The following is a 57,046-nucleotide window of genomic DNA, read 5'->3' as shown; positions in this document are numbered from 1 at the left end:
TGCCCAGGTCAAGCCGGGCATGAAGGCGCTCGACATCTCGGCCGGCGGCGGTTCCACCGCGACGCTGCTGGCGGCGGCGGTCGGCAGCAAGGGCGAGGTGTGGGCGCAGAACGCCATGGAGAACGCCAAGCTGGACGCGCGCAAGGTGCCCAACCTGCATTCGTTCGTGGCCGGCTTCGACAACCCGCTCCCGCCGCACGCGCCGGCGCTCGACCTCGTCACCATCAACATGTCCTACCACGACATCGCCAACACCCCGGCCAACCGCGATGCCATGAACAAGCGGCTGTACGATGCGCTGAAGCCGGGCGGGAAACTGGTCATCATCGACAACGCGGCCAAGAAAGGCAGCGGCCTGTCGGCCACCAAGACCCTGCACCGCATCGACGAGGACAGCGTGGTCCAGGAAGTCACGCGCGCCGGCTTCAAGCTCGACACCAGCAGCGGCTACCTGCGCGCACCGTCGGACCCGCGCGAGCAGCCCTTCTTCGAGATGAAGGGAGCGCCGGACGACAAGTTCGCGCTGCGGTTTGTGAAATAATCCCACAACGCCTGCCCACCCTACGTCAATACGGCCCGTGCGAGCCGTATTGACTGCATATACATCTTATATAGTGCACAATAGGGCTCGCATTCCCGCCAGCCCTATTCCACTTTATGTCTTCGACCGCTCCCACAGGCCGCCTCGGCGTCCTGCGCAACCGCAATCTGTCGTTCTACCTGTCGGCCCGCTTCCTGAACACCATCGCCATCCAGATGCAGAGCGTCGCCGTCGGCTGGCAGGTTTACCAGATCACCCACAATGTGTTCGACCTCGGCCTGATCGGCCTGGCGCAGTTCGCGCCCTTCCTGGTGCTGATCCTGTGGGCCGGCCACGTCGCCGACACCCACAACCGCCGCACTATCATCCTGCTGTGCATGGGCACCCAGCTGCTGTGCAGCCTGCTGCTGCAGCTGTTTACCTGGTCGGGCAGCACGGTGGTATGGCCGGTGTTCGCGATCCTGGTCCTGTACGGCAGCGCGCGCGCCTTCAGCCAGCCGGCCTCGCAGGCGGTGCTGCGTAACCTGGTGCCGACCGAGTCGTTCTCGCAGGCGGTGGCACTCAGCTCGTCGAGCTTCCAGGTGGCGGTGATCGCCGGCCCGGTGGTCGGCGGCCTGCTGTACGTCTACGGCGCCAACGTGGTCTACCTGGTGTCGAGCGTCCTGCTGGCGCTGTCGCTGGCGATGATGGCCTGCACCCGCAGCGCGCCACAGGCGATGAACAAGGCCCCGGTCAGCTGGCACACGCTGCTCGAAGGCCTGCGCTTCGTGTGGAGCCGCCCGATCGTGCTGGGCGCCATCTCGCTCGACCTGTTCGCGGTGCTGTTCGGCGGCGCCACCGCCCTGCTGCCGGCCTACGCCCACGACGTGCTGCATGCCGGCCCCACCGCCCTCGGCATCCTGCGCACCGCGCCCGGCGCCGGCGCCGCGCTGTGTTCGATCGCGCTGGCGTTCTGGCCGATCCAGCGCCGTGTCGGCCCCTGGATGTTCGGCGGCGTGGGCCTGTTCGGCCTCGGCACCATCGTGATGGGCCTGACCGACCTGTTCCCGGTCGCGCTGATCGCCCTGTTCCTGATGGGCGCCGGCGACATGATCAGCGTCTACATCCGCCACCTGCTGGTGCAGTACGAGACGCCGGACGAGATCCGCGGCCGCGTCAGCGCCGTGAATGCGGTGTTCATCGGCGCCTCCAACGAACTGGGCGAATTCGAATCGGGCGTGACGGCCAGCTGGTTCCGGCTGGTGCCGGCGATCCTGTTCGGCGGTGTCGCCACGCTGGTGGTGACCGGCACCTGGATGAAGCTGTTCCCGGTGCTGTCGCGCATGGACCGCTTCCCGCACCACGCAGCCGAGGAAGCGGCGCGCGCCGCCAAGAACGCCACGTAAACAGATGAACCCGTCATGGCCTCGCTGAAGGAAACACTGGGCGACATGCGCCTGCTGCACCGCCTGGTGCTCAACCGTCCCTACCTGGCGCTCGCGATCGGATTCGGCGTTCTGGTGGGCGCGCTCTGGCCGGCGCAAGGCAGCTGGATGCGGCAGGCGCTGGTGGGCTGGAATGCCGGCGTGTGGAGCTACCTGCTCGGCATGACCTGGCTGGTCGCGCGCGCCGACCATGGCCGGGTGCGCGAGATCGCGCGCAGGCAGGACGAAAGCGCGGGCTTGGTGCTGGCCACGCTGCTGGCCGGCGCCGGCGTCAGCCTGTATGCGATCATCTCGGAACTGACGCAGAAGGGCCATGTGCCGGCACACGATGCCGCCATGCGCTACGCATTCACGGCGCTGACCGTGATCGGCACCTGGCTGCTGGTCGGCGTGCTGTTCAGCTTCCATTACGCCCACGTTTACTACCGCGACGGCAACAGCGAGCCGCCGCTGCGCTTTCCGCAAGACGAATTCGAACCCGACTATTGGGATTTCCTGTATTTCTCGTTCACGATCGCGGTCGCGGTCCAGACCTCGGACGTGGCGGTGGCCTCGCGTACCATGCGCAAGCTGGTGCTGGGGCAATCGGTGCTGGCCTTCTTCTTCAACCTGCTGATCCTCGGGTTGTCGATCAATATTGCCGCGGGCTTGATCGATTCCTGAAGCGCGATTCCTGAATATGCCTGACGAATGCGCGTTCACGGTGCAGTAGCGAACGTAGAACGCGCATGGAAGGGGGTAAGATCGTTTCAACAATATTCATTAGTGGAGCGATTTATGGAAATCAATATCAATACCGACAACACCATCGACCGCCACCAGGGCCTGGACGAACGCGTCCGCGAAGCCGTCGAATCCAGCATCGGCCGTTTCGAGCAAGTCCGCCGCGTCGATGTTCACCTGAGCAACCAGAACGGCCAGAAGCACGCCGACGGCGACAACTATTGCATGATGGAAGCGCGCGTGGCCGGTTACGAGCCGGTGGTCGTGCATGCCCATGCCGAAAACCTGCACCTGTCGATTTCCGGCGCATCCGGCAAGCTCAAGCGCGCACTGGACAGCGCATTGGGCCGCCTGGCCGACAAGAACAAGCGCGATCCGCTGCCGATGGGCGCGGACGTCGATCCGGAATCGTACAAGGGCCTGACCGATAACCAGTAACGGGACCCCGATCCGCACCGAAGCCGGCACGCATGCCGGCTTTTTTATTGCAGCACAGGATACCCATCACTCACCGTCCATGCCCATGCTTACTGCTCTGCCTGCCGCCGGCCCCTTCCGCGCCGTGCTGTTCGACCTCGACGGCACCCTGGCCGATACCCTGCCCCTGTGCATCCGCGCCTTCCGCCATGCCATCGAACCCGCCGCCGGGCGCGCCGTGAGCGATGCCGAGATCGTCGCCACCTTCGGTCCGTCCGAGGAAGGCACGATCCGCGCGCTGGTGCCCGCGCACTACGATACCGCGCTGGCGGCCTACCTGGATCACTACGAACGGCTGCACGGGGACTGTCCGGCGCCCTTCGCCGGCATCGCCGAGCTGCTGCGCGACCTGCGCCGTCGGGGCGTGCGCCTGGGCATGGTCACCGGCAAGGGCGCGCGCAGCACCGTGCTGTCGCTGCGCCGGTTCGGCCTGGAAGACGTGTTCGAGATCGTCGAAACCGGCTCGCCGCACGGACCGCGCAAGACCGAGGCCCTGCAGGCCATCCTGGCGGCCTGGCACATGGCGCCGGGCGAAGCCGTGTATATCGGCGACGCCCCGAGCGACGTGGCGGCGGCGCGCGCGGCCGGCGTCGCGGTCGTGTCCGCGGCCTGGGCCGGCACCGCCGATCCTGCCACCCTGCGCGCGCTGGCACCCGACCTGCTGGCGGCGACGGTTGACGAACTGCGCAACTGGTTGTGGCCGCGGCTGGCGGCACCGGCCGTCGCTGGCTTGGCACCCGATGTGTCGGCAACGGCATGGCTCGGCATCGCCCAGCGCCTGCAGGCGCTGGCCCAGGCCGGACTGGCCTACGATCCGCATGTCTACGACGCCGAGCGCTACCAGGAAATCCTGGCGCTCAGCCAGCGCATGCTGGGCCACCTGACCGGCCTGCCGATTCCCTTCTTCGAGCAGGCCGTCGCGGCCGAGCGCGGCTATCCGACACCCAAGGTCGACGTGCGCGCCGTGCTGTTCCGCGGAGCGGACGAGATCCTGATGGTGCGTGAAAAGAGCGACGGCGGGCGCTGGTCGCTGCCGGGCGGCTGGGCCGACGTCGGCTGCACGCCGTTCGAAGTGGCGGTCAAGGAAGTGCGCGAAGAAACCGGACTGCGTGTGCAGGCGCTGCGCCTGGTGGCCTTGTGGGACATGCGCCGCCATCCGCATCCGCCCCAGGCCTTCAGCATCTACAAGGCGGTCATCCTGTGCCGGGTGCTGGACGGCGAGCTGCAGGCCGAGACCTCGGAGACCCTTGAGACGCGCTGGGTGGCGCGCGGCGAGCTGGCAGGGTTGGACCTGTCCACGGGGCGCATCACGCTGCCTCAGCTGGAGCGGCTGTTCGCTTATGCAAGCCAGCCCGACCTGCCGACCGAGTGCGATTAAAGCGTCGAACAAAACCGCCATGGCTGCGTTGCATCGTCTCGCCGTACTACCGTACTGTCTTCGACAATGCGTCGGCGGGCCGCATCCCCTGCCCTGGAGATTTTGTTGACGCTTTAGATGCCTTCCAACATCGTACGCAGCCGGCGCAGATACTGGAGTCCGGCCAGCGCACGGCTGCCGTACCACGACATCATCTCCCCGTCCACCAGCAGCACGGGAATGCCGATCTGCTTTTCCAGCGCATCCGCGTGCGCTTCCGTAAAGCGGTAGGGTTCGGTCGACAGCAGGACCGCATCCAGTCCGCGCACCAATTCTTCCGACCACTGGAAACGCGGATAGCGCACGCCGGCTTCCAGCACCGGCACGCGCCAGCCCAGCTCGGCCAGCATGCTCGCGATATACGTATCCTGGGACACGCTCATCCACGGATCCTGCCAGATGCAGTAGAGCACGGTCCGTTGCGGTCCCGCCGCGGATGCGCGCAGGGCCGCGTATTCGGCCTCGAAGGCCGCGCACCAGCGCTCGGCCGCCGCCTCGGCGCCGAAGATGCCGCCCATCAGGCGCGCCAGCGCCAGGTTGTCGCGCGGGACGTTCGGATGGGTGACCACCACGTGCGGCACGAATTCGGCCAGACGCTCCACGGTCGGCTTTTCGTTCTCGTCGATGTTGACCACGACGTGGGTCGGCGCCAGCCGGCGGATCTTGTCGACGTTGACGTCCTTGGTGCCGCCCACTTTGGGAATGCCGGCAACGACCTCGTGTGGATGGATGCAGAAGCCGGTGCGGCCCACCAGCCGCGCCGCCAGGCCCAGCTCGCACAGCAGCTCGGTGATCGACGGCACCAGGCAGACGATGCGGGCATCCGCGGTTGGCAGGTGGCGCCGGCCGATGGCGTCGATGAAGTCTTTGGATGTATTCATGCCGCTATTGAAACACTTAATGTTGACCTGCGCGCGTGTCAGACACGGGCATCGGAACCAATGGGGTATGATGCGGTATTGTTAACACGCATTCATCCCCGGAAACAAAGAACGCACATGGACCTCATCGACAGCTTCGGCGCTTCGCGCTACGACATCCATGACCTGGAACTGTTCCGTGATGCCGTGACCCCGGCCGTCACGCGGGCACTCGCGCCCTGCAAGGTGGTGCGCCTGACGAAAGGCGAACAATTGCAGGACAGCGTACGCGCCCACCTCTACATCGTGCTCTCGGGCGCGCTGGGCGTGGCCGCCGAGACCGCGATGGGCGACGCCACCGTCGAGCGCATTGCCCCGGGCGGGAGCGTGGGCGAGCAATCGGTGCTGGACGATGCCGCCAACCTGGACACCATGACCGCGCTCGAGGACACCGAACTGCTGGTGATCGACGCTGATTTGCTATGGCAATTGATCGATGAACACAACGGCATCGCCCGCAACCTGCTGCGGCTGCTGTCCTTCGGCATCCGCAAGGCCAATGCGATGCTGCGCCGGCGCCAGAAGCTGGGCGAGTTCTACCGCCAGCTGTCGCTCAACGATGGCCTCACCGGCCTGTACAACCGCGCCTGGCTGGCCGACATGCTGCCCAAGCTGGTGATGCGCGCGCGCAAGGACACCACCCCGCTGTCGCTGGTGATGATCGACCTCGACCATTTCAAGCGCTTCAACGACACCCATGGCCACATCCTCGGCGACCATGCGCTGGTCACCGCCGCCGGCGTGATCAAGGATGCGCTGCGCCCGTCCGACTTTGCGGTGCGTTATGGTGGCGAAGAAATGATGGCGATCCTGCCGAATACCGGCGCCCAGGCCGCCATGCTGGTGGCCGAGCGCCTGTGCAGCCGCCTGCGCGACGCCACCGTGTTCACCGACATGCGCCTGCCCTTGCCGCATGTCACCGGTTCCTTCGGCCTGGCCACCCTCACTCCGGAGCAGGACGAGCTGGCCCTGATCGCCGCTGCCGATGCCGCGCTGTACCGGGCCAAGCAGGCCGGCCGCAACCGCATCTGCAGCTGAGCCTGCACCTTAGCCGTGGCCGGTGCTGTCCAGTGTCGCGGCAAAGGACAAGATCAATTCGTTGACGATATCGCCGCGCTCCTGCTGTATCCAGTGCCCGGCGGCGTCGAGGACGACAGGGCGGCGCAGACGCGGCACCAGCTTGGGCATGTCGGCAATGATCTGATCCATGCCGGGGATCGCAAGTCCGACGTCGCGCGACCCGATACCGAACAACGCGGGCACTTTGACTTGCATGCCTTCCAGGCTGGATTGCAGTTGCCAGTTGCGATCCAGGTTCCGGTAGTAATTCACCCCCCCCCACGAAAACCGCTGCGTGCGAAAGACGCCGCATACGATTCGAAATCATCTTTCGAAAGCCACTCAGGCAGACGCTCCGGTTCAGGGAGGTCTCGCAGCATCCCGTGTTCAGGCTCGACCATGCCGAACGGATTCGGGGTAGCGTCTCCTGGCCGCCGTGCACCCGCTTCGCCCGATGCGGCGTGGTAGATCTTGCGCAGCGTGGCACGAACATCACGCTCCAGTTCTCGTTCAGCGACACCCGGTTCCTGGAAATACAGCGTATAGAACAGCGCATTCTTGGTGCGTGGGAAGATTTGCGTCGGTGCCACCGGGGACCGGGCCATCATCGGCACCCCGAATGACACCACGCCGCTCACGCGGTCAGGGCGCATGAGTGCGATCTGCCATGCGATCGTAGCGCCCCAGTCGTTACCGACGACCAGCGCGCGTTCGATCGAGAGCGCATCCATCAGGGCGACCAGATCGCCTACCACATGAAACATGGTGTACTCGTCGACCGAAAGTGGCTGCGAGGAGTCGCCATAGCCCCGCAGATCAGGTGCGATGGCAAGGTAGCCTGCCGCTGCCAGCGCCGGTATTTGCTTGTGCCATGACTGCGAAGTTTCGGGAAAACCGTGGCACAGCAGTATGGCGGTCCCTTCACCCGCTTCGAGATACGACAGTGTCACGCCATTGACGTCGACCGATTTGCGTTGCATGCACACCCTCCTTTTGCGAAGCTATGTGTAACATCATATGTTACGCATATGCCGAGGTCAAGTCGCGTAACATGTCGGGTTACGAATTCTTTGCAAGACCACGACGAGGTAGTGATGAGACGAGACGGCAGGCTATCGCGGATGATTCATGTGTTGATTCACATGGACAAACGCGGCGGGAAAACGACTTCGGACACGATTGCGCTCATGCTCAATACGAATCCTGTGGTCGTTCGCCGTACGATGGCACCCTTGAAACAGGCGGGCCTCGTCAGGTCGGACGGCGGCGTCGGTGGTGGCTGGTCGCTGGCGCGTGCCATCGACAATGTCACTGTCCGCGAAGTCTATGAGGCGCTTGGGTCCCCACCTGCCCTGGCCATCGATGCTGCGATCGATCACAAGAGCTGCCCGGTGGAGCAGGCCGTGGTCGCTGGACTGCATGCCGTCTTTCAAACGACCGAAGATTTCATGCTGGAACAAATGGAATCGGTAACTTTGGGCACGCTCGCCAGGCATGCGGGCGAAACGATGGGCTGAGACCGCATAGCAGGCCAGACGTTCGCATGGAAGCATTGATGGACTGCTGGGCCCAGCAAGGACGACACGTTAGAATGGCGGCTCGCAACTCATTCGAGCACCGCAGCATTCCAACATGAGCACCCACACCTTCCTCTGGCACGACTACGAAACCTTCGGCGCCGAACCGCGCCGCGACCGCCCTGCGCAGTTCGCGGCAATCCGCACCGATGCCGAACTCAACGAGATCGGCGAGCCGATCATGCTGTACTGCCAGCCGGCGCCCGACTACCTGCCCGATCCGCAGGCTTGCCTGATCACCGGCATCACGCCGCAGCATTGCCTCGAACACGGGGTGCCCGAGCACGAATTCGCTGCCACCATCTGCGCTGCCTTCAGCGAACCGGGCACGGTCGGGGTCGGCTACAACACGATCCGCTTCGACGATGAAGTCACGCGCTTCCTGTTCTGGCGCAACCTGATCGACCCGTATGCGCGCGAGTGGCAGAACGGCTGCGGCCGCTGGGATTTGCTGGACGTGGTGCGCATGACCTACGCGCTGCGTCCGGACGGCATCGCCTGGCCGAAGCGCGAGGATGGCAAGCCCAGCTTCCGCCTCGAAGACCTCAGCAAGGCCAACGGCCTGCAGCATGAAGCCGCGCACGACGCGCTGTCCGACGTGCGCGCCACCATTGCACTGGCGCGCCTGATCCGCAGCAAGCAGCCCAAGCTGTTCGATTTTTGCCTGGAACTGCGGCGCAAGGACAAGGTAGCGTCGGAAATGGGCTTGCACCTGGAACGCGCCCAGCGACAGCCCTTCCTGCACGTGTCCGGCATGTTCCCGGCCGAACGCGGCTGCCTGGCCGTGGTCTGGCCGATCGCCTCCCACCCGACCAACAAGAACGAGGTGCTGGTCTGGGATTGCCGCCACGACCCTTCGGAACTGTTTGCGCTGAGCGTGGACGTGATCCGCCAGCGCATGTTCACCCGCAGCGCCGATATGCCGGAAGGAATGACGCGCCTGCCGATCAAGAGCGTGCACCTCAACAAGTCGCCGATGCTGGTCGGGAACCTGAAAACCCTGAACGCCGCCAAGGCGGTGGAATGGGACATCGACCTGGAACGCTGCCTGGCAAACGCGCGCATCGCCGCCGGCGGACCGGACATGGCGGCCGTGTGGGCCAAGGTGTTCCAGAAGCATGCCGCGCCGGCGGCGCCCGATGTCGACGAAGACCTGTATGGCGGCTTTGTTTCCAGCGGCGACCGCCGCCGGCTGGAATCGCTGCGCGCCGAATCGCCGGCGCAGCTGGCGGGCAGCCGGCCTTCGTTCGAGGATCCGCGCCTGGAAGAACTGTTCTTCCGCTATCGGGCGCGCAATTTCCCTGACACCTTGAATGCCGAGGAAATGCAGACCTGGGACGCGCACCGCGCAGCACGCCTGTTCGAAGGCGACGGCGGCGCGCGCTCGGTCGATCAATTGTTTGGGGAAATCGATGCGCTGTCGGAGACGGCGGACGAGCGCGCCGAGGCGATTCTCGGCGCGCTCTACGATTACGCGGAAGCGATTGCGCCCGAGCCTAACTGACCAGGGGCGTGCCTGGCGGGGTGCTTGATGGGGTGATCAGCGGCGGTACTGGTTGATCGCATCGCGCGTCTCCAGCGCCACCCTGCGCGCCGCCGCCGCGAAGTCCTCGCCGTCCTGCGTTGCCGCGTACAGGATCGCACGCGACGAATTGATCATCATCCCGGTGCCGGCCGCGGTGCGGCCCGCGTGCACGGTCGCGGCGATGTCGCCGCCCTGGGCGCCGATGCCCGGTACCAGCAGCGGCATGTCGCCGATGATCTTGCGCACCTGCGCCAGTTCCTCGGGGAAGGTGGCGCCGACCACCAGCGCGCACTGGCCATTCTTGTTCCACTTCTCGGCCACCAGGCGCGCCACGTGCTGATACAGCGGCTGGCCGCCGGCGTCGAGAAATTGCAGGTCGGACCCACCAGCGTTCGAGGTGCGGCACAGCACGATCACGCCGCGGTCTTCCCATTCCATATAGGGCTCGACCGAATCGAAGCCCATGTAGGGATTGACGGTGACGGCGTCGGCGCCGTAGCGGTCAAACGCTTCGCGCGCGTACTGGTGGGCGGTGGCGCCGATGTCGCCGCGCTTGGCGTCCAGGATCAGCGGGATGTGCGGGTACTTGGCGCGCAGGTAGCTGCAGATCGCTTCCAGCTGGCGCTCGGCGCCGAGGGCGGCGAAATAGGCGATCTGCGGCTTGAAGGCGCAGGCCAGGTCGGCGGTGGCGTCGATGATGGCCTTGCAGAACTCGACGATGCCGTCCGGGCGATCGCGCAGGGGCGCAGGCAGGCGCGCCAGGTCGGGGTCCAGGCCCACGCACAGCAGGGAGTCGTTGCCGGTCCAGGCGGCATTCAGCTTGTTGATGAAGTTCATGGCAGGCCTCGTATCTTGTTGCAAACCCCGTATTGTAGCCTGCGCCGGACCGGCGCCGAGGGTTGCCATCGGCGGGGCCCGTCGTCAGTACGCCGCAATTTTGCCATTTCGGGTATATTTTTAGCTATTCGACAACTTGCTACGGATTTACCATGAAGCCTTCCCTGTTCACGCGCTGGTCCGGCCTGCTGATGGCCGCCCTTTTCAGCAGCGTCCTGCTGTCGGGCTGCGGCTATAACCAGTTCCAGTCCAAGGACGAAGCCACCAAGGCCGCCTGGGGCGAAGTGGTCAACCAGTACCAGCGGCGTGCCGACCTGATCCCCAACCTGGTCAACACGGTCAAGGGTTATGCGTCGCACGAGCGGGATACGCTGGAAGCCGTGACCAAGGCGCGCAGCGCCGCCACCAGTTTCCAGATCACGCCGGAAGTGCTCAACAATCCGGAAGCCTTCCAGAAATTCCAGCAGGTGCAGGGCGAACTGTCGGGGGCGCTGTCGCGCCTGATGGCGGTGTCCGAGAACTATCCGCAGCTGAAGGCCGATGCCGGTTTCCGCGACCTGCAATCCCAGCTGGAAGGCACCGAGAACCGCATCACGGTGGCGCGCCAGCGCTACATTTCGGCGGTGCAGGACTATAACGTCACGGTGCGCAGCTTCCCGACCAACCTGACGGCGATGGCATTCGGCTACCAGGCCAAGCCCTCGTTCACGGTGGCCAACGAAGCGGCGATCTCGACGGCGCCGACCGTGAATTTTGGCAAATAAGGACCGGGTTGCCATGCCTGCCCTGCTGCGCCTGATGTGGGCCGGTTTGCTGGTCCTGCTGCTGGCGGGTGCAGGGCCAGTGCTGGCACAGGGCGAACCGTTCAAGCCGGTGCCGCCGTACGCGGCGCGCGTCACCGACCAGGTCGGCATGCTGACGCCGGACCAGCGCCAGCACCTGGAAGGCGTGCTTGCCGATTACGAACGCCAGACCGGCAGCCAGATCGCCGTGCTGCTGGTCGCCTCCACCGAACCCGAAGCGATCGAGCAGTACAGCATCCGCGTCGTCGAAGCCTGGAAGCTCGGGCGCAAGGGCGTCGACGACGGTGTGCTGCTGCTGGTCGCGCGCAACAACCCGAGCGCGCTGCGGCGCCTGCGCATCGAAGCCGGGCGCGGCGTGCAGGGCGTGCTGACCGATGCCCAGTCCAGCCGCATCCTGCGCGACACCATCGCCCCGCACTTCCGCCAGAACGATTACTACGGCGGCCTGGTCGCGGGCGTGGGCGCGATCTCGACCCTGCTGAACCAGGAAAAATTCCCGGCCCCGCAGGCCCAGCACGGTACCGCCGCACAAGGCAGCGCACAGGGCAGCGACGTCGGCGGTCCTGGCATCCTGAGCAGCATCTTCTTCATCGTCATCGGCATCATGGTCCTGCGCTCGATGTTCCGTCCACGCCGCGCGCGCCTGGCGCAGCCGGGCAGCGGCTGGAACAGCGGCGCCACCGGCTTCATCCTCGGCAGCATCCTCAGCAACATGGGCAACGACCGCTCCCGCGGCGGCGGCTTTTCCGGCGACGGCGGTTTTTCGGGTGGCGGTGGCTTCTCGGGTGGCGGTGGCGGCAGCTTTGACGGCGGCGGCGCCTCGGGAGACTGGTGATGGATATCCAACGCGCCCTGCGCCACCTGCGCAGCACCCGCAGCGCCGCCGAACGCGCTTTCCCGCAAGCGACGCTGACGGCGCTCGCGGCCGCCATCGCCACCGGCGAACGCACGCACCGCGGCGAAGTGCGGCTGGTGATCGAACGCGCGCTGCCGCTGTCGGCGGCCTGGTCGGGCGTCAGCAACCGCCAGCGCGCCATCGCCCTGTTTGCCGACTATGGCATCTGGGACACCGAGGACAACTGCGGCGTGCTGATCTACGTGAACCTGGCCGACCGCAAGGTCGACATCGTGGCCGACCGCGGCATCGACCGCAAGATCGACGCCACCACCTGGCAAGCCGTCTGCAGCACGATGACCCAGGGCTTCGCCCATGGCGACTACCATGGGGCGGCGCTGGCCGCGGTCGAGCAAGTCAACGAACTGCTGCGCCGCCACTTCCCTACGAACGGCGCGCGTCCGAACGAACTGCCCGACCAACCGCTCATGCTATGAATATAGAATGGCGGCTTTCAGCAGCCCACAAGGACAACCCGCCATGAAACTTGCCCAGAGAGTCGCCATCGTCACCGGAGCCAGCCAGGGCATCGGCCTTGCCTGCGCCCAGCGCCTGGTGCGCGACGGCGCACGCGTGATGCTGGTCGACGTGCGCCCCGAAGGTGCGGCCGCGGCCGAAGCGCTCGGCGACGCAGCCCGCTTCTTCTGTGCCGACGTCAGCCAGAAATCCGACGTCGACGCCATGCTGGCCGCGACCCTGCAGGCCTTCGGCCAGGTCGACATCCTGGTCAACAATGCCGGTGTCACCCATGCCGCCGACTTCCTCGACCTGGCCGAGGAAGACTTCGACCGCGTGCTGCGCGTCAACCTGAAATCGATGTTCCTGTGCAGCCAGGCAGTCGCGCGCGCAATGGTCAAGCGCGGCGGCGACGGCAATCGCGGCTGCATCATCAACATGTCGAGCGTGAATGCCGAGCTGACGATTCCGAACCAGGTGCCGTACGTCGTCTCGAAAGGCGGCGTCAACCAGCTGACGCGGGTGGCGGCGATCAGCCTGGCCCAGCATGGCATCCGCGTGAATGCGATCGGCCCCGGCACCATCCTGACCGAACTCGCCCGCCAGGCCGTGATGGGCAGCCCGGAAGCGCGCCACACGATCCTGTCGCGCACCCCGCTGGGCCGCTGTGGCGAGCCCGAGGAGATTGCGGCGATCGCTGCCTTCCTGGCCAGCGACGATGCGTCCTACATGACCGGCCAGACCCTGTATGCGGACGGCGGACGGATGGCGCTGAATTACACGGTGCCGGTCACGGCGTAAACAAGGTTTGCCAGATTGTTATCAGGATTCCTGATGTCTGGTATCCGAAAGAAGAATTAGACTTATATTTGGCGCTGCAACATAATGCACCTGTCTCCACTATTCTCCTCCAAGAAAATAGTTTGAAGCCCGCCAAGCAAGCGGGCTTTTTTTTTGCATGCAGCGCGAGACCGGACACAACTGCAATCGTTCGCCGTCAATTACATTCCGCTTGAGCTGTGTCACGTTCAAGTCACATTCCCATCCTATACTGGCTTCACCTGCATACACGCAACCGATATGCGTGATCGCAGCAAGGTGTAACGCATTCCAATGCGATACACCGCACCAATTTCCGCGTCTCTTGGCCCGATCTTGGGTTGTGCCCGCCTCTCCGTTGGCGGGCACTTTTTTTTGTGCCGTGCGTGTTCCGTATCCTTGTTGCAGCGCCCAACAGGAAAGGCGGCATTCAGCTTCCATGGGCTTGAACCATCTTGGGATTCCGCTATGATTAATTTCGCGCCTCGCGTTTTCTAAACAATTCACGTGGGGAATGAGAGTACCTGACAAGGCTTCAGGGCAAGCCGGGGGCTCTTCGACAATCAGACATGGAGCCAGTCCAATGACTTTACGCGAAACGATGTCGCCACCTCAGCAGCATGTCACACCTACCCTGCGCCAGCGCCGCAACGAGCCGGACGACACCCTGGTCCTCAGCGAGCTCAACCCGCGCCTGGTGGTCGATCATGTTGACGATGAAGGCCAGCCCCTTCACGTACTGACTTTCGGCAGCGTCCGGGAGTTCTGCCCAAAATGCCAGAGCGGCCACCTCAAGCTCGTGCTGCGCCAGTCATCGGTACGCATCGCTCACCTGTTCTGCGCGGACTGCACCAGCTGTTTCGACGCCCATTACCCGAACGGCACCCCGGCGCTCACGATCTGACGCCGTACCGCCACCCATGCGCGCCCTCGGCCGACGTCCGCACAACGGCACGCCGGACCAGCAGGGCGGATAGCGCGCTGGCCCGCTACCGCAGCCGCTGCGCTGCACGTCACCATGCCTCATGGTAAGGTAAGCCTTTTATCTTCCGGCTTGCCATGACCGCTGCTCTGTCCACCCTCCTCCAACACCCCAGGCTGCGCCTGCTCCTCATGGCTTGCGCCATCCTCATGTACCTGGCCATCGTGGTCATCGGCAACCTGCCGGGCGCCCGCGCCGACATCGGCCACTATGCGTCGGGCGCGGTCCTGCACTCGATCGCGTACGCGGTGCTGGCCGCCCTGTGGTTCCTGGGCAGCAGCGGCAGCATGCCCGCGCGCGCCGTCAAGGCCGTGCTGGCGGTGGCCGTGATGGGCGCCGGCGACGAGTTCATCCAGAGTTTCTTCCCCTACCGCGGCGCCAAGGTCCATGACTGGGCCGTCGACTGCACGGCTGCCATCGTCGTTACCGCCCTGCTGTGCCTGCTGCTGCCGAAAGCCGTGCCGGCGGCGAAGCGCTAGGCGCAGCCTTGCCAGAACCTCCCCTAGACGGGCCGCGTCTTTGACGTGGCTCATGTTCAACCCGAGTCAGCTGGAACGCGGATACCAAACATGCCTCTTACCCGAGTGGCACGCGGCATCGTCACGCACTCGGAGCGCTACGCGCTCTTACCCTGATATTGTTTCCATAAAGGAGTCGAACATGATGCGAAGACACCAGAGTGTGTTACTGACGGGCTTGCTGGCAATGGCATTTGGCCTGTCCGCGTGCAGTTCCATGCGCGGCGGCGATAGTGGCACCACCGGCACCGAAAGCAGCAGCGCCACCGGTAGCAGCAGCAGCGCCGGCAGTACCGGCGCAGGCGGCTCGGCCGGCGGCATGTCCGGTACCGGTGCCGGCACCGGTACCAGCGGCTCGGCCGGCTGGGGCGGCGGCACCGGCAGCTCGGGTAGCGCGGGTTCGGGCAGCACCGGCGGCGGCAGCGGCAGCATCTCCGGCTACGACCAGTCGGGTTCCGGCAGCTCGGGCAGCTCGGGTACCTCCGGCACCTCGGGCACGTCCGGTTCCGGCACCGACACCGACCAGGGCGCCACCGGCGGCAGTACCGCACTCGCCCCCAGCGCCAGCCCGAACGCCACCGTCGCGGCGATCGAAGTCGTGCCCGGCCAGGGCAGCGCGGGTGCCACCGAAGGCACTGCAGGCGCCTCGTCGGCCTTGGGTAGCAGCTCGGGCGGCAGCACTGCCAGCTCGTCCGGCAGCGACCGCACCTACCGCGTGACCCTGCACATGGACGACGGCAGCACCCAGGTGATCAGCCAGTCGTCCACGCCGGACTTCCGCAGCGGCGACCGGGTGTCGCTGAGCGCCGGCGTCATCCAGCACTGAGTGCGGGCAGCGCCAGACCAAGTCGAACACAGCCGGCCAAGCCGGAACCGGTCGGAAACAGCCCCAGCAAACCTGAGTCGACAGCATACCGGCCTGCGGTGGAAGCCACCGCAGGCCGGTATGTGGGCGCGCGCGCCGGGTCCCGCAGATCTCAGGCGCGCCGCGGCGCTGCCTTGGCCGCGGCCGCGGCCGTGCCGGACGCAGCGGCGGCCCCGGCAGCCCCGGGCATCGCTACCCGGACCACGCCGGCAGCCGGCGCCATGGCCGCAGCGGGGGCATTCGTGCCGGCATCCGCAGCGGCGTCGGCACGTGGCGGCGCCGATTCCAGCAGCTCGGCCATCCGCTTGGCGGTGTTGTCCCAGGAGGTGGCGGCAACCACCGCCAGCATGGCCTCGACCATGTGGCGGCGCTGTTCAGGCGTCTGCGCCAGCGCGGCTTCGCAGGCGGCGATGAATTCCTGGGCCGAGGACGCGATGGCGACCACGTGGCCGTAGGGATTGGCGACGTCGGCGATCGGCGTGCTCACGATCGGCAGCTGGGCCGCCATGTATTCCAGCACCTTGGTCGGGCTGATGAACTTGGTCGCTTCATTGATGGCGAACGGCATCAGGCACACGTCCCAGCCGGCCAGCAGGTCGGGCAGCACCGTGTACGACTGCTGGCCCAGGTAATGGATGTTGGCGCGCTTCGGCAGGCGCTCGGGGTCGATCTTGACCACCGGGCCGGCCAGCACGATCTGCCATTCCGGATGGGCATCGGCCACTTCGCCGACCAGCTCCGGATCGAAACGTTCGTCCAGCACGCCATAGAAGCCCAGGCGCGGATGCGGAATGTCCGCCTGTTGCGGGTGCACGCGCTCGCGGTCGAGCGCCTGCTGGAAATGGACCACGTCGACGCTGCTCGGGAAGCAGTGCACATTGGGGTGGCGGTTCTTCTTGGCTTCGTACAGGCTGGGGCCGCCGGCGAACACCAGGTCGGCCGTGTTGAGGAGCGCGCTTTCGCGCTGCAGCAGCTGTTTCGGCGGGTTCTTGAATGACGCCAGCTCGTCCATGCAGTCGTAGACCACCAGGGATGGCTGCAGGGCCTGCAGCAGCGGCAGCGCCATCGGCGTATAGAACCAGGCGATCACGTCCTCTCCTGGTGGTGCCAGCTGCGCGACCATCGGTTGCAGCAGGCGCAGCTGCTCGTCGTGGAAGCCGGCGCCATGGATCGGGGTATGCGCGCGGCATACGGTCACGTTGGGAGCCGGACTGGATCGTTGCATGAACGGAGCGCCGTCATCGTATTCCGGTTCCTCGACAAACAGGATCGGATAATGCTGGGCCAGCCGCGACAGCAGGTGCTGCGGACGCTGGAAAACGAAATCCCAGCGCAGGTGGCTGAAAACGACGATCGTAGTCATAGTAACTCCTTGATTCGCCCGGTCCGGGCGGTCGGTTGATCATAAAAACGTTGCAGTACTGCGGCCGACCACCGGCGTTTCTTGCGGATGCTCCTTCGCGACAGGTAGGCGCGCATCGGCGGCGGGCGGCCGCCGCCGATGGCACAGGACTACGTCATGGCGAGCTCCGTGGAACGCTTCAGGCGGCGGCCGGCCCGTCTCCCTCCTCCTGCATGTCGCGCTTCTGCAGCGGGACGTTACGGGTGGCGGCACTGATGACCTCGAACGGAAGCTTGGGCGTCCGGTCGGCGTTCAGCAGGCCGTTCGCCTCCTGGAAAGTGTCGGCGAATTGTGTGTAGCAGAAGCCGCTGAACATGAAGGTCTCGTTGACCACCTTCAGCAGGCGTTGGTACAGCGCGTGATAACTCTCGGCTGTCTGGGAACGCGTGTAGCCCCAGGTCCCGTCTTCCGGGGTCGCGTTCGGGTCGTAGGCGATGCCGCCGAATTCGGTCAGCACGATCGGCTGGCCGCGGTGCGGGAAACCGTCCAGCGTCAGGATGCGGCCGCCGGGGCGGCGCTGGTCGAACAGGGTGCGTACCGGGTCGGTGACTTCGTAGCGCGCCTTGATCTTTTCCGGGTCGCTGTCGTAGTCGTGGATACCCAGGATGTCGGTGGCCGAGGCTTCCCAGCCGTCGTTGCCGATCACCGGACGGGTCGAATCCAGGGTACGGGTCAGGTGGTACAGCGCCTCGACCGCGTTACGGTGGGCCTGGGTCAGCGTCAGGTTCGGCACGCCCCAGGATTCGTTGAACGGCACCCACACGATGATGCAGGGGTGGCTGTAGTCGCGCTCGATCGCTTCGGTCCATTCCTTGACGATGCGCTTGATCGCGTGCGGCGAGAAGCGGTACGCGGACGGCATCTCTTCCCACACCAGCAAGCCCAGCTTGTCGGCCCAGTACAGGTAGCGCGGGTCTTCGATCTTCTGGTGCTTGCGCACGCCGTTGAAGCCCATCAGCTTGGCCAGTTCGACGTCGCGCTTGAGGTGCTCGTCGGACGGTGCGGTCAGGAAGGACTCGTTCCAGTAGCCCTGGTCCAGCACCAGGCGCAACGGATATGGCCTTCCATTCAGCAGCAGGCGGTCGCGGTTGATGTGGAAGGAACGCAGCGCGGTGTACGACTTGATGTGGTCGACCACCTTGTCGCCGCAGCGCAGGATCACTTCGGCGTCGAGCAGGGTCGGACGCTCCGGGCTCCACAGCAGTTCGTTACGCGAATCGTCGATGCCGGGGTCGGACAGCGCGATCTTGCGGTTGGCCTCGCCGCCCAGCAGCTTGTACAAGTCGTCGGCCAGCAGGGTCTCGCCGTGCCAGATCTTGACTTCGACGACCATGTCTTCCTGGATGTCGCCGCCGGCGAACACCTCGCAGCCGATCTCGAAGGTCTCGAAGATCGGGGTCCAGCGCAGCGAGCGGATGAAGGTGCGCGACACCTGTTCGATCCACACGGTCTGCCAGATGCCGGTAGTGCGCGGATACCAGATCGAGTGCGGTTCCAGCAGCCAGTCCTGCTTGCCGCGCGGCTTGGCCAGGTCGGCCGGGTCGTCTTCGACGAACACGGTCACGGTCTGCTTGCCGTCGGCTTTCAGGGCTTCGGTGATATCGGCCGAGAACGGCGTATGGCCGCCCTCGTGCTCGGCCACCAGCTGGCCGTTGACCCATACCTTGGCCGAATAGTCGACCGCGCCGAAGTGGAGGATCGTGCGCTGCTCGGACGGCGCCAGGTCGAAGTCGCGCTCGTACCAGCAGAACCGGTGGAAACCGGTGTCCTGGATACCGCTGAGTTCGGTTTCAGGCGCGAACGGGACGTTGATCTCGTGGGTCCAGCCGTCGACGCCCTGCGGCATCCTGGACACCAGTTCGTCATCGAAGCGGAAACGCCATTTTCCGTTGAGGTTGATCCAATTGTCGCGTACCAGCTGGGGGCGGGGATACTCGAACTGACTCATTATTGTTGTTCCTTTCTTTGGGTCGAGACCGGGATCAGGATGCTTCCCTGGCCTCCTGCTTTGTTGTAGGTAGAAAGTGCTGCATGTGCTGCCTCACGGGCCGAGCCGGCGCGGCACAGTGCAACCGTGGCCCCGCCGAATCCCGCCCCCGTCAAGCGTGCGCCAAGCACGCCCGGGGCGGCACGCAGCGCGTCCACCAGCCGGTCGAGCTCGGGAATCGAAACTTCGTAGTCGTCGCGCAGGCTGTCGTGCGACGCGTTCATCAGTTCGCCGAAACGTTCAGCCGATACCCCCTGCGCCGCTTCCAGCACGCGCAGGTTTTCCTGCACCACGTGGCGCGCGCGGCGGCGCAGCGGATCGGGCAGGGTCTCGACGGCCTCGGGATCGCTGACGTCGCGCAGCGCGCGCACGCCGAGCTTGCGCGAGGCTTCCTCGCACTCGGCGCGCCGTTCGTTGTACTTGCTGGCCGCCAGCGTGCGCGGCACACCGGAATCGACCACGATCAGTTCGGACTCCGGCGGCAGGCCGACCAGGCGGTGTTCGAGCGTGCGCGCATCGATGAACAGCATGTTGCGCTCGTCGCACAGGCTGGACGCCATCTGGTCCATGATCCCGCAGTTCACGCGCGCATAGTCGATCTCGGCGCGCTGGGCGATCTGGGCCAGCTTGACGTCGTCGAGTTCGAAGCCCAGCAGCTGGCGCAGCGCGCGCAGCGTCGCCACTTCCAGCGCGGCCGAGGATGACAGGCCGGAGCCGACCGCCAGGTTGGTGGTCACGTAGAAGCGCAGCGGCGGAATGGCGACGCCCATGGCTTCCACCAGGCGGATGCAGCCCTCGATATAGCTGCCGAAGCCCTGCGGCGCGCTGCCGCCCTTGGCGGCGAAGGTGACGTTGCCGTCCAGCGTGTCCGAGTACAGGTGGTGCTGGTCGTCGATGCTGCGCGCCAGCGCGACCTCGGTCTGCTGCGGCGTCGCCACCGGCAGCATGAAACCGTCGTTGTAGTCGGTGTGCTCGCCCAGCAGGTTGACGCGGCCGGGGGCTGCTGCGAGCGCCTCGGGGGCGCCGCCGAAAAAGGTCTCGGGACTGTTCATGTCATGGATTCTCCAGCCAGAGTGGACGCACGCGGCCCTGCACCGTGGCGCTGGGCCAGTGCGGATCCAGCGTCAGGTTTTCCAGGCCGCCTGCGCCCAGCAGGAAAGTGTCTTCGATCTTGATGCCAGCAAAGCCCGGATTGAAGGCCAGGGCCATCCCGGATTCCAGCCCGGTCGCGGTGCTGGGGGTGGCGACGATCTCGCGCGCCGCGTAGCCGGTGATGCCGCCCTGGTGGTGCAGGCGCATCGCCTCCGGCCGGTTGGCATGGCGGTAGGCCGCGTCGAGGGCGTGGTAGACCGCCGCCAGCGAATTGCCGGGGCGGACCGCGTCCAGGCCGGTGGCTTCCACCTGCAGCAGCTCGGTTTGCTCGGCCGGCGCCGGCCCGAAGCTGACCGAGCGCGTCAGGTTGGCGTACAGGCCATGGCGGCGCGCGCAGAGCTGCAGCGAAGCGCGTCCGCCGAGACGCTCGTGGGTCGGCGCCGCATGGCAGAACAGCGGCAGCCGCCGCTCGCCCGCCGCAAGCACCGCGGCCGGCTGGATGCCGCGTGCCCACAGCGCCTGCGCCGCGGCGCCCGCCAGCTGGAACTCGGTCCACTCGGGCCGGGCAGCGCGCAGCACCTCGCCCACCGCCGCCGCCGCGTCCAGCCCGAGCGCGCGATAGCGTGCCTGCTCGGCGTCGCCCAGCACCATGCGGCGCAGGCGCAGGCTGGCCGGCAGCGGCTGGTCGACGTGGTTGGGACGATCGGTCAGCACCGCAGCGCCGGCGGCCGCGCCCAGCACGTAGGTCTCGCGCAGCTCGACCTCGGCCCAGGGCGCGATGTGATACGTGAAGCCGGGCGGCACCTGCTCCTGGCGCAGGCGCTCGCCCTCGATCTCGTCGGTCAGGATCACGGCGTCGTCGCGCGTGACCAGCACCTCGGCAGGGCCGCTGTCGAGCGCCAGCAGCACCGATGTGTCGCCGCCGGCGGTAACCCAGGATACCCAGTCGAGGCCACGCAGGCGGATCGCGCCCGCGCCGCTCTGGGCCAGCGTCTCGCGCAGCAGCGCCAGCTTGGCCGCCACTTCGGCGGCGCGCACATCGGGTGTCGAGTCGGTCGTCATGCGCCATCCTCCAGGTTGATCTCGACCTGCTGCAATTCGTAAGCCGTGGTTTCGGGCAGCACGTCCATCGCGACCATGCCGGCGCCGAGCTCGGTGCCGGCCAGGTGTTTCAGGCGGTCGCGGGTGCGGTAAGGCGGGTAGAACTGGGCGTGCAGCTGGGTTTCGGGGTGGTCCGCGCCATCCAGCGGCGCCTGGTACCAGCACATCAGGTAGGGAAACGGGCGGTCCCACAGGCTGTCGAACTTCAGCAGCACGGTCTTCAGCGCACGCGCCAGGCTCTCGGACTGCGGCGGCGTGAGCGCGGCGAAATCCTTGCAAGGCGCAATCGGCATCACCCACACTTCATACGGATAGCGCGCGCAAGCCGGCACGAAGGCGATCGCATAGTCGTCCTGGTACAGCACGCGCTTGCCGTCGGCGGCTTCGTCGCGCGCCATGTCGCACAGCAGGCTGGCACCGTGCTGCAGATAGTACTCGCGTTCCTGCGCCAGCATGCGCGCCGGTACCGGCGGCACGAAGGGATAGGCATACAGCTGGCCGTGCGGATGATGCAGCGTGACGCCGACCTCGGCGCCGCGGTTCTCGAACGCCAGCACGTACTGGAGATGGTTCTTGCCCTGCAGGCGGCGCGTGCGGTCGCCCCACACCTTCAGCAGCAGCTCGATGCGCGACAGCGGGAGCCGTCCCAGCGGGGTCTTCGGGTCCTGCGTGAACACCACCACCTCGCACTGGCCGTTGGCGGGTGCGCTCGGCACGGTCAGCGCCGGCGGATCGTGCGCGTCCAGCGCCAGCGACGGGAAGCGATTCTCGAACACGGCGATCTCGTATTCGCCGGCCGGGATCTCGGTCGGGTGCTGCGCGTCGACGGTCGGCGCCAACGGGTTGTATTGTGGCGGCGGCTGGTAAGTGCGGTTCTGGCGGAAGGCGGCATAGGCGACCCATTCGCCGCGTAGCGGATGCCAGCGCAGGTGCGGATTGGCGTGTTGCGGCTCCGGAAATGGACTCGGCGCGGCCATCCCGTCCGGGATCGGCCGATTGCTGTACAGCGTAAGTTGTCGTCCGTCAGGCTTTACGAGTTCTTGGCTATGCATAGCATATTCATGTCGAGCGTCATACGGGTTTTTCCGCACGACTTCCGGTAGCGAAATCAAAATCAGGGACCGATCCTAACATGCAGTTTTCGCCACATTTTCTTGCAGGAAGCAGTCGATTTTCCGGTGGTCAACTGGGGCTCGTCGCCATCGTGTACGGTAGTTTGCTGCGCCTGCTTTCTCTCCTAGGGAAAGGACGTGATCACAGTCAGGTTTCCCTATGAAACCAGACTTTTCGTAGGTAGATGCCTACAGAATTCTGAGAACAATTCGCTGGTTTTGGCGAGACATATTCCTACGTTCCAGCCTGTGCTCCAGATCGTGAGCGCGTGTCCCTATGCCCTTGCCGAGCCCCAGTGCTGCTGCAGTGCAAAAAAAAGCCCGGCACATGGCCGGGCTCATCGGAAAGGCTGGACGCCTATTTCGCCAGCTCGGCCATGACGGCCGTGTACATTTCCAGATTCAGCAGCAATTGCTTGACCGTGATGAACTCGTGCTCCGAGTGCCCGGTGTAAACGGTGCGCGGCATCGACGGACCGAAGCTGACGGCGCGCGGGAACAGGCGCGAATTGGTGCCGCCGCCGACCCCCACCGGTTTCGGATCCTTGATACCGGTGTAGTACGAAAACACGCTCATCAATACCGGCAGTTGCGGCGCATCCTTCTGCACCCACGGATCGCCGATCTCCATGCTCACGTTGGCCGGCGCCCCGTGCGCGCCCTGCCACTGGGCCAGCGCGGCGTTGATCTCGTTGGTCAGCTGTTCCGCGGTCTTGCCCTGCGGGCGGCGGATATTGATGGCGACTTCGATGCCGTCCGCAATAGCTTCCGTGCCGGCTTGCGCACCCGTGGCGGCGTGCTGGCGGATCACGGTCGGGGCGAAGGTCATCGGTCCCATGAAGGCATCGCGGTAGGCGATGTTGCCGAACTTCTCGCCGAGGTAGCCGGTGCCGACCATCTCGTTGAGGAAATTGACGGCGGCGCCGGCCCCGGCGTCGGGCCAGTTGCGCACCGCCAGCGCATCGGCCAGCATGCTGATCGCGTTGATGCCGTCTTCCGGCTTCGACGAGTGGGCCGACACGCCCTTGGCCGTCACCACCAGGTCCTGCCCTTTCCACTCGAAGCCGTAGCGCATCCCGGTCTGCTTGGCGCCGCGCTGGCGGATCTGGGCTTCCAGCGCCGGGGTCGCATGGGCAATCGTGGCCTGCGCGTCTTCCGGGATCTGGCTACCGAAGAAACCGCCGCCGAACTGGCTGATGACGGGGCTACCCGGCTCGGCCGGCAGCGCCGGCTTCGGCAAGGTCACGGCCAGCGTGCCGTAGCCCTTCTCGGCGGTCACGGCCGGGTATTCGGCGTCGAGCGTGATGTTCACCTGCGGCAGCGGGTGCGTCTTGACGAATTGCTCGAGCGGGCCCCAGTCCGATTCCTCGGCCATGTAAACATAGAGCTCGATGCGCTTGGAGAGCGGCAGCTGCAGCTCCTTCAGCGACTTCATCGCATACAGGGCAGTGGCGATCGGCCCCTTGTCGTCTTCGGCGCCGCGTGCCAGCAGCTTGCCGGGTTCGCTCGTACGGTCCAGCTCGAACGGCGACTTTTTCCACTTGGACGGATCGACCGGCTGCACGTCGCCGTGCGCCACCAGGCCGATCCGCTCTTCGCCCTGGCCGAGACCGATGACGACCACGCAGCCGTGGTCGGCGGCATCGAGGCCGAAGCGCTCGGCTTCGCCTTTCAGGAAGGCCTTGAATGCGGCATGGCGTGGATTCTTGTCGCAGGGGATCTTGTCGTCGGCGACCGTGTTGTAGCTGACCAGCTTGGCCAGCAGGTCGACCACGTCGGTGCGGTAGGCGGTGGCGGCGTGCTTGGCGGCGTTCAGGGCAGCCTCGCCGGGCGCGGCTGGGGCGGCGATCGACGGCGTGGCGCTGCCCAGCGCGGCGGCCAGCAGCAGGCCGGCTAAAGGTCTCAATGTCTTCATGTAAAGCCTGCGTCTCCGAAATTTCTAAGGCGCAAGGAGTCTAGCAGGAAGGATGGTGGGCTGGAAGCACGGCGGCATCCCGTCGCGCAATCAGGTATCGTATGACGATGGCCACAACGATAAGGAACACGTAAGAATGAGCTATAAAACCATCCGGCGGGTACACCCCGCGATGCGCGACGATATCGGCGACCTGATCACGCAGCGGCCGGTGCCGGGACCGCATCTCGACCAGATCGATCCCTTCCTCTTCCTCAACCACCACGGCCCGCAGGTCTACCCGGCCCACAACCGCGGCCTGCCCTTCGGCCCGCACCCGCACCGCGGCTTCGAGACCGTCACCTTCATCCTCGACGGCCTGCTGGCCCACCGCGACAGCGCCGGCCACGAAAGCATCATCGGCCCCGGCGGCGTGCAATGGATGACGGCCGGTAGCGGCCTCGTGCATGCCGAAATCTCGCCGCGCGAATTCCTCGAGACCGGCGGCCCGCTCGAAATCCTGCAGCTGTGGGTCAACCTGCCGCCCGCCCTCAAGATGACGGCGCCGCGCTACACCGGCCTGCAGCGCGACCAGCTCCCGGTGATCGACAGCGACGGCGGCAAGGTGCGCCTGCAGCTGGTCTCGGGCGAGTACCAGGGCGTGAAGGGTCCGATCGAATCGCTGACCGGCGTCTTCATGAGCACCGTGGAAATGAAGGCCGGTTCGCGGCTGACCCTGAACAACCTGCTGGAGCGTAACGTGTTCTTGTACGTGGTACGCGGCTTGATCCAAGTCCAGCCGGACACCGTCAGCGCCTTCCACCTGTGCGAATTCGATCCCGAAGGCGACGAGCTCGAGATCGTGGCCGAACACGACAGCGTGCTGCTGCTGGGCCATGCCGAGCCGATCCGCGAACCGGTGGTGTCGCACGGCCCGTTCGTGATGAACACGCGCGAGGAAATCAACCAGGCGATCCGCGACTACCAGGCCGGCAAGTTCGGCGCGCCCATGTGAGCGCAACAAGGACGGAGACAGCCATGCATCCAGCCCCCCTTGCCGCCACCACGCGCGGCTATCCGGACACCGGCTACGCCGTCGAGAACATCCACTACGGCTCGGTGGCCGTGGTGGACGCCGGCGGCCGCCTGCTGTATTCGAGCGGCGACCCGGACTTCATGACGTTCACGCGCTCGGCGCTGAAACCCTTCCAGGCCCTGCCCTTCGTGCTGGACGACGGCCCGGCGCGCTTCGGCCTGGCGCGCGACGAACTGGCCCTGCTGTGCGCCAGCCACTCGGGCGAGGACAAGCACGTGGCCGGGGTGCGCGCCATCCTGGACAAGATCGGCGTCGACGAAAGCCATCTCGTATGCGGCTGCGCGGTGCCGCTGTTCTACGATTTCACCGGCCAGCCAGTGCCGCCGGACGCGCGCTTCACGCCGGTGCACCACAACTGCTCGGGCAAGCACAGCGGCTTCCTGGCCTGGTGCCGCCTGCACGGCGCGCCGCTGGACAACTACGTGGCGCCCGAGCACCCGCTGCAGCGCGCCGTGCGCGCCACCCTGGCCGACTGCGTGCAGATGGATGAGGCGCAGCTGCCGACCGGCCTTGACGGCTGCTCGGCGCCCAACTTCGCGATGCCGCTGGCGCGCCTGGCGCATCTGTACGCGCGCCTGGCACAGGGCGCAAATGACCCGCGCCTGGGCGCCGCCATGGGCGACCTGTTCGACGCCATGACCGCCCGTCCCGACCTGGTCTCGGGCAGCGAGCGCACCGACCTGCACTGGATGGATGCGGGCGGCGGCGACTGGGTCGCCAAGATCGGCGCCGATGCCGTGCAGGCGATCGGCATCCGCTCGGCCGGCATCGGCATCGCGATCAAGGTCGCGGACGGCAACGTGCGGGCGCTGCATCCGGCCGTCTACAGCGTGCTCGACCAGCTCGGCCTGCTGGACGCCGAACGCCGCAGCCTGCTCGATCGCTACCGCAGCCCCGCCATCAAGAACGCCCGCGGCACCGTCGCCGGCGACATTCGCCCGGTGTTCACCCTGCAACCGGCCTGACCCGGATGTTGCAATGACCACGTCGTCCCCGCGCAGGCGGGGACGGCGATAACCATATAAACGATTTACCCTACCGCCTGCTCCAGCATCTGCTCCACCACCGCGATCACCTGCGCATCGCCCCAGTACGCCGTGTGCGACATCGGATTCCAGCTCTTCAGGATCCAGTTCACCATCCCCTGCCCCGCGTTGATGGCGCGGTCGTCCACCAGCGCCGCATATTCCGGCGACAGCGGCTGCAGCGGCCAGCCGAGCGCGTCGTCCGGGTCATAGATGTTGATCCACTCGAAACCCGGTGTCGGCCGCGCGATCGGCTTGATGTCCATGGTGCGGTGGGCGGCGACGAAGATCGGGATATTGCAGCCGGTGGTGACGAAGGCGGTGCAGCTGGCGCCGGCCAGGAAGCGGCGCTCGTCGGCCGTCAGGCGGTGGCCCAGCGTGCGCAGCGACCAGGCGTCGACGTCCTTCCAGATCCCGGCCAGTACCGGCAGGCCCGCCAGCGCCTTCTGCGCGTCGTACATATAGCTGGACAGCACCTGGCAGCCGAGCGACTGCGCCAGGAACACGACCGCGCTGCCGGGGGCGTTGCGGTACACGCCCAGCAGCTGGCGCGCGATCGCCGCCTGCGCCAGCTCGTAGACCGAGCCATCGATCTCCTTGCGGTTTTCCAGCCCGGCGGCGTCGCCGAAGCCGAACAGCAGGAAGCGGCGCAGGTCGTCGTAGTGCAGCTTGGTGGCGCTGTTCACCTTGGCCCAGACGGTTTCCTGGTTCGGCTTCAGGATGTCCTGGTAATACACCGAGCGGAAATCGACGCCGGCGGCCAGGGCGCCGAGGCGGCCGTGCAGGGTGCCGAAAATGCCGGTGGCATAGTCGCGTGGAGTTTCGCCCATTCCATGGACGGTAAGCAAAGCGGCTTGCGGCATAACTGTCCTTTCAGTAACGCTTCCCAATTTACATATTCTCTCCGAAAGATCCTTCACGGCGCGCTTGCCAAGTTCTATTGCATAAAATAAAATCGATAGATTCCTATCTATTCCATGGCTAATGATGAGCGGTCTACCAGAATCTCCCGAGGAGCGGTTCTCCGCAGCCTTGCACGGCAGCGCACGTTTGTGGCGCCTGGCGCTGGACAAGCGCCTCAAGCACCTCGGCATCGGCCAGTCCGGCTGGATGACGATCGCGATGATCGCCAAGTCGGCGCAGCCGATGTCGCAGCGGGCGCTGGCCGACCTGGTCGGCGTCGAAGGGCCGTCGATGGTGTCGATGCTGGACCGCCTTGAGCGCGACGGCTTCGTCACGCGCGCACCCTGCCCCAACGACCGCCGTGTCAAGCTGGCGCACCTGACCGATGCCGGCCGCACCGTCTACGACGAGGTGCGCAAGGAGGCGGAAGCCTTCCGCACCAAGCTGCTCGGCGGCATGGACCAGCAGGCGCTGCGCGACGCCGCCGTCCTGCTTGAAACCCTGCGCACGCGCATCGAAGGCGAGCTGTGAGCGACAGCCCCAGCGCCGCCTCCGAGCGGCTGCCAATCAACCGCACCATGATCACGGTGTCGATCATGCTGGCGACGATCATCCAGGCGCTCGACGGCACCATCGCCAACGTGGCCCTGCCCCACATGCAGGGATCGCTGTCGGCGTCGACCGACCAGATCACCTGGGTGCTGACCTCCTTCATCGTGGCCGCCGCGATCGCCACGCCGCTGAACGGCTGGCTGGTCGACCGCTTCGGGCTCAAAAAGGTGTTCCTGGTCTCGGTGGCCGGCTTCACCATCGCCTCGGTGCTGTGCGGCCTGTCGGCGACGCTGACCGAGATCGTGGTCGCGCGCATGCTGCAGGGCGTGTTCGGCGCCGCACTGGTGCCGCTGTCGCAGTCGGTCCTGCTCGACATCAACCCGAAAGAGAAGCACGGCTCGGCAATGGCGGTCTGGGGCATGGGCGTGATGATCGGCCCGATCCTGGGTCCGTCGCTGGGCGGCTGGCTGACCGACAGCTACAGCTGGCGCTGGGTCTTCTTCATCAACGTGCCGATCGGCGCCATGGCCTTCTGGGGCATCTGGCGCTACATCCACGGCGAAGCGGGCGCGCGCCGCGTGCGCTTCGACATGTTCGGCTTCGTCACCCTGTCGATCGCCATCGGCGCGCTGCAGATGCTGCTCGACCGCGGCGAGCAGAACGACTGGTTCTCCTCCATCGAAACCTGGGTCGAGCTGATCCTGACCACGATGGCCTTCGCCTACTTCATCGGCCACACGCTCACGCGCCCGGCCGGCACCACCTTCGTCGATTTCCGGCTATTGAAAAACCCGAACTACGTCACCGGGCTGCTGCTGATCTTCATCGTCGGCATGGTGCTGTTCGCAACGCGCGCGCTGATGCCGACCATGCTGCAGGGCCTGATGGGCTATCCGGCGATGATGGCCGGCCTGGTCACTGCGCCGTCGGGCCTGGGCACGATGGCGGCCATGCTGGTGGTCGGACGCCTGACCGGCAAGGTCGACTTCCGCCTGCTGCTGGGCGCCGGCTTCGCCATCACCGCCTTCTCGCTGTGGCAGATGACCGGCTACACGCTGGTGCTGTCGGAATCCGACATCGTCTGGCCCGGCGTGATCCAGGGCGTCGGCCTGGGCCTGGTGTTCGTGCCGCTGTCGGCCGCCACCTTCGCCACGCTGTCGCCGCAGATGCGCGCCGAAGGCACGGCCCTGTACAGCCTGGTGCGCAACATCGGTTCCTCGATCGGCATCGCGCTGGTACAGGTGCTGCTGGTGCAGAACACGAATACCGCGCACGAGTCGCTGACCGCCCACATCAACGGCACCAACGCGGCGCTGCAAGACCCGGCCAGCATCTACAGCCTGGCGACCCAGGCCGGCGCCGCCATGATCAATAACGAAGTCACGCGCCAGGCCTCGATGATCGCCTACGTCGACGACTACTGGCTGATGATGCTGCTGACGCTGGCCGTGATCCCGATGCTGGTGCTGATCCGGCCGCCGAAGGCGAGCAGCGGCCCGGTGCAGGTCGACCATGCGGCCATGGAATAACCCGAGAAAGCAAACCAAGTGCGACAACTTACACTTCTTCCGATCGCGACCGCCGCCGCCACGATGGCGCTGCTGGCCGGCTGCCTCAGCGTGCCGCCCGACACCACGCGCGGCGCCGGCCCCGATGCCGCCAGGATGCGCCTGGCCGGCGATATCACCTTGCCGGAGGACGCCTGGCCGGCCGAGCAATGGTGGCAGGCCTACGGCGACCCGCAGCTGAACGAACTGGTCGCCCGCGCCCTGCGCGACAACCCGACCCTGGCCACGGCGCAGGCGCGCCTGGCTGGCGCCCGCGCGGTCGTCGGCACCGAACAGGCCAATGAAGGTGCCCAGGTCGGCCTGGCCACCGGCGCCAACCGCCAGCGCTACTCGTCCAACGGCTTCTTCCCGCCGCCGCTGGGCGGCGCCTGGTACAACGACTTTTCGGTGCAGGCACGCGCCAGCTACGACTTCGACTGGTGGGGCAAGCACCGCGCCCTGGTCGCCGCCGCGCTGGGCGAAGCCAATGCGCGCCTGGCCGAAGGCGCGCAGGCCGCGCAGACGCTGGCGGCCTCGGTGACGCAGAGCTACTTCCGCCTGCAGATGCTGTGGGCGCGCCAGGACAACGTGAACGCGCTGATCGCCGTGCAGCGCGGCCTGATCGCGGATCGCCAGGCGCGCATGGCCCACGGCCTGCTGAGCCAGGACGCGCTGCAGGCGGCGCAACTCGACCTGGCCAACCTGCAGGAGCAGGCGGTGCGCTACGACACCGATGCCGCGCGCGAACGCGAAGCGCTGCGCGCGCTGCTGGGCGGCGATGCCGACGCCCTGGCGGCGCTGGCGCACTTCCAGCCGGCGCCGGCCGCCAACGCCCTGCCGCACGCACTGGGCCTGGAACTGCTGGCGCGCCGTCCCGACCTGCAGGCCGCGCGCTGGCGCGTCGAGGCGCAACTGGGGCGCGTGACCGCCGGCGAACTGGCCTTCCGCCCCGACATCAACCTGGTGGGTGCTATCGGCCTGGACGCGGTCTCGGTCGGCAAGCTGCTGCGCTATCCGAGCCGCACGCCGCTGGTCGGCGCCACCCTCGACCTGCCGCTGTTCGACAGCGGCCGCCTGAAGGCCCAGCTGGGCGTGGCGCGCGCCGAGCGCGACACCCTGGTCGCCGAGTACAACGAAGCGGTGCTGAACGCCGTGCGCGACGTCGCGATGGAAGGCGCGACGCTGCAGGGCCTGGAGCGCGAGTCGGCCTCGCATGCCGCCGCGCTGGAAGCCAGCGCGCGCCTGGCCGCGAATGCCGAAGCGCGCCAGCAACGCGGCCTGGCCGACCGCGCCGCCGTGCTGCAGGCAAGACAGACCCTGCTGCGCCAGCGCGACACCGACCTGCAGCTGCTCGACGCCCGCCTGCAGACCCAGGTCGCGCTGGTCAAGGCGCTCGGCGGCGGCTACCGCGCGCCCGCCATCCAGACCGCATCCGTCCAGAACACACCGAAGGCACAATAAACATGAGCACCGACACCCCCACCCCGAAACCCGGCAAGCGCAGGCTGGTCCTGCTGGCGATCACCGCCGCCTTCGTCGCCGCCGGCATCGGCTACGGCGCCTATTACACGCTGGTCGCCTCCAAGCGCGTCGAGACCGACAATGCCTACGTCGGCGGCAACCTGGTCAATGTCTCCTCGCAGGTGAACGGCAGCGTGGTCGAGATTCGCGCCGATGAGACGCAGATGGTGAAAGCCGGCACCGAGATCGTCAAGCTGGACCCGGCCGACGCCGCCGTCAACCTGGCCCAGGCCGAGGCCAGGCTGGGCCAGGCCGTGCGCCAGCAGCGCGAGCGCTACACCAACGTCGAGCAGTACCAGGCCATGATCGAACAGCGCCGCGTGGCCCTGAAGACGGCGCAGGAAGACCTGGCGCGGCGCCTGCCGCTGGCGGCGGACAACGTGGTCTCGGGCGAAGACGTGGCGCACGCGCGCCGCGCTGTCGACGATGCCAAGGCCGCGCTGGAAGTCGCGCAGCGCCAGCTCGCGGGCGCGCGCGTGTCGGTGGCCGGCGTGGCCCCCGCCGAGCACCCGACCGTGCTGGCCGCCAAGGCCGAGTACCTGGGCGCCTGGCTGGCCGCGCGCCGCAACGCCATCGTGGCGCCGGTAAGCGGCTACGTCGCCAAGCGCAGCGTGCAGGTCGGCAGCCGCATCGCCCCGGGCGCGCCGCTGCTCTCGATCGTGCCGCTGGACCAGCTGTGGGTCGACGCCAACTTCAAGGAATCGGAACTGCGCGACATCCGCGTCGGCCAGCCGGCCACAATCGAGGCCGACATCTACGGCAGCAAGGTGACTTACCACGGCAAGGTGGTCGGCCTGGGCGCCGGCACCGGCAGCGCCTTCTCGCTGCTGCCGGCGCAGAACGCCAGCGGCAATTGGATCAAGGTGGTGCAGCGGGTGCCGGTGCGCATCTCGCTGGATCCGAAGGAACTGGCGGCGCATCCGCTGCGGGTGGGATTGTCGGCCACCGTCGACGTCGACATCAGCGCGCAGGGTGGCAGCGTGCTGGGGACCGTGGCGGCGCCGTCGCCGGCTTATGCGACGAATGTGCTGGACCAGCCCTTGCAGCAGGCGCAGCAGGCAACGGATGCGATTGTGGCTAGGAATATGGCGAATTGAGATTCACTGCGGTGTGAAACATCGTTAGCCATAAAACGTCGCCCCTGCGAAGGCAGGGGCCCAAGTTTTCGGCTACACCACGAACTTGGACCCCTGCCTTCGCAGGGGCGACGGTTTCTAATCCAGCTTATTTCAGGACGACCGGCGTCAACGCCCGCCCACTCTTGAACCACGTCCGCAAATTATCCAGCATCAGCTGCGCCATCGCCGCCCGCGTCTCGCGCGTGGCGCTGCCCAGGTGCGGCGTCAGCATCACGTTGTCGAGCGTGAAGAAGCGCGGGTCGATGGCCGGTTCGTTGTCGAACACGTCCAGTGCCGCGCCGGCGATGGTGCCCTGCTCCAGCGCATCCAGCAGCGCGCGCTGGTCGATTACCGAGCCGCGCGCCACGTTCACCAGCCAGCCCTGCGGCCCAAGCGCCGCCAGCACGCGCGCGTCGACCATGTGGGTGGTCTCGACGCCGCCCGGCGCCACCACGATCAGGATGTCGACGTCGCGCGCCAGCGTGGCCAGGTCCGGCTCGTAGCGCCAGGCCAGGTTCTGGTCGCTGCGGCCGTGGTAGGCCAGCGCCACGCCGAAGGGTTCGAGGCGGCGCGCGATATCCTTGCCGATGCGGCCCAGGCCGACAATGCCGACGTGCTTGCCGGCCAGGCTGGTCGACAGCGGAAAAGCTGTACCGGCCCAGCGCCCTTCGCGCACGAAGCGGTCGGCCTGCGGCAGGCGGCGCAGCAGCGACAGCAGCGTGCCCACGCACAGCTCGGCCACGGCGGCGTTCAGCACGTCGGGCGTGTTGGTCACCACGATGCCGCGCCGGGCCGCGAGGCTGAGCGGGATCAGGTCGTAGCCGACGCCGTTGGTGGCGATGATCTCCAGCCCAGGGAGACGCTCGACCAGCGCGGCCGGCACTTCCAGGTTGCTGCGCGTGACCACGCCGCGGATGCCGGCCGCCAGCGCCGGGTCGCGTTCCAGGTCGGCCACGGACAGGCAGCGGAACTCGGCGTCGATCTGCGCCTGTACCTCGGACGGAAACGCACCGATCTGCAGCAGGTCGACCTGCGGCTGCGCGCTCATCGGCCCGTGGCGGCCTGGCCGATTTCCAGTTCGAAGGTGGCCACGCCGTCGACGCCGCCGCGCACGCGGTCGCCCGGGTTCAGGGCGTCGACGCCGGACGGGGTGCCGGTGTAGATCAGGTCACCCGGCGCCAGCGCGACGAAGCGCGACAGGTAGGCGATGACGTCGGCCACCGGCCAGATCATCTCGTTCAGGTTGCCTTCCTGCTTTCGCTGGCCATTCACCTCGAGCCAGATGGCGGCGTTGTCCGGATGGCCGACGGCGCTCACCGGCTGCAGCGGGCTGCACGGGGCCGAGGCGTCGAAGCCCTTGGCCATGTCCCACGGCCGGCCGTCCTTCTTGGCGATCGCCTGCAGATCGCGCCGGGTCAGGTCGAGGCCGACGCCATAGCCCCACACCAGGTCGAGCGCCTGTTCGGGCGCGATGTCGGTGCCGCCGCCCTTCAAGGCCACTACCAGTTCGACTTCGTGGTGCAGTTCCTGCGTCGACGGCGGATACGGAACGCTGCCGCTGGCCGGCACCACGGCATCGGCCGGCTTGGTGAAGAAGAACGGCGGTTCGCGGCTCGGGTCGCTGCCCATTTCGCGCGCGTGGGCGGCGTAGTTACGGCCGACGCAGAACACGCGGCGTACGGGGAAGGTCTGGTCGGAACCGGCCACGGCGAGGGCCGGGGTGGCGGGCGGGGTAATGACGAAGGCGGTCATGCTGATCCTTGTAAAGACGATGGTCCGGGCGCCTGTGTCTCGGGCGCATCGGAAAGCGTATCACAATCGACATCTTTGCGAGGATCGAGAAGCACGTCCCCCTACCAAACACGTCACCCCCTACCAAACACGTCGCCCCCGCACCAAGCACGTCGCCCCCGCCTGCGCGGGGGCGACGTTGATTGATGGTGCTACGGTGCCGGCAATACCGATTTCAGCCGGCGACGATCAGAACTCTTCCCAATCGCTTTCCACCACATCGCGTGCGGCCGCCGGCTTAGTTACCGGCTTGGTTGCCGGCTTCACCGCCGATGTTGCAGCCGGCTTGGCCGCCGCCGGCGCGGCAACCGCGGGCGCAGGCGCACGCTTGGCCGCCGCCGGCTTCGCAGCCGCCAGGCGCGGCGCAGCCGGTGCCGGTGCCGAGGCCCTAATCGGCGCCCGATGCACGGCCACGCCACCCGCATGCGCATCCAGGCGGAACACCGCCACCGCCTCGGTCAGGCGGGCCGCCTGCTCCTGCAGCGATTGCGAGGCCGCCGCGGCTTCCTCGACCAGCGCCGCGTTCTGCTGGGTCACGCCGTCCATCTGGGTCACCGCCTCGTTGACTTGCTGGATGCCGGCGCTCTGCTCCTGGCTGGCCGAGCTGATCTCGTTGAGGATGTCGGCCACGTGGCGCACGCTGGTCACGATTTCTTCCATCGTGGCGCCGGCGTCCTTCACCAGGCGGCTGCCGGCTTCGACACGCTCGCTCGAGTCGCCGATCAGGCCCTTGATTTCCTTGGCCGCCGCGGCCGAGCGCTGTGCCAGGCTGCGCACCTCGCCCGCCACAACGGCGAAGCCGCGGCCCTGCTCACCGGCACGGGCGGCTTCCACCGCCGCGTTCAGCGCCAGGATGTTGGTCTGGAAGGCGATACCGTCGATGACCGCAATGATGTCGACGATCTTGCCGGAAGCGGCATGGATCTGTTCCATCGTCTGCACCACTTCCTGGATCACCTGGCCGCCGCGTGCGGCCACGCCGCTCGCGGTGTCGGCCAGCGTGTTGGCCTGGCGCGCGTTGTCGGCGTTCTGCTTGACGGTCGAGGTCAGCTCTTCCATCGACGATGCGGTTTCTTCCAGCGAGCCGGCCTGCTGCTCGGTGCGCGCCGACAGGTCGAGGTTGCCCGCGGCGACTTCCGACGACGCGGTGGCGATGGCATCGGTGCTGCTGCGCACCGTGCCCACGGTCGCAACCAGCTGCTCGTTCATGGTCTTCAGCGCCTTCAGCAGCTGGGCCACTTCGCAATCGCCCTTGGCATCGACCTTGCTCGTCAGGTCGCCGGCGGCGACCGCGTTGGCGACGTCGAGCGCATGGCGCACCGGGCGCGTGATCGATACCGTGATCCAGCGCGCCAGCAGGACGGCACCGGCCAGGATGACGAGGCCGAGCACGATCATCAGTGTACGCGTCTGTTCATAGGTATGCTGGGCCTCGAACGCCTTCTTCTGCGCCAGCCCCTTCTGCACCGCGATCTGCTCGGCGACTGCCAGCTTGAGCGCGGCCAGCGTCGGACGCAGTTCCTTGATCAGGTAAGCCTTTGATCCGGCGACGTCGCCGGCGTCGATCAGGCGCACCAGCTCTTCCTGGCCTTTCAGGTAGCGGGCACCGGCTGCCTGCTGCTTGGCCAGCACCTCGCGCGCCTTCGGATCGTGCAAGACACTGTCCAGCTTTTGCAGGATGGCTTCGATTTCCTTGCGCGAGGAACTGATCTCCTCGACCTGCTTGGCGCGGTCGGTCGGGTCGTCGTTCAGCATCATGTTGCGTACCGCGAGGGCGATATCGCTGATTTCAGTCTGCATGCGCGTCGGCAAGTCGATGCGCGGCATGCGCTGGTTGACGATCTCGTCGGTACCGTCGTTGACCCGGCCCAGCATGACCGTACCCTGCCCGACCATGAAGACCAGGGCAGCGCAGATCGTGCCAAAACCGATGGCCAGACGCGTTCCAATTTTTAGATTTCCAATGTTCATTCTTATCTCCGCTTGAATCCAATCCGAGGCGGCGCTATTGCCTGCCGTATTTACCGCACGAGCAATTTACGGCTCAGTATGGTGTGGATTCAATGGCTAAGAATTAACAGATGGCAATAATTTGCAGATATTACGATTGCAATGCAACAATTTAGTGCATAGAAATAAAGGACCGATAACACCTGTTCAATAAATTTCGGCGGCCGCCGAGCGCACCGCGCGCAGCAGCAGGTCGGCCCCCGGCGACAACAGATGGTCGCGCTGGCGGATGATGCCGAAGGCATCCATCTTGCACGGCAGCTCGATCGGCAGGATGCGCATCACGTTCAGCGAGGCGTAATACTGCGCCACCTCGAGCGGCATCACGTGCAGCGAATCGGTCTGCTGCAGCAGCGCCGTGATCACCAGCATGGCGGTGGTGTCGACCACGTTGGCCGGCGGCTCGAGGCCGGCGCGGCGGAACATCATGTCGAAGCGGTAGCGCAGGATGCTGCCGTGCGGCGGCAGGATCCAGGGCAGCGGCGCGATGTCCTTCAATTGCAGCTGGGCGCTGTCGAGCAGGGGGTGGCCGGGCCGCACCACCGCGCACGCCGGCTCCTCGGTCAGCTCTTCGTAGATCAGGCCCGTGGTGTCGATGGTGTCGAAGATGCGGCCGATCATGAAGTCGAGGGTGCCGTGCTGGAGCTTGTCGAGCAGGACGTTGCTGGTCTCGAGCTGCACGCCGATGCGCAGCAGCGGCGCGTCTTCCTTCACACGCGCGATCGCGCGCGGTAGCAGCGCCATCGCCGGCGCCATGATCACGCCCACCTCGACCTGCCCCGACAGCCCGGCCTTAAGGGTGACGATGTCGTCGTGCGCCAGCGCCAGGCTGGTCAGGGCCATGCGCGCGTGGCGGATCATGGTCTCGCCGTAGATGGTCGGCTCCATCCCGCGCGGCAGGCGCTCGAACAGCTTCACCTCGAGCATCTCCTCGAGGTCCTTGATCTGCTTGGACGCCGCCGGCTGGGTCATGTGCAGCTCGTCGGCGGCGCGGTGGATGTTGCGGTAATCGTCGAGGGCGATCAGCAGCAGCAGCTGGCGCGTCTTGAGGCGCGCCTTCAGGAACCAGTTGGGATTCGATGCGTCCATCAGCTGCGCCCGCCCATCACCCTTTGCACCACGCAGAACACGAACAGCAGCCCGCCAATGACAATCTTGGTCCACCACGAACTGAGGGTACCGTCGAAGGCGATCAGGGTCTGGATCGCCCCCAGCACCAGCACGCCCGACAGCGCGCCGGCGATGTAGCCGTAGCCGCCCGTGAGCAGCGTGCCGCCGATCACCACCGCCGCGATCGCATCCAGCTCCAGCCCCTGGCCGTGCAGCCCGTAGCCGGACAGCATGTAGAACGCGAACAGCACGCCACCCAGCGCCGCGCACAGGCCGCTCAGCGCATACACGCCGACCTTGGTCCGGCCGACGTTCAGGCCCATCATCGCGGCCGACTGCTCGTTGCCGCCGACCGCATACACGGCGCGGCCGAAGGCCGTGAAATGCGCCAGCCAGACCGCCAGCAGCAGCACGACCAGGGCGATCACGGCGCCAGGCGACAGGAAACCGCCGAGGAAAGGCACCTGGGTCTGCGACACCGCCACGAAGAAAGGCTGGTCGATGGTGATCGACTCGGTGCTGATCAGGTAGCACAAGCCGCGCGCCAGGAACATGCCGGCCAGCGTCACGATGAAGGGCTGCAGCTTGAAAAAATGGATGATGGCGCCCATCGCGCCGCCGAACAGCGCGCCCAGCACCAGCACCGCCAGGATAGCCAGGCCGGGCGGCCAGTGCGCCGTCTGCAGCAGCCAGGCCGTGATCATGGTCGACAGGGCCAGCACCGAGCCGACCGACAGGTCGATCCCGCCGGACAGGATCACGAAGCCCATGCCGACCGCGACGACCAGCAGGAAGGCGTTATCGATCAGCAGGTTGAAGCCGACCTGCAGCGACAGGAAGCCGGGATAGGCGGCGCCGCCGATGCCGAGCATGGCCACCAGCAGGATCACCGTCACCAGCGAGGTGAACCAGGGCGCGGAAGAGAGTCCGCGGGCTCCGCTTGCGAGTGCGCTCATGCGGTCCTCTTCTTGAGTAACTGGCGAAGTTCACTCAACTTCGCCCCCGACTGCGAGATGCAGACGATGAACACGACGATCGCCTTGACCACCATGTTCACTTCGGGCGGCACGCCCAGCGAATAGATCGTGTACGTGAGCGTCTGGATGATCAGCGCGCCGATCATGCTGCCCGCCAGGCTGAACTTGCCGCCGGCGAGGGAGGTGCCGCCCAGCGTGACCGCCAAAATCGCATCCAACTCCAGCAGCAGGCCGGCGTTATTCGCGTCCGCGCTCTTGATGTTGGACGTGATCAGGAGCCCGGCCAGGCCGGCGCAGGCGCTGCAGAACACGTAGACGAAGATGATCAGCGTCGCCGTGCGCAGGCCCGCCAGGCGCGCCGCCACCGGATTGATGCCGACCGTCTGGATGAACAGGCCGAGCGCGGTCTTCTTCACCAGCAGCAGCGTCAGCGCGAACAGCGCCGCCACCACGAACAGCGAGAATGGCAGCCCGGCCAGGTAGCCGCTGCCGAGGAAGAAGTACGGTTTGTAATACACGGTGACGATCTGGCCGTCGGTGATCAGCTGGGCCAGGCCGCGCCCGGCCACCATCAAGATCAGCGTTGCCACGATCGGCTGCAGGCGGATGCCGGCCACCAGTACCCCGTTCCACAGCCCGCACAGCAGGGCGACGCCGACGGCGGCCGCCAGCGCCATGCCCATCGGCGTGTTCGCCACGTATTCGGGCACGCCGTTGTTGACCACCATGGTGCCGCCGATGAGGGTGGCGGCGACGGTGCCGGACAGCGCCACCACCGCACCGACCGAGATGTCGATGCCGCGCGTGGCGATCACCAGCGTCATGCCGAGCGCCGCCAGCATCAGCGGCGCCGCGCGGTTCAGGATGTCGACCAGGGCGCCGTACAAGTGGCCGTCCTTGATCTCGAGGCGGAAGAAGCCGGGCACCAGCAGCGCGTCCAGGGCCAGCAGCACGATCAGGGCCGCGGCCGGCCGCAGCAGCGGGTGCTGGAGCAGCACCGTGCGCAGCGACGCGGCCGGTGCTTCGGGCTTGCCGAGGGCGGGATCGACGCGTGTATTCATGCCCCCTCTCCCGCGATCACCTGCAGCACCGAGGTCTCGTCCAGCTCACCGCGGCGGTACTCGCCGCACGCCTTGCGGTCGCGCATGACCAGCATGCGGTCGGACACGCGCAGCACTTCCGGCAGTTCCGACGAAATGAAAAGAATCGACATGCCCTTGCGGCACAAGTTACTCACGTAATCCATGATTTCCTGCTTGGCGCGCACGTCGATGCCGCGCGTCGGTTCGTCCAGGATCATCAGCCCCGGCTCGGTGGCCAGCCAGCGCGCCAGTAGCACCTTCTGCTGGTTGCCGCCGGAGAGCGAGCCGATCGGGGTCTCGATGCTGGCGGTCTTGATGCCCAGCCATTTGACGTAGTCGGATGCCAGCTGCTGCTGGCGCTTCATCGGTATCGCGCGCCAGATACCCTGGCGCGCCTGCAAGGCGAGGATCACATTCTCCCGCACCGACAGCGGCAGGATCGCGCCCTCGTGCTTGCGGTCTTCCGAGCAGTAGCCGATGCCCTGCGCGATCGCGTCACGCGGATTGGTCAGCTTGACGCGCTTGCCGTCGACGTCGATGCTGCCGGCGTCCGCGCGGTCGGCGCCGAACAGCAGGCGCGCGGTCTCGGTGCGGCCGGACCCCAGCAGGCCGGCCAGGCCGAGCAGCTCGCCGCGGTGCAGCTCCAGGTCGACCGGCTGCAGCACGCCCTTGCGCGCGATGCCGTGGGCGGTCAGGAACACTTCGCCGCGCGCTCGTGCTTCCTCACCTTGTGCAGTGCCGTGCTCAGCATCGGCCGGCGCGCCGATCATCTTGTTCACCAGCGCCAGGCGCGACAGCTCGGCACACGGGTATTCGCCTTCGCGCTCGCCGTTGCGCATCACCGTGATGCGGTCCGAGATCGCGTAGGTCTGGTCCAGGAAGTGGGTGACGAACAGGATCGCCATGCCTTCCGCACGCAGGCGGCGCAGCACGCCGAACAGGGTCTGCACCTCGGCTTCGTCGAGGCTGGAGGTCGGCTCGTCGAGGATCAAGACCTTGGCATCGGTATGCAGGGCGCGCGCGATCGCCACCATCTGCTGGATCGCCAGCGGATAGCTGGCCAGCGGCTTGCCGACATCGACTTCGATCTGCAAACGCTTCAGCAACTCGGCCGCCTGGCGCCGCATCGAGCGCCAGTCCACGAAACCAAAGCGGCGCGGATAGCGGCCGATGAAGATGTTTTCCGCGACCGACAGGTTCGGGCACAGGTTCACTTCCTGGTAGACCGTGCTGATGCCGAGCGCCTGCGCATCCTGGGTCGAGCGCGGCCGGATCGGACGGCCGTCCAGCAGGATGCTGCCGCTGTCGGGCTGGTAGACGCCGGTGAGCACCTTGATCAGCGTGGACTTGCCGGCGCCGTTCTGGCCCATCAGCGTGTGCACTTCGCCGGGGAACAGGCGCAGGCCAGCGTCGCACAGCGCCCGCACGCCGGGGAAGTGCTTGTGGATGCCGGTGACGTCGAGCACCGGCTGCATGCCGCTACTGAGGGCCGTCATGGCCGGCTCAGTATTTGCGGTTCGGGAATTCCTTGGCCGCGACTTCGGCCGGGAACACGCCCTCGGTGACCGTGATGCGCTGCGCGACCGGCTTGCCGGCGGCGACCGCCTGCGCGGTCTGCATCAGGGTCGGCCCGAGCAGCGGGTTGCACTCGACGGTGGCGTTCAGCTTGCCCTGCATCATGGCCTCGAACGCGCCGCGCACGCCGTCGATCGAGACGATGACGATGTCCTTGCCCGGCTTCAGGCCGGCTTCCTCGATCGCCTGGATCGCGCCGATCGCCATGTCGTCGTTGTGCGCGTACAGCACGTTGATGTTCTTGCCCTCCGACTTCAGGAAGGCTTCCATCACCTCCTTGCCCTTGGCGCGCGTGAAGTCGGCGGTCTGCGAGCGGATGATCTTCATCTTCGGATTGCCGGCGATGACTTCGGCGAACCCCTTCTTGCGGTCGTTGGCCGGCGCGGCGCCGGTGGTGCCCTGCAGCTCGACGATGTTCAGCTGCTTGCCCGGGTACTTCTTGGCGTAATCCTGCAGCCAGCGCCCGGCGCGGCGCCCCTCTTCGACGAAATTGGAACCGATGAAGCTGACGTACAGCGACGGATCGCTGACCTTGACCGCGCGGTCGGTCAGGATCACCGGGATCTTGGCATTCTTGGCTTCGCGCAGCACGGTCTCCCAGCCGGTCTCGACCACCGGCGAGAACGCGATCACGTCGACGCGCTGGGCGATGAAGGAGCGGATCGCCTTGACCTGGTTCTGTTGCTGCTGCTGGGCGTCGGCGAACTTCAGGTTGATGCCGGACTGCTTGGCGGCGGCCTTGATCGAGGCGGTGTTGGCGGTGCGCCATTCGCTTTCGGCGCCGACCTGGGAGAAACCGATGGTGAGGGGTTTGGCGGCAAAGGCCGGGAGGGCGCTGCCGGCATATGCTGCGGCGAGCATGGCGGCGCCCAGCAGGGTTCTGCGGGTGAAAGTCATCACGTGGTCTCCGTATTTTTGTTCCACAATACTAGACCAGACTGGGATACTCATCCAATCATTTTTTTGATGGATGTAATATATTATTTGATATCACAATGGTTTCCCGTCAGCCTCGTTTCCATCACGCATCAGCCTCAGGTGATACAAGCTGCCGGCCGTCGATCCCTCCTGCGCCACGAACTTGATCTCCAGCTTGCCATCGGCCTGCAAGCCCGTCGGCAGTGCAAAATCTCGCGTGTAGAACCCCTGGGCGTCGTCCTTCGCCAGCTCGACCTCTGCCAGCCGCTGCCCATTCACCAGGATAGCGAAGCGCCGCCCACCATCCGCGCGCGCAAAGGTCAGCTGGAGCGTCTTCGCCTCCCGCTTCGGATCGTTCAACTGGTAACTGAACCATTGACTCGCCCGCCGCCAGTGCCGCCCCTTGGTGATCCCGGACTCCGTCCCCTCCCCCTTGAAGAAGTGATCCGACTCCGGCTGCTGCTCGCCCGGCGCCACCTGGTCGATGGTGCGCGCATCCAGCGCCAGGCGCTCGGCTTCCCTGGCCGCATTGTCGGCACGCAGGCGCGCGTACTCGCCCCGCGTCGACTGCGGCCAGTACATCGTGTAGCGCGCATCGTGCAGGCGGAAGAAGGGAATGAACTCGGTCGACGCCCCGGTGCCGCCGCCCTGTACCAGCCCAGCCGGCGCGCGGAAGGTCAGCGGCTTGCCTGGCACCGGCTGGAAGCGCCGGATGAAGTCGCGGCGGTCCGACACGAAGGTCGGGGCCGACTCCAGCGGGCAGACCTGGCCCTTGGCGATGTGGCCCATGCGCGAATCGTCGGCCAGGAAGTTCAGGTGCTCGGCCGGGAACGGGTTGGTCTTCGCGGCCAGCACGATCGGGCCGTGCAGCACCGCGTAGTAATTCGACTTGTCCGGCATCTGCTCCAGGCGCGTCGTCATCGGCAGGCTGAGGTCGACGCGGTCGCCCTGCTTCCACATGCGGTCGATGCTCAGGTAGCCGCCGGGCGCAGCGTCGACACGCACAGGGCGGCCGTTGATGCGCACGTCCAGCTCGCCGGCGCCGACCCAGGCCGGGTAGCGGATCTTCATCGTGAAGCGCGCATTGCCGTCCACCGTGATGCGCGTGCCCGCTTCGTCAGGGAAGCTGTTGGTTTGACTGAGTGACACGCCCTTCTCGCGCCACTGCAGCGTGGAGGGAATGAACAGGTTGACGAACAGCGCATCACCCTCGTGTGCATAAATGAATTCGCCGTACTTGGCATGGCTCTCGATACCGGAACCGACGCAGCACCACATCGCCTGATCTATCTGCGAATACACGCGGTAGTGGTTTGGCCGCATCGGCGTGAAGTAGACGAAGCCGCCGGTGCCGGGCCGTTGCGAGGCCAGGATGTGGTTGTACAGCGCGCGCTCGTAATAGTCGGCGTACTTGCCCTGCTGGTTCGCGAGGAACAGCATCTCGGTCAGCTTGAGCATGTTGTAGGTGTTGCAGGTCTCCGGCCCCTCCACCTCGTCGATCATCGGGCTGAAGTCGGCGCTGTCGTGGAAATGCTCCTTGACGCTGTTGCCGCCGATGGCGACCGTGCGGTGCTCGACCACGGTCTGCCAGAAGAAGGCGGCGGCTTGCCGCATATCCTTGCGGCCGGCGAGTTCGCCAATGCGCTCGAAGCCGATCACCTTCGGGATCTGGGTGTTGGCGTGCAGGCCGGTGAGCTTGTCCTCCCCCTTTTCCAACGGCTGCAGCACCGCCTGGTGCGAGAACTTCAGCGCCAGGTCCAGGTATTTGCGCTCGCCGGTCATCTGGTAGACGTCGGCCAGCACTTCGTTCATGCCGCCATGCTCGCTCTTGAGCATGGCCTGCATCTGCGCGTCGCTCAAGTGGCTGGTCAGGCGCAGCGCCCAGTCGGACAACGCGATCAGCATGACGCGCGCATCCTCGTTGCCGGCATAGCGGTACGCGTCGCGCAGGCCGGCGTAGACCTTGTGCAGGTTGTACCAGGGGACCCACTTGCCGTTGACCGAGAAACTGTCGGCGCGCAGCCGGCCGGCGGCGACGTCGCGCCAGGCGGCGTGGCCGCCGGGGATGCCGCCGAGGTAGCCGTCGCCATTGGCTTGCTGGGCGCGTTTCAGCTCGGCGATGCAGTAATCCAGTCGGCGTTTGACTTCGGGGTCGCCGGTCGATGCAATCATCAATGCCAGCGCCGACAGGTAATGGCCGCCCATGTGGCCGTCGAGGCCCGAGGATTCCCAGTTGCCGTAGCTTGGCTGCTTCGGCTGCAGGCCGGCTTCGCGCAGGAAGGGGGCCAGCAGGCGGTCCGGCTCCATCGCCATCAGGTAGTTCAGGTCGGTGGTCTGGGCGTCGAGGAAGGGACTCGGGCCAAGGCGTACGTCGCTGAGTGGGAACAGGTCTGCGGCGTGGGCGGAGACGATGCCCAGGGCGAGCAGCAGCGTGGCGAGGATGCGGCGATGCGGCATGAGCGTCATGTCAGCCTCGGTATGGACGGTGCGTATCGACGCGTGGACGGCGTTCGAGGCGCGTGATTGCGGGTGGCCCGGTATAGCCGTCCACCCTACCGGTGGGCACGTGGTGCCCACCCTTCGATACGCTGGTTCAGCCCTCGATGGCCAGCACCATCACCGCCTTGGCCGGCACCTTGACGGTCAGCTTGCCGCCGCTGGCCGCTGCGCTGAACGGTGCCGGTTTGATCGCCTGCGGTTTCTCGAAAGTGTTGTGGGCGTCCATCGCGTCGGCGGTCAGGACCTGGCCGCGCACCGTACCCGCGGCCTGGCCGGCGACGTCGAGCGTCACGTCGGTCGCCTCGCGCGGGTTGGTGTTGACCAGGGCGACATAGACCTTGCCGTCCTTGGCGCGCGCGGCCGAGGCGCTGATGCCGGGCACGCCCTGGCCATTGGCGCCATAGGTCGTGTTATTGGCGAGCGTGACCGGCAGCGAGGTCGCGTCCTGGAACGGGATGTACATCTGGTAGGCGTAGTAGGTCGGCGTCAGCAGCATCCTGTTCTTGTCGGTGATGATCATGGCTTGCAGCACGTTGACCATCTGCGCGATGTTGGTCATGCGCACGCGCTCGGCGTGGGCATGGAAGATGTTGAAGTTGAGGGCGGCGACCACGGCATCTCGCAAGGTGTTGCGCTGGAACAGGAAGCCGGGGTTGGTGCCCTGTTCGACGTCGTACCAGGTGCCCCACTCGTCGACGTAGAAGCCGATCTTTTTCTTCGGATCGTTCTTGTCGAGGACGGCGACGTTCTTGCGGATGAAGTCTTCCATGCGCAGCGTGCGCTGCACGGTCGAGAACCATTCGCTTTCCGGAAAGCCGACCGCGGCGCCCTTCCTGTCCCATTCGCCGGTCGGCAGCGTGTAGTAGTGGAAGCTGATGCCGTCGGTGACGCGGCCGGCGTCGCGGCTCAGGACGTCGGTCCAGGCGGTGTCGTCGCCGGTGCCGCCGCTGGCGATCAGCTTGGGCATGCGCTCCTTGGGCGCCTTCAGGAAGGTGGTGTAGTGGTTGTACAGGCTGGTGTAGTACTCGGGCTTCATATTGCCGCCGCAGCCCCAGGCCTCGTTGCCGATGGCGAAATAGGCGACCTTGAACGGCTGCGGGTGGCCGTTCCTGGCGCGCAGCTGGGCCAGGCTCGACTGGCCCGTCGACGTCATGTACTCGACCCACTCGGCCATTTCCTGCGGGGTGCCGGTGCCGAGGTTGCCGTTGACGTAGGCGTCCGCGCCCAGCATCTCGGCCAGGTCGAAGAATTCGTGGGTGCCGACCGCATTCGTTTCGGGCACGCCGCCCCAGTTGGTATTGACGCTCACCGGGCGCTTGCTGCGCGGGCCGATGCCGTCCTTCCAGTGGTATTCGTCGGCGAAGCAGCCGCCCGGCCAGCGCACCAGCGGCACGTGCAGCGCCTTCAGTGCGCCCACCACGTCGTTGCGCCAGCCGCGCGTGTTCGGGATTTTGGAGTCGGTACCGACCCACAGGCCTTCATAGATGCCGGTGCCGAGGTGTTCGGCGAACTGGCCGTACACGTTCTTGTTGATCACCGCACCGGGCTTTGCCGTGTCGACGCGGACGCTGACCTGGGCCAGGGCCGGGCTCGAGGCAAAAGCGGCCATGACGCCGAGCGCGACGAGGGTGGATTTGAAAGCCTGCATGTGGTCTCCTTTGTTTTATACGATTTATTCAGTACTTATTTGAATACGGCGACGAAGCCGCCGTGCGGCTTGATCGTGATGCGCTGGCGGCCGCCGCGGATTGCGGCCTGCGCGAACGCGCGCTCGCCGTCGCCGTCCGCGATCATCTGCCCTGCCCTGCCCTCCAGGAAGCCCAGGTCGAGGTCAAGCGCGAGCGCCTGCTCGCCGGCGTTGAAGCCGGCCAGATACCAGGCGTTGCCGCTCTTGCGGGCGATGACGGCGTAGCGGCCCGGGTAGCCGTCGACGAATTTCACGTCGTCCCAGCTGCGCGGCAGTGCGCGCAGGAAGTCCTTGACGTAGCCGGGTGCGCTCGCCATGCCTTCCGGTGTCTCGGCGAAGTGCTGGATCCCGGACAGGAACAGCACCGACTCGGCCAGCTCGAAGCCGTTGCGCGTGCTGCGGCGGATCTTCGGGATGTCGCCGAAGGCCATCGGCGTGAAGTCCATCGGGTCGAACAGGTTGCGCGTGAACGGCAGCATGGCGGCGTGCGCTGGCACCGCATCCTCGTCCTTCTGCTCGAAGGTCGTGAACTCGAAACCGCGCACGGCTTCCATCGTCATCAGGTTCGGATACATGCGCGACCAGCCGCGCGGCAGCGTCGCACCGTGGAAGTTGACCAGCAGGCCGGCCGCCGCGGCGTCGTTCAGGATGTCGATGTAGTACTGGATCATCGAGCGGCCGTCGCCGCCGAAGAAGTCGATCTTGACGCCTTTGATGCCCATCTTCGCCAGCCGCGCGAATTCGGCGACGCGCTGCTCGTGGGTGAGCAGCTTGCTCTTGGGCGTCATCTCGGTCTTGTTCCAGGACCCGGACGAGTTGTACCAGGCCAGCAGCCCGATGTTTTTCGACGCGGCGTAGCGCGCCAGTTCCGCCATCTTGTCGTAGCCGATCCGGCGGTCCCATTCGGCGTCGACCAGGGTGTAGTCCCAATGCATGTCGACGGCGTAGTCGATGAATTTCTTCTGGACGTCGAACACGGTGGCCTCGTCCTTCAGCAGCGCCCAGCTCCACGACGCGTGGCCGGGACGCGCCAGCGCCGCATCGAAGCGGATCGCGGGCGGGGCCAGGTCGGTGCCGAGGGTGGACTCGACCAGGGTCGCCAGGCTGCCGAGCGCGATCACGCGCCAGGGCGAGGCCAGGGTACCGCGGCTTTCGGCCAGCAGGCCGCCGCCGGGGAAGACTTCCGGCGCCATCGGCACGCCCATTTTATAGACGCCACCGCCCGAATCGGCCTGCAGGCGCGAGGCGTGCCAGCTGCCGTCCATGTTGGTCTCGGTCAGCGCGACCCAGGTGTCGCCGGTACGGAACAGTGCCGGGAACACCCAGCCGGCGCTGTTTGGCGCCGGCGTGCCGACCGCGATCTCGCGCTGGTAGTGTTCCTCGTAGGACGGATTGGTATTCGCGAACCCGGTCTGGGCGACCGCCATCGGCTGCAGCCAGGCTTTGGCACCGGCGTCGAAGCGGAAGCTGGTCGACTCGGCCATGAATTTTTCATCCGCCAGCCCGGCATCGCGCACCAGGTAGCGAAAGGCGACGCCGTCGTTGGAAACGCGGAAGGCCACGTCCAGCGCCTGGCCCTTGGCATTGCGCACGGTGACGGTCTGCTCGCTGGCGCGGTAGCCGATGCGGCGCTTCTTGGCGGTGGCCAGTTCGTAGTCGTCCGCGACCTGCGTCACCGGCGAGGTGGCGGCCAGGCGCAAGCCGTTGGCGAGGTCGGCGCCTTCGAGTTGCAGGCCAAGGCGCGAAGGCAGGATGACCGGGCGGCCGTCGCGCTGGATGCTGTATTCCAGGGTTTGGGCGGGGGTGACGCGGATATCGACGCTGAGGTGGCGGTCGGGGCTGGTGAGGGGGGCGGCCAGCGCGGGAGACGCTGCCAGCAACACCGCCGTCGTCCCCAACCAGCCCGTCATTCCCGCGAAAGCGGGAATCCATGCTGAGTCACTGGTCACGCGTCGTATGGATTCCCGCTTTCGCGGGAATGACGTTTGTTTGGTGGCAGGCGTCATGATCATCAAGTCCACCCCGCATCCACGACAAAATCCTGCGCCGTACACATCTTGCTGTCATCCGCCGCCAGGAACAGCACCATCGAAGCGATGTCCTCCGACATCAGCTTCCCGGGCAGGCACTGCGCGCGCTTGATCTCGGCCTCGCCCGCCTCGTCCAGCCACAAGTCGATCTGGCGCTGGGTCATCACCCAGCCCGGCGTCACAGTGTTCACGCGGATGTTGTGCGGGCCGAGGTCGCGCGCCAGGCAGCGGGTGAAGCCGATGGCGGCGGCCTTGGTGGCGGCGTAGATCGGGTAGTCCGGGTTCTTGGCGTGGAAGGACATCGAGCTGAAGTTGATGACCGAGCCGCCGCCGCGCCGCTTCATGCCTTCCAATGCGGCCTGCACCGTGAAGAACAGCGGGCGCTGGTTGATGGCGATGCGCTCGTCGAAGTACTCGACGCTGACCTCGCCGATGCGGTGGCGGCTGTCGTTAGCGGCGTTGTTGACGATGACGTCGAAGTCGCCGAGCACGCCGGCCAGTTCCGCCATGGTCCGCTGCAGCGCCGGGATGTCGGTGATGTCGCAGTGGCGGAACACCGGGTCGTGCGCGCCCGTGCCCCTCAAGCGCGCCACCAGCGCGTCGCTGGGCTCGGCCAGGATGTCGACAAAGGCGACCGCGGCGCCCTGGGCCACGAAGGCGGCCACGATGGCCTCGCCGATGCCGCTGCCGCCGCCGGTCACGAATACCCGCCTGCCCTGCAGGCTGGGGTAGCTGGCGAGGCGGCTCATAAGGCTTTCACTTTCGCGTGGCCGCCCGGGGTCACGGCCAGCGCGTTGCGCAGCGCCGGACCGAATTGCGGCGATTCGATTTCGAAGGTTTCGCCGGCCTGGACGCTGACATTGTCGGCGAAGCTCAGCGTGGCGGTGCCGAAGAAGTGGATGTGGACGTCGCCCGGGCGCTTGAACAGGCCATATTTGAAATGGTGGTGTTCGAGGTTGGCGATCGTGTGCGACATGTTCTGTTCGCCCGACACGAAGGCCTTTTCCCAGCGCACCTGCCCGGCCGTGTCGCGGATGCGCGATACGCCTTCGACGTGGGCCGGCAGTTCGCCCACCCGCAGCGCCGGGCCGACGCCGCAGCTGCGCAGCTTGGAATGGGCCAGGTATAGGTAGTTCTGGCGCTCGGTCACGTGGTCCGAGAACTCGTTGCCGAGGGCGAAGCCGAGGCGGTAGGGCTGGCCGTCGGCGCCGATCACGTACAGGCCGGCGATCTCCGGCTCTTCGCCGCCATCGAGCGCGAATTCCGGCATGTCGAGCGCCTGGCCGCCGGCGCGCACCACGGAGCCGTCGCCTTTATAAAACCATTCCGGCTGCACGCCGGGGCCCTCGCCCGCCGGCTTGCCGCCTTCGACGCCGAGGCGGAACATCTTCATGCTGTCCGACAGGTTCTCGACGTCGCCGCCGATCTTCTTGTGCATGGCATCGCGCGTGTCGGCGCTGCCCAGGTGGGTCAGGCCGGTGCCGGTGACGTAGCAGTGGGCCGGATCGGGATGGTCGAGCGGCGCCAGCAGGCGGCCCTGCTGCGCGATGGTGGCGTAGGATTCGCTGGAACGGGTGACGGCGCCGCTGGCCAGGGGCGCGATGCCGGTACCACCGGCGATGGCGTCCGCGGCCAGCTCGTAGGTGGTGGCGTAGCCGGCGAGCGCGGTGACGTCGTCGCCGTTCAGGATGCCGACGCGGCGGTCGCCGGTGGCGGTTTTATATTGGATGAGCAGCATCTTCGTGTCTCCTGCTTATTATTGGTTCAATGGGAGTGCTTCGGCACCTCCGACCCGCGGCACCCGACCAGGAAATCGAAGTCGCAGCCCTCGTCCGCCTGCAGCACGTGATCGAGGTACAGGCCCGCATACCCGGTGCGCGGCGCCGGCTTCTGGTTTTCAAGACGATCGGCCAGGCGCGTGCGGATCTCCTCGTCCGGCACGTCCAGGTGCAGGCGTCCGTTGGCGCAATCCAGCTCGATATAGTCGCCGTCGCGCACGATGCCGAGCGGCCCGCCCGCCATCGCCTCCGGCGCCACGTGCAGCACCACGGTGCCGTAGGCGGTACCGCTCATGCGCGCGTCCGAGATGCGCACCATGTCGGTGATGCCGCGCGCCAGCAGTTTCGGCGGCAGTCCCATATTGCCGACTTCCGCCATGCCGGGATAGCCCATCGGCCCACAATTTTTCATCAGCAGCACCGAGTTCTCGTCGACGTCGAGGTCGGGGTCGTTGATGCGCGCCTTGTAGTGGTCGAAGTCCTCGAACACGACGGCTTTGCCGCGGTGCGTCATCAGGTGGGGCGAGGCCGCCGACGGCTTCAGCACGGCGCCGCGCGGGGCCAGGTTGCCGCGCAGGATGCAGATGCCGCCGTCGGCGATCAGCGGCGTATCCAGCTTGCGGATCACTTCGTCGTTGTAGATCGGCGCATCCTGGTTGTTCTCCCAGAGCGATTTACCGTTGACGGTGAGCGCGTCCTTGTGCGGCAGCAGGCCGCCCTCGCCCAGGCGCCGGATCACGCCCGGCAGGCCGCCTGCGTAATAGAACTCTTCCATCAGGAAGCGCCCCGAAGGCAGCAGGTCGACGATGGTCGGGGTGCCCTTGCCGATCGCGGTCCAGTCTTCCAGTTCGAGTTGCACGCCGACGCGGCCGGCGATCGCCTTCAGGTGGATCACGGCGTTGGTCGAGCCGCCGATGGCCGCGTTCACGCGAATGGCGTTCTCGAAATTCTCGCGCGTCAGGATCTTGGAGAGGCGCAGGTCCTCGTTGACCATTTCGACGATGCGCATGCCGGACATGTGGGCCAGCACGTAGCGGCGCGCATCCACCGCCGGAATGGCGGCATTGTGCGGCAACGAGGTGCCGAGCGCTTCGGCCATGCAAGCCATGGTCGACGCCGTGCCCATCGTGTTGCAGGTACCGGCCGAGCGCGAGTGGCCGGCTTCGGCGGCCAGGAAGTCGTGCATCGTGATCTGGCCGGCCTTGGCCTGCTCGTGCAGCTGCCAGACGGCGGTGCCGGAGCCGATGTCCTTGCCGTTCAGTTTACCGTTGAGCATCGGCCCGCCGGTGACGACGATGGCGGGAATGTCGACGCTGGCCGCGCCCATCAGGAGCGCGGGCGTGGTCTTGTCGCAGCCGACCAGCAGCACCACGCCATCCATCGGGTTGCCGCGGATGGATTCCTCGACGTCCATGCTGGCCAGGTTACGGGTCAGCATCGCGGTCGGGCGCAGGTTGGATTCGCCGTTGGAAAACACCGGGAATTCGACCGGAAAGCCGCCGGCTTCCAGGATGCCGCGCTTGACGTGTTCGGCCAGCTTGCGGAAATGGGCGTTGCAGGGGGTGAGTTCGGACCAGGTATTGCAGATGCCGATGATCGGCTTGCCCTGGAATTCATGGTCGGGAATGCCCTGGTTCTTCATCCAGCTGCGGTACATGAAGCCGTTCTTGTCCTGGGTGCCGAACCATGCTGCGGACCGCAGCTTTCTCTTTGTCTCCGACATTATTTTTTCTCCATCTCAGCGGTGCAGAGAGTCTAATTATCTGTGGGATAACTTTCCAATCAATTTTTTGAGTATATCGATACTGCTTTCGGTATCGATTATTCACGCCGAATTCTCACCAAATGTTGCGCGGCCACGTCATTGCAGCAAGCCCCCTACTGTAATTACAATTTCCATGTGACAATACAATATGTAAGTTTAACTGATATACGCTTCTCGATTTCCCCCACGCAGCGCCCCATGATTCCTGTATTCCGCAGTGCCTCCCTGAGTTGGTTCGTGTTGACCGGTGCCGCCCTGTCGTGCTCGCCGGCGCACGCGGGTCAGGACGACAATCCGGCCGTGCTTGCGGACTTGCCTCTGGAACAGCTCATGCAGGTGCAGACCGTGACCTCGGCCTCGCGCTTCGAGCAATCGCTGAGCGAGGCGCCGTCGGCGGTCACCGTGCTGACCTCGCAGGAAATCCGCGAATACGGCTGGCGCACGCTAGGCGAAGCGCTGGCATCGATTCCCGGCCTCTACGTATCGAGCGACCGCAACTATGCCTATCTCGGCGCGCGCGGCTTCCTGCGTCCCGGCGACTACGACAGCCGTTTCCTGCTGCTGGTCGATGGCGTACGCAGCAACGACAACCTGTACGACCAGGCTGCGATCGGTACCGATGCCCTGCTCGACATGGCCCTGGTCGAACGGATCGAGTACGTGGCGGGACCGGGCGCGGCGGTCTATGGCTCGAACGCGCTGTTCGGTGTCATCAACGTGATCACCAAGTCGGGCAGTGCGCTCGGCGGGGTGCGTGTGGCCCAGTCCTTCGGCAGCCTGGGCGATCGGCGCTCGCGGGTCAGTCTCGGTGCCCATGGACAGGACGGCAGCGACCTGGTGCTGTCCGCCAGCCGCTACGCGCGCCGCGGCGGCGACCTGTACTTCCCCGAATTCGACCATCCCGGCACTGGCAACGGCATCGCCCATGGACTGGACTGGGACCGCGCCGATAACCTGTTCGCCAAGCTGCACCGCGGCGCTGTTACCTTCAGTGCCGGCTACGTGGCACGCACCAAGGGCGTGCCCACCGCATCATTAGGGGCGGTCTTCGACACGCCCGGATCCACCCGCGACACCCGGGCACTCGCCGACCTGGCCTACGAGTCCGCCGTCACGGCCGACCTGAGCGTCGCGGCCAGCGTGTTCTGGGGACGCGCGGACTACCTGGGCCTGGGCCTGTATCCGGGCGAAGACGGCAGCGCGCACCTGAACGTCGACGGCGCCCATGCCGCGTGGTACGGCACCAACCTGCACACGACTTACCGCGGGCTGCGCGGCCACAAGCTGCTGGCCGGCGTCGAATGGCAGTACAACCGCCGCCGCGACCAGTTCAACTACGACGTCGCGCCGGCCATGTCGTGGCTCGACGACCGCCGCCGCGGCAACCGCGATGCCGTCTTCGTCGAGGACGAATGGCGGATCGGGCAGGAGACGATCGTCAACGCCGGCCTGCGCTACGACCGCAACAGCGAGACCGGCGCCAAGTTCAGCCCGCGCCTCGCGCTGATCCGGACGCTCACCCCGGCCGACACGCTCAAGCTCATCTACGGTACGGCCTTCCGGACGCCGAACGCCTACGAGCAGTATTACGCGATTCCGGCGCCCGACGGCCAGGAAGCCAATCCGAACCTGCGTCCCGAAGATATCCGCACCCATGAACTGGTGTGGGAGCACCGGCCGGATGCCTATGGCAAGGTGTCGCTGTCGCTGTTCCACTACCAGATGCGCGGCCTGATCACACAGATACTCGACGTGTCGACCGGGCTGCTGCAGTTCACCAATACCCAGCGCGCGACCGCGCACGGCGCTGATCTGGCGGCCGAGCATACCTACGCCAACGGCGTGCGCGTGCGTGCCAACGCCAGCTGGCAGCAGGCTGCCGGCGACCAGGGCCGTGCACTGGTCAACTCGCCGCAGCGGCTGTTCAAGGGCGGCGTCAGCCTACCCTGGGCCGCGCTGGATGCGCGCCTGGCCGGCGAATGGCAATGCGCGTCGCGGCGCCTGACCGAGCATGCGCAGGTAGGCGGCTATTGCAGCGCCAACCTGGTCCTCGGCTCGGCCGGCGCCGGCCGCGGCTGGGACTGGTCCGTCGCGCTCTACAATGCCTTCGACCACACCTATGCCGATCCGGCTGGCCCCGCCTTCGTGCAGGAGGCCATCGTGCGCGACGGCCGCAGCGTCGTCGGCAAGCTCGAGTACCGGTTCTGAGATGATGAACCGGTACCTGCCCCTGTCCGCCGCGCTGCTGGCGCTGCACGTCCTGCTCGCAGCGCCGTCCTGCCTGGCCCAGGGACAGGACGACCAGCTCAAGGCGGCCTACATCCTGAATATCGCCATGTTCACGACCTGGCCGGCCGCGCCTGCCCCGGCCCGGGCATTGACGGTGTGCGCCAGTCCCCAGCATTCGCTGTGGGACAGCCTGCGCCAGCTCGACGGCCGCAACGTCAACGGGCGCACCTGGGCAACCGTCGATGCCGGTGCCGCAAGCGGCAAGCCGTGCAACATCGTCGTCGTCAGCGCCGCCCGCGCACCGCGCAGCGCGCCGAAAGAGGCGGGCAACGCCTTGTACGTGGTCGACGGCACGCCGTCCGCCCCCTATGCGGGCGCCGTCGCCCTGGTCGAGGAATCCCAGCACATCCGCTTCGACGTCGACACGCGCGAGGCGGCCCGGGTCGGCATCAAGTTCAGTTCGCGCCTGCTGCGCCTGGCCCGCAACGTCATATGAGCATCTTCAGGAAAAGGCGCGGCCCGGCGCGTGGCCGGCCGGGCGACCGCACATCGATAGCGTCGACCATCGGTGCCGGCCAGATCGTGGCGGCCATCGCCGGCCTGGTGATCGCCAGCGTGGTCCTGCTGGCCTACCAGTTCGTCTCGCTGCGCAATGCCTTGACCAACGAAGCCCGGGTCCAGGCCGGCATCGTCGCCGACAACATCACGGCATCGCTGATGTTCGGCGACCGCGAGGCCGCGGCCGACATGCTGCGTCCGCTGCACTTCGCGACCGACCTGATGTCGGCCACGGTCTACGACAGCGGCGGCCAGCGCTTCGTCAGCTATGTCCCGGGCGGACAGGCGCAACCGGTGCAGGACACGGCGGGGACCGTCAGCGTCGAAGCGCCGGTCGCTTACCGCGGCCGGAAAATCGGCAGGGTCGAGCTAGTCATGAACATGACGAGCCTGCGCGTGGAACTGCTGCGCTACGCCGTGTTCCTGGCGCTGACGATCGCCGGCGCGCTCGCCATCGTGATGCCGATCGTGCGCCGCACGCGTTCGCGGGTAGCGCGCGCGGAGCGCGAACTCGACTACCTGGCCTACACCGATCCGGTGACCGCGCTGCCGAACCGGCGCGCCACCTATCTGCGGCTCGAGCATGAGCTGGCCCTGCCCGAGGCACGCCTGGCGCTGCTGCTGCTCGACCTCGACAACTTCAAGGTCGTGAACGACACCCTCGGCCATTCGGCCGGCGACGAATTGCTGCGCAAGGTCGCGGCGGCGCTGCGCGACGCGGTCGGCGACGCCGGTGTCGTCGGCCGGATCGGCGGCGACGAGTTCGCAATCATCCTGGCGCCGCTGGCCCGGCGCGGCGCTGCGCTGGCAGTGGCCGAGGCGGTCGCGGCATCGCTGCGCGTGCCCTTCCCGCTCGAACAGGGCGAGGTCTTCGCCAGCGCCAGCATCGGCATGTGCGTGTATCCCGACGATGTCGCCGGTTCGACCGAACTGCTCAGCAGTGCGGACACGGCGCTGTACGCCGCCAAGAACGGTGGACGCAACCGCGTCGTCGATTTCCGTCCCGAGATGACGCTTGCGACCCAGCGGCGCGCACGGCTCGAACGCGAATTGCGCAAGGCGCTGGAAGCCGAAGCCTTGTGCGTGTACTACCAACCGCAGTTCGATTGCAGCGGCCGCCAGATCATCGGGGTCGAGGCGCTGGTGCGCTGGCCGCATGCGGAACATGGTTTCGTGTCGCCGGCCGAGTTCATTCCGATTGCCGAAGAAACCGGCATGATCGTCGAGCTCGGCCGCTGGGTGCTGCGGCGTGCCTGCCACGACGTGGCGCGCTGGCTGCGCGCCGGCATGCCTGAACTGAGCCTGGCGGTCAACGTGTCGGCGCGCCAGCTGCGCGAGCCGGGCTTCATCGACGACGTGACGCGGGCGCTGGCCGACAACGGCCTGCCGGCCGCCATCCTGGAACTGGAATTGACCGAAAGCTTGCTCATGGAAAACGTTGATGCGGCAATCGAGTTCATGCAGCAAATCCGTGCGGCCGGCATTCGCCTGTCGATCGACGACTTCGGCACCGGTTATTCGTCGCTGTCCTACCTGCAATCGTTTCCGATCAACCAGCTGAAGATCGACCGCAGCTTCGTCCAGCTGCTGCCGCAGCAAGGCGAGACCATCGCCCGGGCCATCATCTCGCTGGGACGGGGCTTCGGCCTGACCGTGCTGGCCGAAGGCGTGGAAGACCAGGCCCAGCTCGAGTGGCTGCGTGCGGCCGGCTGCGATTACGTGCAGGGTTTCTTGCTGGGCAAGCCGATGCCCGCCGCGGACATCCTGGCGCGCTTCGCCGCGGACAGCCGTCCGTCCGCCGCGGCATGAACGCCGGCTTTACTTCTCTACCGAAAACCTGAAGCGCGACTCGGTCGCATAGATCTCCCCCGGCCGCAGGATCGTGCTCGGATACTCCGGCTGGTTGGGCGAATCGGGAAAATGCTCGGGTTCCAGGCACAGGCCGCTGCGGAATTCGTACTGGCGGCCGCCCTTGCCCGTCAGCGAACTGTCCAGGAAGTTGCCGCTGTAAAACTGCACGCCCGGTTCCTGGGTCCACAATTCCAGCACCCGCCCCGATGCCGGCTCGAGCACGTGGGCCGCGCGCTGCAGCGCCTTGCTGCCCGGGGTGCGGTTCAGCACCCAGCAGTGGTCGTAGCCGATGCCGTGGCGCAGCTGCTTGTCCGGCTGCTCGATGCGCTCGCCGATCGCGCGCGGCTTGCGGAAGTCGAACGGGGTGCCTGTTACGGGGGACAGCTCGCCCAGCGGGATGGCGCCGGTGTCGATCGGCACGAAGCGGTCGGCATCGATGGTCAGCACGTGGTCGAGGATGTCGCCGCCGGGGCCCGCCGCGCCATGCAGGTTGAAATAGCTGTGCTGGGTCAGGTTCACCGGCGTCGGCTGGTCGGTCGTGGCCTGGAAGCGCACGACGATCTCGTTGTCGTCGCTCAGGCTGTAGCGCACGGTAGCCTCCAGGTTGCCGGGATAGCCCTGTTCGCCATCGGCGCTGCGGTGGCGCAGCACCAGCGAACCGTCCTCGACGGCGGCCTGCCACAACACCTTGTCGAAACCGGGTTCGCCGCCGTGCAGGTGGTTTTCACCGTTGTTGACCGGCAGCTGGTAGGTCCTGCTGTCCAGCGTGAAGCGGCCCTTGGCGATGCGGTTGCCGTAGCGGCCGATCAGCGCGCCGAAATACGGGCTGTCCTTCAGGTAGGGTTCGAGGGTGTCGAAGCCGAGCGCCACGTCGGCGAACTGGCCGGCGCGGTCCGGCACGTGGATCTGGGTGATGATCCCGCCGAAATCCAGGATCTTGACGATCATGCCCGCAGCGTTCGTGAGCGTAAATTGACTGACTTGCGCACCGTCGGGCA

50 protein-coding genes (2 of these 50 only partly in view) are annotated in these 57,046 nt (G+C 66.5%); 24 read left to right on the top strand and 26 right to left on the bottom strand.

Annotated features, from left to right (window positions below; genetic code table 11):
- From U1H99_RS21755 to U1H99_RS21735, 5 genes are all read left to right on the top strand, one after another.
- Positions 1-541, top strand: partial view of a class I SAM-dependent methyltransferase gene (locus U1H99_RS21755; RefSeq protein WP_323143812.1) — the 3' portion only. Its footprint begins 149 nt before the window's first position; the window shows 541 of its 690 coding nt (coding positions 150-690); its start codon lies beyond the left edge, outside the window; its stop codon occupies positions 539-541.
- Positions 542-657: 116 nt separating this feature from the next.
- Complete coding sequence (locus tag U1H99_RS21750; RefSeq protein WP_323143811.1) at positions 658-1,926, top strand: MFS transporter; 1,269 nt, start codon at positions 658-660, stop codon at positions 1,924-1,926.
- 15 nt (positions 1,927-1,941) lie between these two features.
- Positions 1,942-2,628, top strand: a complete 687-nt coding sequence (locus U1H99_RS21745; RefSeq protein WP_323143810.1) for a DUF1345 domain-containing protein — start codon at positions 1,942-1,944, stop codon at positions 2,626-2,628.
- Between the two features lie 114 nt (positions 2,629-2,742).
- The gene (locus U1H99_RS21740) at positions 2,743-3,126 is read left to right on the top strand and encodes an HPF/RaiA family ribosome-associated protein (protein ID WP_141828465.1); all 384 of its coding nucleotides are present in this window, start codon (positions 2,743-2,745) and stop codon (positions 3,124-3,126) included.
- 85 nt (positions 3,127-3,211) lie between these two features.
- A complete protein-coding gene (locus U1H99_RS21735) occupies positions 3,212-4,543 on the top strand; it encodes an NUDIX hydrolase N-terminal domain-containing protein (RefSeq protein ID WP_323143809.1) in 1,332 nt (443 codons plus the stop codon).
- A gap of 113 nt (positions 4,544-4,656) precedes the next feature.
- Here the strand turns inward: U1H99_RS21735 and U1H99_RS21730 are convergent, their stop codons facing one another.
- Entirely contained in the window at positions 4,657-5,463 is an 807-nt protein-coding gene (locus U1H99_RS21730) for a helical backbone metal receptor (RefSeq protein ID WP_323143808.1), read from the bottom strand.
- 117 nt (positions 5,464-5,580) lie between these two features.
- Between U1H99_RS21730 and U1H99_RS21725 the strand changes: the two genes are divergently transcribed.
- The gene (locus tag U1H99_RS21725) at positions 5,581-6,540 is read left to right on the top strand and encodes a GGDEF domain-containing protein (RefSeq protein WP_323143807.1); all 960 of its coding nucleotides are present in this window, start codon (positions 5,581-5,583) and stop codon (positions 6,538-6,540) included.
- Between the two features lie 9 nt (positions 6,541-6,549).
- Here the strand turns inward: U1H99_RS21725 and U1H99_RS21720 are convergent, their stop codons facing one another.
- Together U1H99_RS21720 and U1H99_RS21715 are read right to left on the bottom strand one after the other, a co-directional pair.
- On the bottom strand, positions 6,550-6,834 hold the full coding sequence (locus U1H99_RS21720) for a hypothetical protein (RefSeq protein ID WP_323143806.1): 285 nt from the start codon (positions 6,832-6,834) through the stop codon (positions 6,550-6,552).
- Positions 6,831-7,541, bottom strand: a complete 711-nt coding sequence (locus tag U1H99_RS21715) for an alpha/beta fold hydrolase (protein WP_323143805.1) — start codon at positions 7,539-7,541, stop codon at positions 6,831-6,833. The genes U1H99_RS21720 and U1H99_RS21715 overlap by 4 nt, the downstream gene beginning before the upstream one ends.
- Before the next feature lie 114 nt (positions 7,542-7,655).
- Between U1H99_RS21715 and U1H99_RS21710 the strand changes: the two genes are divergently transcribed.
- Both U1H99_RS21710 and sbcB read left to right on the top strand, forming a co-directional pair.
- Positions 7,656-8,078, top strand: a complete 423-nt coding sequence (locus tag U1H99_RS21710; RefSeq protein ID WP_323143804.1) for an Rrf2 family transcriptional regulator — start codon at positions 7,656-7,658, stop codon at positions 8,076-8,078.
- A gap of 115 nt (positions 8,079-8,193) precedes the next feature.
- A complete protein-coding gene (gene sbcB, locus U1H99_RS21705) occupies positions 8,194-9,642 on the top strand; it encodes an exodeoxyribonuclease I (protein ID WP_323143803.1) in 1,449 nt (482 codons plus the stop codon).
- Between the two features lie 36 nt (positions 9,643-9,678).
- Here the strand turns inward: sbcB and pyrF are convergent, their stop codons facing one another.
- Positions 9,679-10,500 (bottom strand): orotidine-5'-phosphate decarboxylase, encoded by an 822-nt coding sequence (pyrF, locus tag U1H99_RS21700; protein ID WP_323143802.1) that lies wholly within the window; start codon positions 10,498-10,500, stop codon positions 9,679-9,681.
- 152 nt (positions 10,501-10,652) lie between these two features.
- Here pyrF and U1H99_RS21695 point away from each other — a divergent pair, with 152 nt between their 5' ends.
- The 7 genes from U1H99_RS21695 to U1H99_RS21665 all read left to right on the top strand — a co-directional run bounded on the left by U1H99_RS21695 (position 10,653) and on the right by U1H99_RS21665 (position 15,799).
- Positions 10,653-11,264 (top strand): LemA family protein, encoded by a 612-nt coding sequence (locus tag U1H99_RS21695; protein WP_323143801.1) that lies wholly within the window; start codon positions 10,653-10,655, stop codon positions 11,262-11,264.
- Positions 11,265-11,277: 13 nt separating this feature from the next.
- Positions 11,278-12,138: a TPM domain-containing protein gene (locus tag U1H99_RS21690; RefSeq protein WP_323143800.1), complete on the top strand. Its 861-nt coding sequence runs from the start codon at positions 11,278-11,280 to the stop codon at positions 12,136-12,138.
- Positions 12,138-12,635: a TPM domain-containing protein gene (locus U1H99_RS21685; RefSeq protein WP_323143799.1), complete on the top strand. Its 498-nt coding sequence runs from the start codon at positions 12,138-12,140 to the stop codon at positions 12,633-12,635. Before U1H99_RS21690 ends, U1H99_RS21685 begins: the two co-directional genes overlap by 1 nt.
- Positions 12,636-12,678: 43 nt before the next feature.
- The gene (locus U1H99_RS21680; protein ID WP_323143798.1) at positions 12,679-13,455 is read left to right on the top strand and encodes an SDR family NAD(P)-dependent oxidoreductase; all 777 of its coding nucleotides are present in this window, start codon (positions 12,679-12,681) and stop codon (positions 13,453-13,455) included.
- 601 nt (positions 13,456-14,056) lie between these two features.
- Positions 14,057-14,377 carry a hypothetical protein gene (locus tag U1H99_RS21675; RefSeq protein WP_255517242.1) on the top strand — a complete coding sequence of 107 codons (321 nt, stop codon included), beginning with the start codon at positions 14,057-14,059 and terminating at the stop codon, positions 14,375-14,377.
- 155 nt (positions 14,378-14,532) lie between these two features.
- Entirely contained in the window at positions 14,533-14,934 is a 402-nt protein-coding gene (locus U1H99_RS21670; RefSeq protein WP_323143797.1) for a VanZ family protein, read from the top strand.
- A gap of 256 nt (positions 14,935-15,190) precedes the next feature.
- Entirely contained in the window at positions 15,191-15,799 is a 609-nt protein-coding gene (locus U1H99_RS21665) for a hypothetical protein (RefSeq protein WP_323143796.1), read from the top strand.
- A gap of 151 nt (positions 15,800-15,950) precedes the next feature.
- On the opposite strand, the gene U1H99_RS21660 is transcribed toward U1H99_RS21665, so the two are convergent.
- The 6 genes from U1H99_RS21660 to U1H99_RS21635 all read right to left on the bottom strand — a co-directional run bounded on the left by U1H99_RS21660 (position 15,951) and on the right by U1H99_RS21635 (position 24,447).
- Positions 15,951-17,201, bottom strand: coding sequence for a glycosyltransferase (locus tag U1H99_RS21660; protein WP_323143795.1), 1,251 nt, complete (start codon positions 17,199-17,201; stop codon positions 15,951-15,953).
- A 178-nt stretch (positions 17,202-17,379) separates the two neighbouring features.
- On the bottom strand, positions 17,380-19,188 hold the full coding sequence (locus U1H99_RS21655; RefSeq protein ID WP_323143794.1) for a glycoside hydrolase family 2 protein: 1,809 nt from the start codon (positions 19,186-19,188) through the stop codon (positions 17,380-17,382).
- The gene (gene galK / locus U1H99_RS21650; protein WP_323143793.1) at positions 19,188-20,279 is read right to left on the bottom strand and encodes a galactokinase; all 1,092 of its coding nucleotides are present in this window, start codon (positions 20,277-20,279) and stop codon (positions 19,188-19,190) included. Before galK ends, U1H99_RS21655 begins: the two co-directional genes overlap by 1 nt.
- 1 nt (position 20,280) lies before the next feature.
- On the bottom strand, positions 20,281-21,381 hold the full coding sequence (locus tag U1H99_RS21645; protein ID WP_323143792.1) for a M24 family metallopeptidase: 1,101 nt from the start codon (positions 21,379-21,381) through the stop codon (positions 20,281-20,283).
- Positions 21,378-22,397, bottom strand: coding sequence for a galactose-1-phosphate uridylyltransferase (galT, locus tag U1H99_RS21640; RefSeq protein WP_323143791.1), 1,020 nt, complete (start codon positions 22,395-22,397; stop codon positions 21,378-21,380). The genes U1H99_RS21645 and galT overlap by 4 nt, the downstream gene beginning before the upstream one ends.
- Positions 22,398-22,890: 493 nt before the next feature.
- A complete protein-coding gene (locus U1H99_RS21635; protein WP_323143790.1) occupies positions 22,891-24,447 on the bottom strand; it encodes a dipeptidase in 1,557 nt (518 codons plus the stop codon).
- Between the two features lie 136 nt (positions 24,448-24,583).
- Here U1H99_RS21635 and U1H99_RS21630 point away from each other — a divergent pair, with 136 nt between their 5' ends.
- Complete coding sequence (locus U1H99_RS21630; protein ID WP_323143789.1) at positions 24,584-25,441, top strand: pirin family protein; 858 nt, start codon at positions 24,584-24,586, stop codon at positions 25,439-25,441.
- Positions 25,442-25,464: 23 nt separating this feature from the next.
- Entirely contained in the window at positions 25,465-26,487 is a 1,023-nt protein-coding gene (locus U1H99_RS21625) for an asparaginase (RefSeq protein ID WP_323143788.1), read from the top strand.
- Between the two features lie 65 nt (positions 26,488-26,552).
- Here U1H99_RS21625 and U1H99_RS21620 read toward each other — a convergent pair whose 3' ends face one another.
- On the bottom strand, positions 26,553-27,377 hold the full coding sequence (locus tag U1H99_RS21620; RefSeq protein WP_323143787.1) for a hypothetical protein: 825 nt from the start codon (positions 27,375-27,377) through the stop codon (positions 26,553-26,555).
- 202 nt (positions 27,378-27,579) lie between these two features.
- Here U1H99_RS21620 and U1H99_RS21615 point away from each other — a divergent pair, with 202 nt between their 5' ends.
- Genes U1H99_RS21615 through U1H99_RS21600 form a run of 4 tightly spaced genes read left to right on the top strand, consistent with a single transcriptional unit; the run spans position 27,580 to position 32,167 of the window.
- A complete protein-coding gene (locus tag U1H99_RS21615) occupies positions 27,580-27,981 on the top strand; it encodes a MarR family winged helix-turn-helix transcriptional regulator (protein ID WP_323143786.1) in 402 nt (133 codons plus the stop codon).
- A 47-nt stretch (positions 27,982-28,028) separates the two neighbouring features.
- Positions 28,029-29,531, top strand: coding sequence for an MDR family MFS transporter (locus U1H99_RS21610; protein WP_323144119.1), 1,503 nt, complete (start codon positions 28,029-28,031; stop codon positions 29,529-29,531).
- An 18-nt stretch (positions 29,532-29,549) separates the two neighbouring features.
- Complete coding sequence (locus U1H99_RS21605; RefSeq protein WP_323143785.1) at positions 29,550-31,010, top strand: efflux transporter outer membrane subunit; 1,461 nt, start codon at positions 29,550-29,552, stop codon at positions 31,008-31,010.
- A 2-nt stretch (positions 31,011-31,012) separates the two neighbouring features.
- Positions 31,013-32,167: an HlyD family secretion protein gene (locus tag U1H99_RS21600; protein WP_323143784.1), complete on the top strand. Its 1,155-nt coding sequence runs from the start codon at positions 31,013-31,015 to the stop codon at positions 32,165-32,167.
- Between the two features lie 127 nt (positions 32,168-32,294).
- On the opposite strand, the gene U1H99_RS21595 is transcribed toward U1H99_RS21600, so the two are convergent.
- The 14 genes from U1H99_RS21595 to U1H99_RS21530 form a co-directional block, all read right to left on the bottom strand.
- Positions 32,295-33,236 (bottom strand): 2-hydroxyacid dehydrogenase, encoded by a 942-nt coding sequence (locus tag U1H99_RS21595; protein WP_323143783.1) that lies wholly within the window; start codon positions 33,234-33,236, stop codon positions 32,295-32,297.
- The gene (locus U1H99_RS21590; RefSeq protein WP_323143782.1) at positions 33,233-33,940 is read right to left on the bottom strand and encodes a fumarylacetoacetate hydrolase family protein; all 708 of its coding nucleotides are present in this window, start codon (positions 33,938-33,940) and stop codon (positions 33,233-33,235) included. The genes U1H99_RS21595 and U1H99_RS21590 overlap by 4 nt, the downstream gene beginning before the upstream one ends.
- 228 nt (positions 33,941-34,168) lie before the next feature.
- Positions 34,169-35,950, bottom strand: coding sequence for a methyl-accepting chemotaxis protein (locus U1H99_RS21585; protein ID WP_323143781.1), 1,782 nt, complete (start codon positions 35,948-35,950; stop codon positions 34,169-34,171).
- Between the two features lie 186 nt (positions 35,951-36,136).
- A complete protein-coding gene (locus tag U1H99_RS21580; RefSeq protein ID WP_323143780.1) occupies positions 36,137-37,078 on the bottom strand; it encodes a LysR family transcriptional regulator in 942 nt (313 codons plus the stop codon).
- Entirely contained in the window at positions 37,078-38,055 is a 978-nt protein-coding gene (gene yjfF / locus U1H99_RS21575) for a galactofuranose ABC transporter, permease protein YjfF (RefSeq protein ID WP_323143779.1), read from the bottom strand. The genes U1H99_RS21580 and yjfF overlap by 1 nt, the downstream gene beginning before the upstream one ends.
- Positions 38,052-39,137, bottom strand: a complete 1,086-nt coding sequence (locus U1H99_RS21570) for an ABC transporter permease (protein WP_323143778.1) — start codon at positions 39,135-39,137, stop codon at positions 38,052-38,054. Before U1H99_RS21570 ends, yjfF begins: the two co-directional genes overlap by 4 nt.
- A complete protein-coding gene (locus tag U1H99_RS21565) occupies positions 39,134-40,654 on the bottom strand; it encodes a sugar ABC transporter ATP-binding protein (protein ID WP_323143777.1) in 1,521 nt (506 codons plus the stop codon). The genes U1H99_RS21570 and U1H99_RS21565 overlap by 4 nt, the downstream gene beginning before the upstream one ends.
- A 7-nt stretch (positions 40,655-40,661) precedes the next feature.
- Positions 40,662-41,630 (bottom strand): ABC transporter substrate-binding protein, encoded by a 969-nt coding sequence (locus U1H99_RS21560; RefSeq protein WP_323143776.1) that lies wholly within the window; start codon positions 41,628-41,630, stop codon positions 40,662-40,664.
- A gap of 93 nt (positions 41,631-41,723) precedes the next feature.
- Positions 41,724-44,117, bottom strand: a complete 2,394-nt coding sequence (locus U1H99_RS21555) for a beta-L-arabinofuranosidase domain-containing protein (RefSeq protein WP_323143775.1) — start codon at positions 44,115-44,117, stop codon at positions 41,724-41,726.
- Between the two features lie 127 nt (positions 44,118-44,244).
- Complete coding sequence (locus tag U1H99_RS21550) at positions 44,245-45,798, bottom strand: alpha-N-arabinofuranosidase (RefSeq protein WP_323143774.1); 1,554 nt, start codon at positions 45,796-45,798, stop codon at positions 44,245-44,247.
- Positions 45,799-45,833: 35 nt separating this feature from the next.
- Entirely contained in the window at positions 45,834-47,747 is a 1,914-nt protein-coding gene (locus U1H99_RS21545) for a glycoside hydrolase family 97 protein (protein ID WP_323143773.1), read from the bottom strand.
- A gap of 101 nt (positions 47,748-47,848) precedes the next feature.
- A complete protein-coding gene (locus tag U1H99_RS21540; RefSeq protein WP_323143772.1) occupies positions 47,849-48,616 on the bottom strand; it encodes an SDR family NAD(P)-dependent oxidoreductase in 768 nt (255 codons plus the stop codon).
- The gene (gene araD1, locus U1H99_RS21535) at positions 48,613-49,605 is read right to left on the bottom strand and encodes an AraD1 family protein (protein ID WP_323143771.1); all 993 of its coding nucleotides are present in this window, start codon (positions 49,603-49,605) and stop codon (positions 48,613-48,615) included. The genes U1H99_RS21540 and araD1 overlap by 4 nt, the downstream gene beginning before the upstream one ends.
- 26 nt (positions 49,606-49,631) lie before the next feature.
- Positions 49,632-51,368, bottom strand: a complete 1,737-nt coding sequence (locus tag U1H99_RS21530; RefSeq protein ID WP_323143770.1) for an IlvD/Edd family dehydratase — start codon at positions 51,366-51,368, stop codon at positions 49,632-49,634.
- Positions 51,369-51,608: 240 nt separating this feature from the next.
- Here U1H99_RS21530 and U1H99_RS21525 point away from each other — a divergent pair, with 240 nt between their 5' ends.
- The 3 genes from U1H99_RS21525 to U1H99_RS21515 are packed head-to-tail and all read left to right on the top strand — an operon-like array spanning position 51,609 to position 56,006.
- Positions 51,609-53,618, top strand: a complete 2,010-nt coding sequence (locus tag U1H99_RS21525; protein WP_323143769.1) for a TonB-dependent receptor plug domain-containing protein — start codon at positions 51,609-51,611, stop codon at positions 53,616-53,618.
- Between the two features lies 1 nt (position 53,619).
- Positions 53,620-54,135, top strand: a complete 516-nt coding sequence (locus U1H99_RS21520) for a YfiR family protein (RefSeq protein WP_323143768.1) — start codon at positions 53,620-53,622, stop codon at positions 54,133-54,135.
- Positions 54,132-56,006 carry a putative bifunctional diguanylate cyclase/phosphodiesterase gene (locus tag U1H99_RS21515; RefSeq protein WP_323143767.1) on the top strand — a complete coding sequence of 625 codons (1,875 nt, stop codon included), beginning with the start codon at positions 54,132-54,134 and terminating at the stop codon, positions 56,004-56,006. Before U1H99_RS21520 ends, U1H99_RS21515 begins: the two co-directional genes overlap by 4 nt.
- Before the next feature lie 9 nt (positions 56,007-56,015).
- On the opposite strand, the gene U1H99_RS21510 is transcribed toward U1H99_RS21515, so the two are convergent.
- Positions 56,016-57,046, bottom strand: partial view of an aldose epimerase family protein gene (locus tag U1H99_RS21510; protein ID WP_323143766.1) — the 3' portion only. The gene runs 37 nt beyond the window's last position; the window shows 1,031 of its 1,068 coding nt (coding positions 38-1,068); its start codon lies beyond the right edge, outside the window; the stop codon is at positions 56,016-56,018.

It is taken from the genome of Massilia phyllosphaerae (genome assembly GCF_034659755.1).
In the GTDB taxonomy this organism is placed as follows: Bacteria; Pseudomonadota; Gammaproteobacteria; order Burkholderiales; family Burkholderiaceae_D; genus Telluria; species Telluria phyllosphaerae.
This window is presented reverse-complemented; position numbering and strand designations above follow the sequence as displayed.

Coding starts and splice junctions, on each gene's coding strand:
- U1H99_RS21625 (WP_323143788.1), top strand. CDS start 25,465: ATGCATCCAGCCCCCCTTGCCGCCACCACGCGCGGCTATCCGGACACC.
- U1H99_RS21680 (WP_323143798.1), top strand. CDS start 12,679: ATGAAACTTGCCCAGAGAGTCGCCATCGTCACCGGAGCCAGCCAGGGC.
- U1H99_RS21555 (WP_323143775.1), bottom strand. CDS start 44,117: ATGACGCTCATGCCGCATCGCCGCATCCTCGCCACGCTGCTGCTCGCC.
- U1H99_RS21740 (WP_141828465.1), top strand. CDS start 2,743: ATGGAAATCAATATCAATACCGACAACACCATCGACCGCCACCAGGGC.
- U1H99_RS21715 (WP_323143805.1), bottom strand. CDS start 7,541: ATGCAACGCAAATCGGTCGACGTCAATGGCGTGACACTGTCGTATCTC.
- U1H99_RS21660 (WP_323143795.1), bottom strand. CDS start 17,201: ATGACTACGATCGTCGTTTTCAGCCACCTGCGCTGGGATTTCGTTTTC.
- U1H99_RS21750 (WP_323143811.1), top strand. CDS start 658: ATGTCTTCGACCGCTCCCACAGGCCGCCTCGGCGTCCTGCGCAACCGC.
- U1H99_RS21745 (WP_323143810.1), top strand. CDS start 1,942: ATGGCCTCGCTGAAGGAAACACTGGGCGACATGCGCCTGCTGCACCGC.
- pyrF (WP_323143802.1), bottom strand. CDS start 10,500: ATGAACTTCATCAACAAGCTGAATGCCGCCTGGACCGGCAACGACTCC.
- U1H99_RS21545 (WP_323143773.1), bottom strand. CDS start 47,747: ATGACGGGCTGGTTGGGGACGACGGCGGTGTTGCTGGCAGCGTCTCCC.
- U1H99_RS21645 (WP_323143792.1), bottom strand. CDS start 21,381: ATGACGACCGACTCGACACCCGATGTGCGCGCCGCCGAAGTGGCGGCC.
- U1H99_RS21520 (WP_323143768.1), top strand. CDS start 53,620: ATGATGAACCGGTACCTGCCCCTGTCCGCCGCGCTGCTGGCGCTGCAC.
- U1H99_RS21675 (WP_255517242.1), top strand. CDS start 14,057: ATGACTTTACGCGAAACGATGTCGCCACCTCAGCAGCATGTCACACCT.
- U1H99_RS21550 (WP_323143774.1), bottom strand. CDS start 45,798: ATGCAGGCTTTCAAATCCACCCTCGTCGCGCTCGGCGTCATGGCCGCT.
- galT (WP_323143791.1), bottom strand. CDS start 22,397: ATGGCCGCGCCGAGTCCATTTCCGGAGCCGCAACACGCCAATCCGCAC.
- U1H99_RS21620 (WP_323143787.1), bottom strand. CDS start 27,377: ATGGGCGAAACTCCACGCGACTATGCCACCGGCATTTTCGGCACCCTG.
- U1H99_RS21655 (WP_323143794.1), bottom strand. CDS start 19,188: ATGAGTCAGTTCGAGTATCCCCGCCCCCAGCTGGTACGCGACAATTGG.
- U1H99_RS21595 (WP_323143783.1), bottom strand. CDS start 33,236: ATGAGCGCGCAGCCGCAGGTCGACCTGCTGCAGATCGGTGCGTTTCCG.
- U1H99_RS21600 (WP_323143784.1), top strand. CDS start 31,013: ATGAGCACCGACACCCCCACCCCGAAACCCGGCAAGCGCAGGCTGGTC.
- U1H99_RS21735 (WP_323143809.1), top strand. CDS start 3,212: ATGCTTACTGCTCTGCCTGCCGCCGGCCCCTTCCGCGCCGTGCTGTTC.
- U1H99_RS21730 (WP_323143808.1), bottom strand. CDS start 5,463: ATGAATACATCCAAAGACTTCATCGACGCCATCGGCCGGCGCCACCTG.
- U1H99_RS21630 (WP_323143789.1), top strand. CDS start 24,584: ATGAGCTATAAAACCATCCGGCGGGTACACCCCGCGATGCGCGACGAT.
- U1H99_RS21515 (WP_323143767.1), top strand. CDS start 54,132: ATGAGCATCTTCAGGAAAAGGCGCGGCCCGGCGCGTGGCCGGCCGGGC.
- araD1 (WP_323143771.1), bottom strand. CDS start 49,605: ATGCTGCTCATCCAATATAAAACCGCCACCGGCGACCGCCGCGTCGGC.
- U1H99_RS21710 (WP_323143804.1), top strand. CDS start 7,656: ATGAGACGAGACGGCAGGCTATCGCGGATGATTCATGTGTTGATTCAC.
- U1H99_RS21580 (WP_323143780.1), bottom strand. CDS start 37,078: ATGGACGCATCGAATCCCAACTGGTTCCTGAAGGCGCGCCTCAAGACG.
- U1H99_RS21525 (WP_323143769.1), top strand. CDS start 51,609: ATGATTCCTGTATTCCGCAGTGCCTCCCTGAGTTGGTTCGTGTTGACC.
- U1H99_RS21560 (WP_323143776.1), bottom strand. CDS start 41,630: ATGACTTTCACCCGCAGAACCCTGCTGGGCGCCGCCATGCTCGCCGCA.
- U1H99_RS21635 (WP_323143790.1), bottom strand. CDS start 24,447: ATGAAGACATTGAGACCTTTAGCCGGCCTGCTGCTGGCCGCCGCGCTG.
- U1H99_RS21725 (WP_323143807.1), top strand. CDS start 5,581: ATGGACCTCATCGACAGCTTCGGCGCTTCGCGCTACGACATCCATGAC.
- U1H99_RS21585 (WP_323143781.1), bottom strand. CDS start 35,950: ATGAACATTGGAAATCTAAAAATTGGAACGCGTCTGGCCATCGGTTTT.
- U1H99_RS21530 (WP_323143770.1), bottom strand. CDS start 51,368: ATGTCGGAGACAAAGAGAAAGCTGCGGTCCGCAGCATGGTTCGGCACC.
- U1H99_RS21565 (WP_323143777.1), bottom strand. CDS start 40,654: ATGACGGCCCTCAGTAGCGGCATGCAGCCGGTGCTCGACGTCACCGGC.
- U1H99_RS21685 (WP_323143799.1), top strand. CDS start 12,138: ATGGATATCCAACGCGCCCTGCGCCACCTGCGCAGCACCCGCAGCGCC.
- U1H99_RS21670 (WP_323143797.1), top strand. CDS start 14,533: ATGACCGCTGCTCTGTCCACCCTCCTCCAACACCCCAGGCTGCGCCTG.
- U1H99_RS21690 (WP_323143800.1), top strand. CDS start 11,278: ATGCCTGCCCTGCTGCGCCTGATGTGGGCCGGTTTGCTGGTCCTGCTG.
- U1H99_RS21610 (WP_323144119.1), top strand. CDS start 28,029: ATGATCACGGTGTCGATCATGCTGGCGACGATCATCCAGGCGCTCGAC.
- U1H99_RS21570 (WP_323143778.1), bottom strand. CDS start 39,137: ATGAATACACGCGTCGATCCCGCCCTCGGCAAGCCCGAAGCACCGGCC.
- galK (WP_323143793.1), bottom strand. CDS start 20,279: ATGAACAGTCCCGAGACCTTTTTCGGCGGCGCCCCCGAGGCGCTCGCA.
- U1H99_RS21540 (WP_323143772.1), bottom strand. CDS start 48,616: ATGAGCCGCCTCGCCAGCTACCCCAGCCTGCAGGGCAGGCGGGTATTC.
- sbcB (WP_323143803.1), top strand. CDS start 8,194: ATGAGCACCCACACCTTCCTCTGGCACGACTACGAAACCTTCGGCGCC.
- U1H99_RS21590 (WP_323143782.1), bottom strand. CDS start 33,940: ATGACCGCCTTCGTCATTACCCCGCCCGCCACCCCGGCCCTCGCCGTG.
- yjfF (WP_323143779.1), bottom strand. CDS start 38,055: ATGAGCGCACTCGCAAGCGGAGCCCGCGGACTCTCTTCCGCGCCCTGG.
- U1H99_RS21695 (WP_323143801.1), top strand. CDS start 10,653: ATGAAGCCTTCCCTGTTCACGCGCTGGTCCGGCCTGCTGATGGCCGCC.
- U1H99_RS21665 (WP_323143796.1), top strand. CDS start 15,191: ATGCGCGGCGGCGATAGTGGCACCACCGGCACCGAAAGCAGCAGCGCC.